This window comes from Scytonema sp. UIC 10036 (genome assembly GCF_009725235.1).
In genome coordinates, this window is record NZ_WJFC01000103.1 from 1 (window position 1) to 44,112 (window position 44,112).

The 44,112-nt window shown below is 42.0% G+C and carries 41 protein-coding genes and 1 pseudogene; 19 read left to right on the plus strand and 23 right to left on the minus strand.

The genetic code is table 11. The features are described from left to right. Positions 1 to 231 precede the first annotated feature (231 nt). On the plus strand, positions 232 to 1,515 hold the full coding sequence (locus F7734_RS35795; RefSeq protein ID WP_243147271.1) for a bifunctional sterol desaturase/short chain dehydrogenase: 1,284 nt from the start codon (positions 232 to 234) through the stop codon (positions 1,513 to 1,515). On the opposite strand, the gene F7734_RS35800 is transcribed toward F7734_RS35795, so the two are convergent. Beyond that, positions 1,466 to 1,621: a hypothetical protein gene (locus F7734_RS35800; RefSeq protein WP_347566344.1), complete on the minus strand. Its 156-nt coding sequence runs from the start codon at positions 1,619 to 1,621 to the stop codon at positions 1,466 to 1,468. The two genes, F7734_RS35795 and F7734_RS35800, sit on opposite strands and share 50 nt — an antisense overlap. A 24-nt stretch (positions 1,622 to 1,645) precedes the next feature. On the opposite strand from F7734_RS35800, the gene F7734_RS35805 reads away from it, so the two are divergent. The 3 genes from F7734_RS35805 to F7734_RS35815 all read left to right on the plus strand — a co-directional run bounded on the left by F7734_RS35805 (position 1,646) and on the right by F7734_RS35815 (position 5,783). Continuing rightward, complete coding sequence (locus F7734_RS35805; protein ID WP_155749251.1) at positions 1,646 to 1,789, plus strand: hypothetical protein; 144 nt, start codon at positions 1,646 to 1,648, stop codon at positions 1,787 to 1,789. A 205-nt stretch (positions 1,790 to 1,994) separates the two neighbouring features. Then, the gene (locus tag F7734_RS35810) at positions 1,995 to 4,520 is read left to right on the plus strand and encodes a sigma 54-interacting transcriptional regulator (RefSeq protein WP_155749284.1); all 2,526 of its coding nucleotides are present in this window, start codon (positions 1,995 to 1,997) and stop codon (positions 4,518 to 4,520) included. An 84-nt stretch (positions 4,521 to 4,604) separates the two neighbouring features. Then, positions 4,605 to 5,783 carry a low temperature requirement protein A gene (locus tag F7734_RS35815; protein ID WP_155749252.1) on the plus strand — a complete coding sequence of 393 codons (1,179 nt, stop codon included), beginning with the start codon at positions 4,605 to 4,607 and terminating at the stop codon, positions 5,781 to 5,783. Between the two features lie 339 nt (positions 5,784 to 6,122). On the opposite strand, the gene F7734_RS61020 is transcribed toward F7734_RS35815, so the two are convergent. Next, a complete protein-coding gene (locus tag F7734_RS61020) occupies positions 6,123 to 6,332 on the minus strand; it encodes a hypothetical protein (RefSeq protein WP_166482361.1) in 210 nt (69 codons plus the stop codon). A 370-nt stretch (positions 6,333 to 6,702) separates the two neighbouring features. On the opposite strand from F7734_RS61020, the gene F7734_RS35820 reads away from it, so the two are divergent. Next, entirely contained in the window at positions 6,703 to 8,394 is a 1,692-nt protein-coding gene (locus F7734_RS35820; RefSeq protein ID WP_155749253.1) for an NAD-binding protein, read from the plus strand. Positions 8,395 to 8,431: 37 nt separating this feature from the next. Here the strand turns inward: F7734_RS35820 and F7734_RS35825 are convergent, their stop codons facing one another. The 9 genes from F7734_RS35825 to F7734_RS35865 all read right to left on the minus strand — a co-directional run bounded on the left by F7734_RS35825 (position 8,432) and on the right by F7734_RS35865 (position 16,532). After that, positions 8,432 to 8,851 carry a pentapeptide repeat-containing protein gene (locus F7734_RS35825; RefSeq protein WP_155749285.1) on the minus strand — a complete coding sequence of 140 codons (420 nt, stop codon included), beginning with the start codon at positions 8,849 to 8,851 and terminating at the stop codon, positions 8,432 to 8,434. A gap of 373 nt (positions 8,852 to 9,224) precedes the next feature. After that, entirely contained in the window at positions 9,225 to 9,857 is a 633-nt protein-coding gene (locus F7734_RS35830; RefSeq protein WP_155749254.1) for a TenA family protein, read from the minus strand. Between the two features lie 354 nt (positions 9,858 to 10,211). Next, complete coding sequence (locus tag F7734_RS35835) at positions 10,212 to 11,429, minus strand: RNA-guided endonuclease TnpB family protein (protein WP_207714293.1); 1,218 nt, start codon at positions 11,427 to 11,429, stop codon at positions 10,212 to 10,214. 37 nt (positions 11,430 to 11,466) lie between these two features. Next, positions 11,467 to 12,087 (minus strand): IS607 family transposase, encoded by a 621-nt coding sequence (locus F7734_RS35840; RefSeq protein WP_155749255.1) that lies wholly within the window; start codon positions 12,085 to 12,087, stop codon positions 11,467 to 11,469. Between the two features lie 45 nt (positions 12,088 to 12,132). Continuing rightward, entirely contained in the window at positions 12,133 to 13,725 is a 1,593-nt protein-coding gene (locus F7734_RS64195; RefSeq protein WP_155749256.1) for a PAS domain-containing protein, read from the minus strand. Between the two features lie 389 nt (positions 13,726 to 14,114). Beyond that, on the minus strand, positions 14,115 to 14,888 hold the full coding sequence (locus F7734_RS35850; RefSeq protein WP_155749257.1) for a pentapeptide repeat-containing protein: 774 nt from the start codon (positions 14,886 to 14,888) through the stop codon (positions 14,115 to 14,117). 106 nt (positions 14,889 to 14,994) lie between these two features. Further along, positions 14,995 to 15,141, minus strand: a complete 147-nt coding sequence (locus tag F7734_RS35855; protein WP_155749258.1) for a hypothetical protein — start codon at positions 15,139 to 15,141, stop codon at positions 14,995 to 14,997. A gap of 168 nt (positions 15,142 to 15,309) precedes the next feature. Further along, positions 15,310 to 15,996, minus strand: a complete 687-nt coding sequence (locus F7734_RS35860; protein ID WP_243147272.1) for a pentapeptide repeat-containing protein — start codon at positions 15,994 to 15,996, stop codon at positions 15,310 to 15,312. Positions 15,997 to 16,301: 305 nt separating this feature from the next. After that, positions 16,302 to 16,532 (minus strand): DUF1816 domain-containing protein, encoded by a 231-nt coding sequence (locus tag F7734_RS35865; protein ID WP_155749260.1) that lies wholly within the window; start codon positions 16,530 to 16,532, stop codon positions 16,302 to 16,304. Positions 16,533 to 16,814: 282 nt separating this feature from the next. Here F7734_RS35865 and F7734_RS64200 point away from each other — a divergent pair. From F7734_RS64200 to modA, 4 genes and pseudogenes are all read left to right on the plus strand, one after another. After that, a pseudogene (locus F7734_RS64200) lies at positions 16,815 to 17,987 on the plus strand (general stress protein); the annotation flags it as partial. 1,471 nt (positions 17,988 to 19,458) lie between these two features. Continuing rightward, positions 19,459 to 19,929, plus strand: coding sequence for a BON domain-containing protein (locus F7734_RS35875; protein ID WP_155749262.1), 471 nt, complete (start codon positions 19,459 to 19,461; stop codon positions 19,927 to 19,929). 98 nt (positions 19,930 to 20,027) lie between these two features. Further along, positions 20,028 to 20,471, plus strand: coding sequence for a CAAD domain-containing protein (locus F7734_RS35880; RefSeq protein WP_155749263.1), 444 nt, complete (start codon positions 20,028 to 20,030; stop codon positions 20,469 to 20,471). A 302-nt stretch (positions 20,472 to 20,773) separates the two neighbouring features. Then, positions 20,774 to 21,553 (plus strand): molybdate ABC transporter substrate-binding protein, encoded by a 780-nt coding sequence (gene modA / locus F7734_RS35885; RefSeq protein ID WP_155749264.1) that lies wholly within the window; start codon positions 20,774 to 20,776, stop codon positions 21,551 to 21,553. Positions 21,554 to 21,576: 23 nt separating this feature from the next. Here modA and F7734_RS35890 read toward each other — a convergent pair whose 3' ends face one another. The 5 genes from F7734_RS35890 to F7734_RS35910 all read right to left on the minus strand — a co-directional run bounded on the left by F7734_RS35890 (position 21,577) and on the right by F7734_RS35910 (position 28,125). Further along, complete coding sequence (locus tag F7734_RS35890; protein ID WP_155749265.1) at positions 21,577 to 21,954, minus strand: response regulator; 378 nt, start codon at positions 21,952 to 21,954, stop codon at positions 21,577 to 21,579. Beyond that, positions 21,951 to 24,590, minus strand: coding sequence for a response regulator (locus F7734_RS35895; protein ID WP_155749266.1), 2,640 nt, complete (start codon positions 24,588 to 24,590; stop codon positions 21,951 to 21,953). Before F7734_RS35895 ends, F7734_RS35890 begins: the two co-directional genes overlap by 4 nt. 43 nt (positions 24,591 to 24,633) lie before the next feature. Continuing rightward, complete coding sequence (locus F7734_RS35900; protein WP_155749267.1) at positions 24,634 to 26,412, minus strand: ATP-binding protein; 1,779 nt, start codon at positions 26,410 to 26,412, stop codon at positions 24,634 to 24,636. A gap of 202 nt (positions 26,413 to 26,614) precedes the next feature. Continuing rightward, complete coding sequence (locus F7734_RS35905; protein ID WP_155749268.1) at positions 26,615 to 26,872, minus strand: hypothetical protein; 258 nt, start codon at positions 26,870 to 26,872, stop codon at positions 26,615 to 26,617. A gap of 335 nt (positions 26,873 to 27,207) precedes the next feature. Further along, complete coding sequence (locus tag F7734_RS35910; protein ID WP_155749269.1) at positions 27,208 to 28,125, minus strand: glutaminase; 918 nt, start codon at positions 28,123 to 28,125, stop codon at positions 27,208 to 27,210. Positions 28,126 to 28,256: 131 nt separating this feature from the next. On the opposite strand from F7734_RS35910, the gene F7734_RS35915 reads away from it, so the two are divergent. The 3 genes from F7734_RS35915 (at position 28,257) to F7734_RS35925 (ending at position 30,440) form a co-directional block, all read left to right on the plus strand. After that, a complete protein-coding gene (locus tag F7734_RS35915) occupies positions 28,257 to 29,768 on the plus strand; it encodes a thioredoxin-like domain-containing protein (RefSeq protein ID WP_155749270.1) in 1,512 nt (503 codons plus the stop codon). Between the two features lie 82 nt (positions 29,769 to 29,850). Further along, on the plus strand, positions 29,851 to 30,177 hold the full coding sequence (locus F7734_RS35920; protein ID WP_155749271.1) for a DUF952 domain-containing protein: 327 nt from the start codon (positions 29,851 to 29,853) through the stop codon (positions 30,175 to 30,177). Between the two features lie 59 nt (positions 30,178 to 30,236). Continuing rightward, on the plus strand, positions 30,237 to 30,440 hold the full coding sequence (locus tag F7734_RS35925; RefSeq protein ID WP_155749272.1) for a DUF4089 domain-containing protein: 204 nt from the start codon (positions 30,237 to 30,239) through the stop codon (positions 30,438 to 30,440). Positions 30,441 to 30,487: 47 nt separating this feature from the next. Here F7734_RS35925 and tnpA read toward each other — a convergent pair whose 3' ends face one another. Further along, positions 30,488 to 30,901, minus strand: coding sequence for an IS200/IS605 family transposase (tnpA, locus tag F7734_RS35930; protein WP_155749273.1), 414 nt, complete (start codon positions 30,899 to 30,901; stop codon positions 30,488 to 30,490). A 121-nt stretch (positions 30,902 to 31,022) separates the two neighbouring features. Between tnpA and F7734_RS35935 the strand changes: the two genes are divergently transcribed. Continuing rightward, on the plus strand, positions 31,023 to 32,399 hold the full coding sequence (locus F7734_RS35935) for an AtzE family amidohydrolase (protein WP_155749286.1): 1,377 nt from the start codon (positions 31,023 to 31,025) through the stop codon (positions 32,397 to 32,399). Here the strand turns inward: F7734_RS35935 and F7734_RS35940 are convergent. Next, positions 32,377 to 33,060: a response regulator transcription factor gene (locus tag F7734_RS35940; RefSeq protein ID WP_155749274.1), complete on the minus strand. Its 684-nt coding sequence runs from the start codon at positions 33,058 to 33,060 to the stop codon at positions 32,377 to 32,379. The two genes, F7734_RS35935 and F7734_RS35940, sit on opposite strands and share 23 nt — an antisense overlap. A 724-nt stretch (positions 33,061 to 33,784) precedes the next feature. Between F7734_RS35940 and F7734_RS35945 the strand changes: the two genes are divergently transcribed. From F7734_RS35945 to F7734_RS64205, 3 genes are all read left to right on the plus strand, one after another. After that, positions 33,785 to 34,135 carry a YbaB/EbfC family nucleoid-associated protein gene (locus tag F7734_RS35945; protein WP_038089687.1) on the plus strand — a complete coding sequence of 117 codons (351 nt, stop codon included), beginning with the start codon at positions 33,785 to 33,787 and terminating at the stop codon, positions 34,133 to 34,135. A gap of 73 nt (positions 34,136 to 34,208) precedes the next feature. Continuing rightward, a complete protein-coding gene (locus tag F7734_RS35950; protein WP_155749287.1) occupies positions 34,209 to 34,685 on the plus strand; it encodes a low molecular weight protein-tyrosine-phosphatase in 477 nt (158 codons plus the stop codon). A 298-nt stretch (positions 34,686 to 34,983) separates the two neighbouring features. Beyond that, positions 34,984 to 35,259: a hypothetical protein gene (locus F7734_RS64205; protein ID WP_243147273.1), complete on the plus strand. Its 276-nt coding sequence runs from the start codon at positions 34,984 to 34,986 to the stop codon at positions 35,257 to 35,259. A gap of 259 nt (positions 35,260 to 35,518) precedes the next feature. Here the strand turns inward: F7734_RS64205 and murB are convergent, their stop codons facing one another. Further along, positions 35,519 to 36,517, minus strand: a complete 999-nt coding sequence (gene murB, locus F7734_RS35960) for a UDP-N-acetylmuramate dehydrogenase (protein ID WP_155749275.1) — start codon at positions 36,515 to 36,517, stop codon at positions 35,519 to 35,521. A gap of 160 nt (positions 36,518 to 36,677) precedes the next feature. Continuing rightward, on the minus strand, positions 36,678 to 38,138 hold the full coding sequence (gene murC / locus F7734_RS35965; protein ID WP_155749276.1) for a UDP-N-acetylmuramate--L-alanine ligase: 1,461 nt from the start codon (positions 38,136 to 38,138) through the stop codon (positions 36,678 to 36,680). Positions 38,139 to 38,479: 341 nt separating this feature from the next. Between murC and nadD the strand changes: the two genes are divergently transcribed. Continuing rightward, complete coding sequence (gene nadD / locus F7734_RS35970) at positions 38,480 to 39,100, plus strand: nicotinate (nicotinamide) nucleotide adenylyltransferase (protein ID WP_155749277.1); 621 nt, start codon at positions 38,480 to 38,482, stop codon at positions 39,098 to 39,100. A gap of 122 nt (positions 39,101 to 39,222) precedes the next feature. Continuing rightward, complete coding sequence (locus F7734_RS35975) at positions 39,223 to 40,239, plus strand: type I glyceraldehyde-3-phosphate dehydrogenase (RefSeq protein ID WP_166482362.1); 1,017 nt, start codon at positions 39,223 to 39,225, stop codon at positions 40,237 to 40,239. Between the two features lie 93 nt (positions 40,240 to 40,332). On the opposite strand, the gene thiL is transcribed toward F7734_RS35975, so the two are convergent. Then, on the minus strand, positions 40,333 to 41,367 hold the full coding sequence (gene thiL / locus F7734_RS35980; RefSeq protein ID WP_155749279.1) for a thiamine-phosphate kinase: 1,035 nt from the start codon (positions 41,365 to 41,367) through the stop codon (positions 40,333 to 40,335). Positions 41,368 to 41,449: 82 nt separating this feature from the next. On the opposite strand from thiL, the gene F7734_RS35985 reads away from it, so the two are divergent. Next, positions 41,450 to 42,022, plus strand: a complete 573-nt coding sequence (locus tag F7734_RS35985; protein WP_155749280.1) for a Uma2 family endonuclease — start codon at positions 41,450 to 41,452, stop codon at positions 42,020 to 42,022. 167 nt (positions 42,023 to 42,189) lie between these two features. On the opposite strand, the gene F7734_RS35990 is transcribed toward F7734_RS35985, so the two are convergent. Continuing rightward, positions 42,190 to 43,296, minus strand: coding sequence for a peptidylprolyl isomerase (locus F7734_RS35990; protein WP_155749281.1), 1,107 nt, complete (start codon positions 43,294 to 43,296; stop codon positions 42,190 to 42,192). A 77-nt stretch (positions 43,297 to 43,373) separates the two neighbouring features. Continuing rightward, entirely contained in the window at positions 43,374 to 44,072 is a 699-nt protein-coding gene (locus F7734_RS35995; RefSeq protein ID WP_155749282.1) for a rhomboid family intramembrane serine protease, read from the minus strand. Between the last annotated feature and the right edge of the window lie 40 nt (positions 44,073 to 44,112).

The following is a 44,112-nucleotide window of genomic DNA, read 5'->3' on the forward strand; positions in this document are numbered from 1 at the left end:
GAGTTGGGCGGTCTGGACAAAACGAGTTTGGGGTCTGGGCAAAACGAGTTGAGCGGTCTGGGCAAAGCAATTCTAGCTAAACTTTTTGCCAAGTGAGTTTTTCTCGGTATATATTACTAGGGGATTGTACTATGTCTTTCTAGTCACTCTAAGCCACACAAGTTGGGCTGTTCATGTGCAATACCAACGCAATTGCAACACAATAATTTTGGAGTGTAAGTAAAGTAGGTTATGGTGTCCTTTTGGATAGCGATCGCGGCTTGGGGACTAGGCTCTCTTTTATGGGCAGAACTAGTACGAGATTTATATCACGTCTTAGCCCATTACTGGCAACCACTATATCGACAACACGCTTGGCATCATCGTGTTTTTCATCGAGATTTGAACGTCGTGAATGCCAAAATCTATCGTCAGGCACAATGGCGTCATGATTTGCCTGAATGCCTTGTGATGTTGCTGTTTTCACTGGTATTTTGGTGGGCTTGTTCTCAGTGGACGCCACAGTACCAATTGGCAGCCCTCATGGGAACGCTTTACACTTTGATGTTTTTAGCTAGCTGCATAGCACGTGGGGTTGGCAGCGAATGGGCGCGGGAAAAAACCGATGTGACTCACCTACCTGGTCCTTTCTTGACCCCTCCGGGGAACTGGTTCGTGAATCGACCCTATCACTGGCGGCATCATTTTGATAACGATCGCGCTTACTATTGCAGTACTTTTACTTTTATAGATAAGCTCATGGGTACAGCACTGGCACTGAAGGGTAAGAAAATTGCAGTCACGGGAGCATCGGGAACTCTGGGGCGATCGCTGCTTTTGCATTTACATTTAGCGGGTGCAAAGGTGGTAGCCCTGAGTTCAAAATCGGAACCCATCACTTTGACAGTCAATGGCAAACCACTAGCAGTAAAGACAATTTCTTGGGAAGTAGGACAAGAGGGAGAACTGCTCGAACATCTCAAGCAGATAGATATTTTAGTCCTCAACCATGGTATTAACGTTAAAGGTGAAAGAACATCAGAAGCAATTTTTAAATCTTACGAAATCAATACCTTTTCTAGTTGGCGACTGCTCGAACTCTTTTTAACCACCGTTCGGACTCACGAACACGTAGCTCTCAAAGAAGTGTGGGTGAATACTTCTGAAGCAGAAGTCAGCCCTGCGATTAGCCCTTTGTACGAACTTTCCAAACGTGCTCTGGGAGATTTAGTCACATTACGTCGTTTAGATGCTCCTTGTGTAATACGCAAATTAATTCTAGGACCTTTTAAAAGCAACCTTAATCCCATTGGAGTTATGTCCGGTGATTGGGTAGCACGGCAGATTGTAGCATCAGCCAAACGCGATACCCGCAATATTATTGTGGCAATCAATCCTTTTACATATCTACTATTTCCTCTGAAGGAATTTTTTGTATCAACCTATTTCAGATTTTTTAGCAATTCAAAGGTTTTACCTCAAGGAACTACTGAGTCAGTTTTACCATCAGAAATGGGGGCAATGCAGTCAAAATAGAGGCAATTGTATTGCCCTCAGGGCTGAAGCTGACGCTAATCACTCGGTCTGAATTCCCTTTGAAGGTTCTGAGTTTTCTGCAAGTGGTGACATTCCACAGTTTCACTGTCTTGTCCCCACTTGCAGAAGCATGGGTTGGACATATATAAAACAGCAGGCAATGTTAACTGCACGAGGAGAAGCAGAATTTGAATTATATTTAGGTCAAGTACGAATTGATGGACAAGATTTTAATATACCTGTCCATGTAGGTGAAGAATTAACAGAGGTTTGACTTGGTCGCCAATGGTTACAAAGTAAACGATTGATAGTGGATATGAAAGCGGGTATTCTAACACTGGAATAGTAAAGAATTGCCAAATATCATTAGAAAAATATCAGACAAAGTTGAACAAACAAGGCGAAAGATAGTTGAAAAATCAAGTTCAGACATGACTTTATCAATCCAAAATCTAAAATCTAAAATCTAAAATCGTATGATGGCATCTACAGAAATATTAACATGGCTACAAGAACGCACGGCTTTGGGAATTCTTTCTCCTGCGTCGTTGAATGCGTTATCTGAAGTTATAGAAGAAAAAGTTTTTCCAGCTAATTATCGTTTGGTGAGTGAAGCGTCTCTTCCAGAAGCTCTGTATATTTTGAAACAAGGTCAATTGGAAAGCGACAGTACTAATAAAACGAACCCATCATTAGCTGTTGGTTTTCTTCCTGGTTCGGTGATTAACTTACAAGAACTGCTGTTAGATGAAACAGTTCAGCGTACAATTACCACAGTGACAGAATGTCACGTGTGGGTTCTACCTGCTGCTAAATTTCGGGAAATACTCGCTCAATACCCAGAAGTTGCTCAGGCTGTTTCTCGTCAAATGGCTCAAGAAGTGGCTCAGCTAACATCTGCCCTTAACTACGAACAAGAACGTTCTGTTGCCTTACGACCTTATTTAGTCACAAAAGCACAGCGTGGAATTGTGGGGACAAGTCGTTATGCAGTGCGGTTGCGGGAGGAAATTAGAAAAGCGGCGGGCGATCGCAAATCGGTCTTGATTTTTGGTGAACCAGGGTTAGAAAAGGACAATATAGCTGCCCTCATTCATTTTGGTTCTTCCTACCGCCGAGAACCTATTATCAAAGTGAACTGCGGAATTCTACAAACGAGTGGTGCTGACTTATTTGGTCGTTATGGGGGCAAACCAGGACTGTTAGAATGGCTGGGGGAAGGAACTTTAGTTCTCAACAACATCCAAGAAACCCCTCAAGAGTTGTTACCAGCATTAGCTAATTTATTAAAAACATCTCAGTATAGCCCCCTGACTCGTTCGGGGGAACCACCTGCTGAACCTCGTGCTACCCGTGCTCGTATTTTGATTGTTGCCGAAAAAATTCAGCCAACTATTAAGCGTTGTGTAGGTCAAGTTATCAAAGTCCCACCGTTACGGGTACGAAAAACTGATGTAAAAGCGCAAGTAGATTATTACATCAGTCTTTATACCAGGGCAAGAGGAATTTCAAAACCTACGGTGACACCAGAAGCCTTACGCCGCTTGCAATCCTATGATTTTCCCGGAAATCTTAAGGAACTACAAAGCCTTGTGGAACGGGCAATCGTGCAAGCAGGAGAAGCAAAAGTTCTGACAGAAGAAATTTTCTGGTCGGCTCAAACAAAGAAAAAGGAATTTCGAGTCAATCTTTTAAATGCCTACCCCAATTTGCGGAAATTTCTCCGCAGCCCCTGGTGGCCGGATCGCATGAATTATGGTTTTACTTTGATAGCCTTTGCTTTTATCGTTGCCGTGCTTTTTGTTGGTCCGCAAACACGCGATCGCAATTTTGCCCTAAATTTATTTTGGGCATGGTGGTGGCCTTTTTTTCTGCTAGCATTTCCCTTTTTAGGTCGTATTTGGTGCGCTGTTTGTCCCTTCATGATTTATGGAGAAGTCACCCAGAAGCTTTCCTTATGGCTGTTTAAGCGAAAACTGAAGCGTTGGCCAAGAGAGCAAGCCGAAAAATGGGGAGGATGGTTTCTCTTCGGGTTATTCACTTTGATTTTCCTATGGGAAGAACTTTGGAATTTGGAAAATACGGCTTATCTTTCAGGTTGTTTACTGTTATTAATTACCGCAGGCGCAGTCATTTTTTCTGCTCTTTTTGAAAGGCGCTTTTGGTGTCGATATCTTTGCCCTATTGGTGGAATGAATGGTTTGTTTGCCAAACTTGCCATGACAGAATTGCGAGCGCAACAAGGAATTTGTTCTGCAACATGTACCACATATCAGTGCTATAAGGGTGGACCGCAAAAAGGCGAAGGTATGGAAACAGGGGGGTGTCCCTTGTACTCCCACCCAGCACAGTTAGAAGATAACAGAGATTGCGTATTATGCATGACTTGTTTGAAAGCGTGTCCCCATCGTTCCGTTGAGTTTAATTTACGTCCTCCTGGAATGGAACTTTGGACAACTCATGTACCCCGTTCTTATGAAGTGGCATTGTTATTTTTACTACTAGGAGGTATCTATCTCCACCGTTTACCGGAATTGCAATCTTGGTTGGGGTTGCATTTCGACCTCACACAGTTTCTACCACACTTAGGTTTATCGTTGTTTGCTTTAGTCATTCCCGTTGTGATTCCCTTTACCGCATATGGGTTGTCTCGTTTTGGTTCTCAACTCAAGCCAAGACCATTTATCGAACTAGCATACGGTTATCTACCACTCGTGCTTGGTGGTAACTTAGCCCATTACCTGCGCCTGGGTTTAGCAGAAGGAGGACGGATTTTACCCGTCACTTTTGCAACTTTTGGTCTCAATGGCGAACAGCTACCTATATTAGTTGCTCACCCAGCAGTCATTGCTTTTCTACAAGGCAGTACTTTGATTTTTTCAGTTCTTTTCACTGTTATTCTCACACAAAAAATTGCCCGTCAACCCATGCGATCGCTCTTTTGGCAACATTTAGCAGCGATCGGACTAGCTGCAAGTTTGTGGGTGATTATTGTGAATGGCTAATAGCTAATGGCTAATGGCTAATAGTTAATAGTTCATGGTAAAACTCAATTAGCAATTAGCAATTAGCAATTAGCAATTAGCAATATGAATTTTTTAGAACCGCCACGCTTGCGAATTGGAAAAGGGAATGAAGAAGAACGACGCGCCACATGGTTGGAGCTTTTTTACGATCTAGTTTTTGTCGTTGCAGTTTCTCAACTTGCTCATTATCTCCACGAACATATTTCCCTGTCAGGATTGATGGGGTTTGTTGTTTTATTTATACCAGTGTGGTGGTCGTGGATTGGTACTACATTCTATGCCAATCGCTTTGATAGCGATGATGTTGCAAGGCGGCTGCTTGTGGGTTTGCATATGGCAACAGCAGCAGCAATGGCTGTCAACATACATCACGGGTTGGATAAAACCGCAGCTGGTTTTGCCATCTCCTACGCATTGGGACGTATCGTGCTCGTGATTGAATATATTCGTGCGGGACATCATATTCCCGGAGCACGTCCCCTAACAAATCGTTTTGCGACAGGTTTTGCGATCGCTGCTGTTTGCTGGCTGGTGTCAGCATTTTTACCATCTCCTTGGCGTTTTGTACTTTGGGGAGTGGGACTTATTATTGACTTTGCAACACCCATAACAGCAAGCAAGTTACAGCTTCAATTACCACCCCATCCCTCTCACTTACCAGAACGTTTCGGACTGTTTACAATTATTGTTCTGGGTGAAGCAGTCATTGCAGTCGTAGATGGTGTATCTCAAAAGAATTGGCAAATCTCAACAGCAATGACTGCCGTTTTGGGATTGTGTACAGCTTTGAGCTTGTGGTGGGTGTATTTTGACAACCTTGGTGGTACACCCATTCGACGAACTCAGACAGAGGGAAGAGCGGTTCTTATCAATATTTGGCTGTACACCCATCTCCCCCTCGTAATTGGTATTGCTGCTGCTGGAGTGGCAGTAGAACTGGTACTGTTAAGCAATCCTGAGGTTGCACTACCCGATGATATTCGTTGGCTGTTGTGCGGTTCTCTTGCTCTGTGTTATTTATCTCTAGCTGTTCTTCACCGTCTCGGTGTCATCCTCTATTGTAAAATTCGTACCAAGTACCGCCTGGGGGCTGCATTTGTTTTACTAGCAATTGCATTTTTAAGCAAAGGCTTGTTACCCATAGCTGTCATGGGACTTGTGACTTTAGTTTGTGTCGTACAAGTCGTGCAGGATGTATCGCAAAGCCGTCCTACAACTCGCTTAGTCGATCCAGAAATTTAGATCGGGCAAAGGAAAGTCACGAGCGTCCAACACTATTACCGAATTTTGTAGGGTGGGCACTGCCTACAAGCTCCCTGTGAAGGTAACTGACAAAATTTTGATTCAGGCTGCAATTCCTCATCTTCATCTCTGGTGCGCTCTCTGCGCCTCTGTGGTTCAAAAGTAAATTTATTTAACCGCCGAGACGCAGAGTACGCAGAGGTAAGAGGTGAGAGTGTTTATTTCCTGATGCTGTTCAAGAATTTGAAAAGTCTCTCCGTCAACAACTTCATTAATCAACTTCTCTGCTACTATATGAAGGCAAAAGTACCCTCGTTAGAGGGCAGAAGGCGCAAAAGCTTATAATAAAATGCCTTTGTCCTCTGTCTTTTGCTTTCTGCCTTCGTTCCTAGTCTGCAACAGACCTACACAAGAAGCGTAATTACTTCTTAAAGGTGATACAAATTCAAGAAATTGTTTGTTATTAGATGAAACTAACTTGGTTGAATCGGCAAATGCTTTTGTCTCGGCAACTGCTGTGTGTTCTGCACCACCTTCATAGGGGAGCAAAAACCATCACAATCCAACTGATTGGGGACAGGTACCAGAGCTGCGCTGTACTTTCATTATGACGTTAGGAGCAGATAACGGTCTGGATGCTGTTTGTGGTTGTGGAGTTTGCGGTGTGGCTGATATTGTTTCTGCTACCAATAAAGTACATAAAATTCAGAAAAAAGCTGTTATTTGAGCTAATTTTTTCACAATTGTTAATTTCTAAAAAGAATGCCGTTACAAATACGATTGACTTTTTAAAACTGAAAAAAGTGCCTGAAAATTTAGGGCAACCGTGTTGCTGGCTACAGTTCAAAATGAAAGAATTCGGCCAAAATGTAAATTAGTATTAAAAATGCAGCTTTCCTGTCAGTTATGCTGCCCATTCATGAAACCTCGAATTATTGTCTGTGGCTTAGGACGAACCGGATATAAGGTCTTTCGTTTGCTGAGACAGCAGGGGGCGCTAGTCGTCGGCATTCATCACCAACATATCCCTAGCGAAACAGCAGGTGATGTGATTGTTGGTGACTTACTTGCAGCTAGCACTCTCATTGCCGCCGGAATTCAGCAAGCGCATACGGTAGTCATTGCCGGACCTGATGATGAACTGAATTTGGCGATTATGATGCAGGCGCGGGTGTTAAATCCACGCATTCGCATTATCAATCGCTTCTTTAACACAAGTTTGGGGGAACGGCTGGATCACACCGTGCCCAACCACTGGAGTATGAGTGTTGCGGGTTTGGCAGCACCAGTCTTCACGTTTGCGGCTTTGGGTAACAAAGCGATCGGACAAATTAAGCTTTTTGGACACACTTGGCCTATCCATGAAGAATTGATTGACGAACACCACCCCTGGCAGGGTTGTAAGTTGAGCGATTTGTGGAATGAGCGATCGCGTGTCCTCATTTACTATCTGCCTGTGGAAGGTGAGGTGGATTTAGTTACGGCGGTAGCATCTGGGCAAGAATTGAAGGTGGGCGATCGCCTCATCGTCGGAACCCAACCCTGCATTCGTCCCGCCCGTAAATCACTCATTGCCAAACTGCTAAAAGTTCTTACCAATCTCCGGCACTTTAAACAACACGCTCAATCGGTATTAGTAGGTGCTTTAGTTCTATTGTTTATTATTTTGGTTGCCACACTCACTTACGTGTCAGCTGAGTTAAAGATGTCTGTGGTTGATGCCCTGTATTTTTCCGTAGGTATGATTACAGGTGCGGGGGGTAATGATGCATTAATAGGACAAGCTCCTATCAGTATTAAGTTATTTACTGTTGTGATGATGTTAATCGGAGCAGCAGTCTTTGGTATTTGGTATGCGTTGCTCAACGATTTTATTCTAGGAACACGCTTCAAGCAATTTTGGGATGCAGCACGAGTTCCTCATCGCAATCACTACATTATTTGTGGTTTGGGGGGTATTGGTATAAAAATTGTCCAGCAACTGCACAATAGCGGGCATGAAGTTGTGGTGATTGAGCGCGATGCTAACAACAAATATGTTAACACTGCTCGTGGATGGGGTATTCCCGTTATCCATGCCGATGCTAGCTTTCCCGCAACACTAAAAGCCAGCAATATGGAAACTGCGGCATCATTGTTAGCTATGACAGGGAATGATGCAACCAATCTGGAAATTGCTTTAAAAGCCAAAGCATTAGCACCCAAAGTGCCAGTCATCGTTCATTATGCAGATCCTGACTTTGCAGGTGTGGCACAACAGGTATTTGACTTTGAGGCAGTTCTCTGCCCTGCGGAACTAGCAGCCCCAGCCTTTGCGGCAGCTGCACTCGGTGGCAAAATACTTGGCAATGGTATTACAGGAGATAGTCTTTGGGTCGCTTTTGCCACTTTAATTACACCCGCACATCCTTTTTGTGGTTTGCGAGTGAGAGAAGCTGCTATGTCCGCTGATTTTGTTCCTTTATATTTGGAAACGAACTCCCAAACTATTCATGGTTGGGATTTATTAGAAACAAGCTTGAGTGGAGGGGATATTTTGTATCTCACGATGCCAGCCACAAGATTGTATCAATTGTGGCGCAACACTCCATCACAAGCTATGGCAAGTTAGGGGCAATTGATTTTCTAGCCCCTTACCCCTAACCCCTCTAGGGATGTATAGTACCATCTGGCATAATTACGCCTTGTAACAGAGTTCCCATCATGTATGCCCCGTACAGATTGGCTCCGTGTAAACTGGCTGCTGTAAAATCTGCATCTATCAAATCCGCCATTTTTAATTCCGCACCATCAAGTGTCGCCCCCGTCAGCTTAGCTTCAAAAAGATTAGCCCCACTCAAATTAGCACCCGTTAGGTTGGCTCCAGTTAAATTGGCTCTGACTAGAGATGCTTCTGTTAGATCGGCACCAGTCAAATCAGCTCTGCTTAAATTAACCTCACTTAGAGAAGCTCTTTGTAAATTAGCTCCGCTCAGATTGATTTCTGGTAAGTAACAGCCTATCAGGATGACACCCTTGAAATCCCTCTCTCCTTCCTGATAGCGTCTCAACAATTCATCGATCTCCATTTTGCGATCGTTATCATACAAACCTTTGCAGTAAACCTCGGACAACATATAGTGTAAGTTAATTGTGTTACAATGTGTGAGTCTGACAAATATTGTCATTATTTACTACAAAATTACCACCATAGCAAGTCCAACAAAGTCATTTTTGAACAACTCTATGATGCTGATTTGTTAAGGAACAAGCCTTGTCAAAAGCTTGTTTGACACCAAAGATATGGTTATTTAATAACTGTTGTTAAATTATTTTATTGAGAGAAAAAACAATTAAATCCACAAAAATTGTTAGTGGTTAGTGGTTAGTGGTTAGTGGTTAGTTGTTAGTTGTTAACTGTCACTGGTCACTGGTCACTGATTACTGGTCACTGGTCACTGGTCACTGGTCACTGCCATAGCTCCATGCTGCTTGGAAAAAATCTTGTTCGCAAAACATAGCATAGCGGTAAGTTGACTCTACTAGTGCTGTATGACTGGCATAACTGTCAACCAAACTTTCTAATTGTTGTGTGAGCGGTAAAAAATCATCGCTGCTGTAAGTACAAATCCAATCACTATATTGATGGCTGGGAATACCATTAAGAGCTAATTGTTTGCCCAAAAAAGCATACAAACGCATACAAGGGGACATAGCCGCAGCAGTTAAACCTACATCCCCACTCCAAGCAGTTGATAGTAAAAAATCTGTATAACGACGGGTAGCGACTCCAGGTTCTATACAACGTAAATCGATTTCCCACCGCGCAGCATATCCTTCATGTAACTTGAGTTCTTGTAAAACCCCATCGGCTAAGGAATGAAACGTTAGAAAATCGGAAAAGTTAGGAACTTTAGCTGCAGCTATGCTGTAAGCACGAGCAAAAGCTTCCAAAAAAAACGCATCTTGTCCAACATAGTAGGTAAATTTTTGGCGGGCAAGTGTACCATCCCCTATACCTTGGACAAAAGGATGCTGAAGACAAGCTTGGGCTATATCTTGATTGGCTTCCCATAAATTACTGGAAAGAGTCATTGATTAGTAGATAGTGGTTGATCGTTAGTGGTTAGTTGTTCGTTTAGTAGGTAATAACAATTTTTTAAATCGTTGATTGTATCCTATGTTTGTAGTAGCGCTGTCTTCGCATACATAGGACTTTTCATACGTTAGCGCAAGAAGCCAGTTGTTGTTCGAGTTCTTGCAGTTTCTCTTTGTTGTGCCTGCTTTCTAAAACTTACTCAAACCTACTTACTCTCAAGATTCAATAAATTCGATGTTTAGTTCTTGCTTCAACCAAGGGAGTCGGCTCCTTCTTGTCCACAAGCGTTTTTCCTGCACACCAGGACTTCAACCCCAAGCCAGGGTCACTACGATACTTTAAATTCTGAATTATAAATCTTTTCCCCTAGAGCGTTTTATGCTCTTTTTTTCTTTAAATGCCGCTAAATGATTATCCGCATTTTTTAAGTTGATAGCAGCATTTAAATCTCTTGGAATGGAAACTTGACATCCACCACAGTTAAACACTCGTTCGGATAATTTCATATCCTGTTTATGACCGCATTCAGAACAAGTTTTAGAGCTGGGGAACCATCTATCTACTATTTCAACCTTTGTTCCGTAATGAGATTGCTTGTACTCTAACTGCCTACGAAATTCGTAAAATCCATTATTAGACACAGCTTCAGCTAGTTTATGATTAGCCATCATGCCTTTGACATTTAAATCTTCCAGGCGGATCTGATAATATTTTTTACTGATTTTCGTAGTTGTTTTGTGCAAAAAATCTTTACGAACGTTAGCTATTTTACTATGTTTTCGACCTAACTCTCTAGAAAATTTCTTGGCATTGTTAGAAGCGCGTATTCCCTTCTTCTTGCTACCTAACTGTTTGTGACGATTGCGCCACTGCAACTTACTCAGCTTGGTTTTCGCTTGTTTAAGAGTGGTTGGAGCAACTATCGTTGAATTATCACTTAATGTAGCAAAGGTGGCAACACCTAAATCTATGCCAACTTTTTCAACTTTGTGAATGATGGGTGGAACATGCTCAGCATCAATATTTGAAGACACAAACCATCTATCAGCAGTGCGAGATACAGTAAATCTCTGTGACGAATAGTAGTAATCAACTTTTTCTTTTGACTTAACTATTCCGTATCCTGGTAAATTAATATGTCTTCCTGGTTCAATCACAACGCGATTCGTAAAAGGTAAAGCAGGTTCTCCTTTTTTTGGATAAACGGCATTAGCTTTATAAAGCGTAAATTTATCACCCTTTTTCTTACTGGCTAAAACTGGGAATTTAGCCAAACCCTTACGCCATCTAGCAATAGCATCAGCTAAATCTTGAAATGCTGATTGATAAATGAGTGAAGGGTATTTTCTAGTCCAAGCATATTCAGGCAATGTCATTACATGATTCGTAAAGACTTTCTTGATTTCGTTTAAGCGAAATGAGTCAGAAGCTTTTATTCCCTCGAAACTCCAAGATGCTTTTAACATCTCTAATCCGAAGTTATAAACAAATCTCCTAAACCCTGCCATGCCTCGCATTTTAGAGGTTTCTTTGTTATTTAATTTCAATTCTCTCTTGAATGCGTACACGACGTTTACCTTGTTAATTAAAAGACTTTAGCAAGGTTTAGGTAGGTTTGTCAATTGATTCTATGAACTTTTTTAGATCGGCTTTTTTATACCTTCTAAGACCGTATAGCCTACTGCTAAAGCAATGAATTACAGCCATCAGATCTTCTACCATTTCCTGTTGTGGAGATAAGGACTCTTGATTAGCTACAGTAATTTTACATCCATACCAAGAAGCGAATTCTTCTAAAAAATCAAATCCAAACCGCGCTAAACGATCTTTGTGAGCTACTACTATGTGTTTGGTTTCGCCTATTCTGATGGATTTCATTAAATTAATAAATACTTTTCGTTTGAAATTTAATCCTCCACCTATTTCTTTTAGTACTTTTTCAATAGGTATACCCGCGTTTAAACAAAAAGTCTCCATAGACTTGATTTGCGTTTCGAGTTCCGGCTTTTGGTTATTTGTGCTTACTCGACAATAAATAATAGCTTTATTACTTTGGGAGCTAGTCAACTCTAAATTCAAAGCTTTGGCAATATCTGAATCATCATAAAATCGTTGATTGCCCAATCCTCTCTTCGCTGGTAATTTCCCTTCGCTATCCCAACGTCTGAGTGTCGATACTGATTTTCCTATTAGTTTTGCGAATTCATGTGGTCTATAATTAGACAGAAAACCTATTCATACCAGAAAATTATAGGTAAGTATAGATAGGTTTTAATCATTAGTCAATATCCTCAACATCATGGCTTCTGTTGCATCTTTAGGTTGCGAGTAGCGCTCGATATCGTATTTAACATCGGCAATTTGACCCTGCAACGAGACAATCAGGGATTGAACCTCCAGATTGTCGTAAAACTCTTCTTTTGCGATCGCGCACTCATCCTTCACCTCGGACGATCCTACAAGCTGTCGCAGAAAAATGGGCGTCGGTAGGGGATTCTGTTTCCAGATTTGTTCGAGTTCTACAGTTGCTTCACAGTCCGGCAATCTCAATACTAGGGTGCGTCCCGTACCTGTTGGGTTGGAAACCCACTCTATTGGCTCATCTCCTCCTAAGCGGGCAACTGTATCTCCTGCACGCACGCACCTTTCTAATCTGCGTGCCAGCGCAGTGAGCAATTGATCCCCGATCGCGTGACCAAGACTATCGTTGATAACTTTAAAGCGATCCACATCTAGGAACAGGACAGCAAATCTGTAGTCCGAATGACGCTTTGTTAGCACTAGCGCGCCCTCTACCCTTTCAATAAATAAGGCACGATTTGGCAATCCAGTCAGTGAATCGTGAAAAACATCATGAATTAATTGCGCTTCGGCAAGTTTTTGCTCGGTAATATTCAACACCGTACCAATGAAACGTAGCGGTTTTCCGGTGGCATCATAGTAGGCTTGCCCTTTTGTCCTCAGCCAGCGTTCAACTTTATCCTCAATGCCGATTGTGCGATACTCAGCATCACAGAAGGCGCTCGACGCAAAATTTAGTGCCTCCTGAACAATTTCCTTCAGACGATCGCGCTCATCAGGATGTATGCCCTCAAAAAACACCTCTATGCTAATCTCGGCATCAGGCGGTAGCCCAAACATGGCTTTGCAACCGGTATCCCATTTCAATTCTCCTGTAACCAGATTCCAATCCCAGGTTCCCAATTGGGCAGGTGCGATCGCTAGCCGCAAACGGTCTTCATTCTCTTGCAGTGCTGCATTTACCTGCTCTAACTGGGCAGTTCGTTCGGCAACACGCTGTTCTAGTTCAAAGTTGGCGCGTTGTAAGGCGGCTTCCAATTCCCTACGTTCTGTGACATTGGAGTGGGAACTTACCATACGCAACACATCGCCGGCTTCATTCCTGATTGCCTGACCGCGATCGAGAATCCATTTATAGGTACCGTCCTTACTGCCCTCCAGGGCTAATTTCAAGCGCTCCTCGCTTTCTTGTAGGGCGGCTTGGGTCTTTTTTTGCTCTGTTATGTCACGAGCAACGCAATACATGACTCCCCGGTCAATCTGTGGCGCTCCTGTCCATGCCAGGCATCGGTAGCAGCCATCCTTTGTACGATAACGATTATTGAAATTAATTGTTGGTATCCCCGTATTCCACTTCTCCATTTCTGCCAGCGTGGCAGAGTGGTCGTCTGGATGCACGAAGTTCAAAAAAGAACTGGCTAATAATTCTGCTTCTGAGTAGCCGAGGGTTTCGGTAAACATGGGATTGATCCGCTTAAAGTAACCATCCATACTAATGACCGACAGCAGATCGAGCGATCGCTCAAAGAAAAAAGCTTCTTCGGATAAAACTAATTTATTCATAAGTGAGGCAACAATATCTCCGAGGTCATAATAGAAGCAGATAAAGCGAAATTATTGTAAAGCAGCCACGATAACCAGGGTTTTTAGTCTTCGATACAATTGTAATAATGTAATAATGATTAAATAAAATATAATAAATTACTTTTTCAAAATCGATGAAACTTTAACTAAATGAGGCGGCGAGAGGGTCAATGGAAGAATGAGTACTTCAGAGCTTCGCTGAACCCCTCGCCGCTAATTAGACAATTATGTTTTTACTTGTCCCCAAGTATGCTGAAACAAAGGATAAAACCGCACGTTGTTTTGCCAGTTTTCACTCACCCTACTCACAACTTTGGTGGGATTTAGCCCTACCAACTAACAACTAACAACTAACAACCAACTAAGTATTAAAATGGCAAAAATTGCAGTAAGAGGGAACCAATACTTCCTACAAAATCAACAAAAGTGGGTTTGGCTGGTTTGAGTGCAGGATCTGTGTAGGGTGTTTGTAATTCTTGGATAAATGCTTGCGCTGTTTGCATTCCTGCGGCGTTCTTTTCAGATGTAAATAACTTGTCTGCGACTTGGGCGTCTTGGAATGCACCTTGTCTGTCCATGCTTTGATAGCGGGCTATACCACGAGCAAGATATGCACCTGCATAATCGGGTTTGGTTGCGATCGCCTGAGTAAAATAGTCAATAGCTGCCTGATGGTTTCCTTTTTGTGCTTCTGCTACACCCCAAGCATAAAATTCTTCTGGTTTAGCACTTTGTAAGGGTATGCCTGTCGCGCCTTGCACGTTAGCACTGTTGATATTTGTACTTGTTAACTCTGCATTATAAAGATAGCTACGTCTTAGATCGGTACCTACTAAACTCGCGCCAGTGAGTTTGGCAGCGCTCAGGTTAGCACCAAAGAAACTCGCGCCGCTCAAGTTAGCATTTCTTAAATCGGCACCGATTAAGTTAGCACGGCTGAGGTTAGCCCCTACAAGATTGGCTCCGTTCAAATCTGCCCCCGATAAGTCAGCCATAACCAAACCAGCACCGGATAAATCGCATCCCGAACATTTTTTGCTAGCAAGTAATTGTCTGATATGTTCGGGATTTGCTGCTTGGGCAGTTTGACTGAGGCTGAGAATAGTTAAAAATGCGGTTGTAGCTAAAATTTGGCTTTTCATATGCGAAAATGCGTGCTTTTTTCCTGACCTAGTTGAAAATCAGGAAAATGGTTTATAATTTTTGCGTACTGTTCTCAGCAGTTTTACTGCCGTAAAAGTACTTATTTTAATTTTTCTGCGGCGTCAGAGTCATAACAGTTTGACTTTGCGCTGTTCTTGCAGTGGGTGTTCGCCAAGAAGAAGACAAGCCCAGTTCAGCAAATAAACTTAGGGAAAAGGTTAAGATAGCAGCTAGCAATAGTTTTTCAATCATAATAGTTCCCCCAGAGTCAATATTCAAGTTGGTTTATATCTTCCGGTTAAAATAATTTATTTGACTTCAACCTAAGAGATAAACAAGTAAGGGGAAAATGATATATATCTTGTACCTTAGTGACACTAGTCACAGTACAAGACAAAAGCTGACTGCCTATAAATTGCCCTATGGTAAAGTTGCACCACTGAGGTTAGCACCGTCTAAAAGAGTTCCATTTAAACGAGCTCCCTCAAGGTTAGCATCATCAAGATTAGCTCCTCTTAAGTCGGCACTACTTAGATTAGCATTGGTCAGATTGGCATTGTCAAGATTGGCACCACTGAGATTTGCATTGCTTAAATTAACACCGCTTAAGTTAGAATTGGCAAGATTAGCACCAGCAAGGATTGCACCGCTTAAATCAACATTTGTTAAATCCGCATTCTGAAGATTTGCACCCCCTAAATGGGCGTTCTGCAGTTTCATGCCTTGCAAGTTCTTTCCTTGCCAATTAACACCACCAAGGTTTTTTCCCGGTTCGTTTTGCTGCTTTGTAACTGGTGGTGCTGCCCGTGATGCTTCTAGTTCTGGTACAGATATATCTGTTCCTGTTGACGAAATAGATGTGTCTATAGGTAGTTGTGAGGTATCTGCCTCAACCACTAACGTGTCTTGTGAAGAATTATCTACCGTTCCCATTCTTGGCTGTAAACCATTTAGAGCCGTGTAAACTCCCATTCCAGCTAGAAGAATTGCTCCCGTCATGACAGATGAAAGGGTAAAAAGCAATCTTTGTCGCTGTTTGGTGGGATACATTTGCCGTGCCTCAATTTTTGGAATACGAGTAGTGTAACTGATAAAATTTTGACGCAAGATACCGTCAATGTCTATCAGGGAGCAGCGAGAAGTAACCAGTGACCATTTTTATCTGCTCTAGTGTACCCAGTTTATGAGGGGGTTTTCAAGAAATAAATTCTGCTATTCCCTCACTAGCTATTATGAACTGAGTCTATCAGGATAAATGGAAAAACTTTTTTTCACAGATGCCTTCTGCCTTGTTGAAATCAAACAAATAGGTAGAAAAATAGAATCAATCTTACACTATATAAACACATCTGAAATCCTTACATATGACAAATGGCAATTCTAACTAGTTCACTTTAATTTTGCCGACTGACTTAATTCATATCTTGTTCCTCCTCATCCTCATCACATATTGTCAAAACTTCAGGCGAACAGCGTTTAATAACCACAACAATTTCTTGTGCTCCTTCATCAGTTAAATCTTCAACGTAGCCAGAGTAAGCAATAACTGCCTCTTCACGATTTAAAAAAGGACCAAAATAATAAATACATTGCGGCTTAGTTGTCATAATTTCAACCCACCAATCTTCAGTACTTTTTTGCATATCTATAACAAAAGCGCTTTTCTAATATTACACATCTTTTATACTATTTTTTCTCGGAGATTTTTGTGCGATCGCATCTCTATTAACAAATAAAAAAAACACTTCTCATTTTGTTAACTTTTCTTAATGGATTTTATAAAGGGATAAAGCTAATACTCCTGATAGATAGAAAATTTATTCCAAGGGATTGATGGAAATTAAATAAAAATCTGTAGAAATAGAATTAATAGCATTAAAAAAAATGTGCCAATTTAAAGTTGTTTCTTATTGAGGTAAGAGGGCATGGCTGTAGGTATACATAGACGTGCTGTAGGTGTATTTTCACGCCGTCAAGATGTGGAAAACGCCTTACATGAATTAAGAAGTTCTGGCTTTCCAATGGACAGGGTATCTGTTATTAAACGGGATGCCGATCGCAAAGATGATATTGCAGGTGCTGAAGTTCGGGAAAATGTTGGCAATAAAGCAGATGAAGGTGCCACAGCTGGAGCAGTATCTGGAGGAGTGTTAGGCGGATTAACAGGATTGTTAGTTGGCTTGGGAACTTTAGCTATTCCAGGAATAGGTCCCATTATGCTTGCTGGAGCAACAGCAACCGCACTAGCAACAACTTTAGCTGGTGCTGGGATTGGTGCAGCAACTGGTGGCATAGTTGGTGCATTAATTGGCTTGGGTATTCCTGAAGAACAGGCTAGAGCTTATAACGAGAGATTGGAGAGGGGAGATTATCTCGTTATTATAGATGGTACTGACGCTGAAATTGCCAGAGCGAGAGATATTTTGACCCGTGGGGGAGTGCAAGATTTTGCCGTTTACGATCGCCCCGAATACAAGCAAGGAACAGCCACCCCTGTAGCTGCGACTCCTGGTGTAGTGGGTGCAGTACCCAACACAAACAGAAGAAGAAGAGCAATTGGTGTATTTCCCAATCGCCGAGATGCAGAAGCCGCACTCACTGAATTGCGGGATGCAGGTTTTCCGATGAGTCAGGTGTCGCTGATTGCCAAAGACGGAAATCACAATGCTAATTTGAGCGGCACAAACGTTGGCAAAGGCAACAAGGCTGACGAGGGTGTAAAAGCCGGAGCAGTTACAGGGGGTGCTTTAGGCGGATTGGGCGGCTTGTTGGTAGGTCTTGGTGCTTTAGCGATTCCTGGAATTGGACCAGTGATTGCAGGTGGTGCCGCCGCCACAGCATTGGCAACCGCCGCAGCTGGTGCGGGAATTGGTGCTGCCGCAGGCGGAGTCACAGGTGGACTTGTGGGTCTGGGAATTCCTGAGAACCGCGCCAAAGTCTACAACGATCGCTTGAACAGGGGCGACTACCTCATTATTGTCGATGGCACAGACGATGAAGTTCGTCGTGCGGAAGCCATACTCAAACGTCACGGTATTCAAGAGTTTGATACCTTCGATGCTGCTGATACAACTGGTACTCACCGCCGCGATGCTGATAGAGACATTCATCCTGTAGTAGGTACTCCAGCACCGACAACACATAGAAGAAGAAGAGCAATTGGTGTATTCCCCAATCGCCGAGATGCAGAAGTTGCACTTACCGAATTGCGGGATGCGGGTTTTCCAATGAGTCAGGTGTCGCTGATTGCCAAAGACGGAAATCACAATGCTAATTTGAGCGGCACAAACGTTGGCAAAGGCAACAAGGCTGACGAGGGTGTAAAAGCCGGAGCAGTTACAGGGGGTGCTTTAGGCGGATTGGGCGGCTTGTTGGTAGGTCTTGGTGCTTTAGCGATTCCTGGAATTGGACCAGTGATTGCAGGTGGTGCCGCCGCCACAGCATTGGCAACCGCCGCAGCTGGTGCGGGAATTGGTGCTGCCGCAGGCGGAGTCACAGGTGGACTTGTGGGTCTGGGAATTCCTGAGAACCGCGCCAAAGTCTACAACGATCGCTTGAACAGGGGCGACTACCTCATTATTGTCGATGGCACAGACGATGAAGTTCGTCGTGCGGAAGCCATACTCAAACGTCACGGTATTCAAGAGTTTGACACCTTCGATGCTGCTGATACAACTGGTACTCACCGCCGCGATGTTGATAGAGACATTCATCCTGTAGTAGGTACTCCAGCACCTACAACATATAGAAGAAGAAGAGCAATTGGTGTGTTCCCCAATCGCCGAGATGCAGAAGTGGCACTCACCGAATTGCGGGATTCTGGTTTTCCTCTAAGTCAGGTGTCGTTGATAGCTAAAGACGGAAATCACAATGCTAATTTGAGCGGTACAAACGTTGGCAAAGGCAACAAGGCTGACGAGGGTGCAAAAGCCGGAGCAGTCACAGGCGGAGCTTTAGGCGGATTGGGTGGCTTGTTGTTGGGTCTTGGTGCTTTAGCGATTCCTGGAATTGGACCAGTGATTGCAGGTGGTGCTGCCGCCACAGCATTGGCAACTGCCGCAGCTGGTGCGGGAATTGGTGCGGCGGCTGGCGGAGTCACAGGTGGACTTGTGGGTCTGGGAATTCCTGAGAACCGCGCCAAAGTCTACAACGACCGCTTGAACAGGGGCGACTACCTAATTATTGTCGATGGCACAGACGATGAAGTTCGTCGTGCGGAAGCCATACTCAAACGTCACGGTATTCAAGAGTTTGATACCTTCGATGCTGCTGATACAACTGGTACTCACCGCCGCGATGTTGATAGAGACATTCGTCATGATGCACCCGTGGTAAATACTACCTCCACCGAACATGGAGTCAGGTACGACAAAGACGATCCTGCGGTCATTATTGTTGATCATCGGAACGAGAGAGTTTAGGAGTGTTAGTGGTTGATAGTTAGTTGTTAGTTGTTAGTTGTTAGTTGTTAGTTGTTAATAGCTACCAACCACTAACCAATAACCACCAACCACCAACCACTAACCACCAACTACCAACCACTAACTATTAACAAAGGATTGATTAAAGATGAAAAAGCTTATTCCCTTCGTATTTGGTTCTCTTTTAGTTTTTGGTGCAGCTGCTTGTAGTCCTGATGTTTCCAAGAGCAGTTCAGATGCGCCTAACAGTACTAATGAAGCAGCACAAGCACCAGCGCCAGAAGCAACAGAGGCGGCTCTCAAGGATGCTCAAAGCGAAGTTCGTAGAGAGCAACTTAATAATGACATCAGGGCTCGCGAACAACGCAATAATGCCTTGAATGATGGCAAGGCTGCAAACAGAAGTGAAGACGATATAGAAAGTGAAGTTCGCTCTAAGTTAGAAGCTAACATTCCTAACGGTCAGTTAACTGTTGAAGCTGAAGATAACGGCACAGTCACAATTGCGGGAACTGTTACAAACCAAGAGCAACTTAACAAGATTGAGCGTTTGGCAAAGGAAATCAAAGGTGTTACAACTGTAGTTAATAAAGCAACAGTAGCTCAGCCATCAAGCTAGCGAGTTGTGAAAAGTCAAAAGTCAAAAAATATTGCCGAACGAGCATCTATTTTGACTTTTGACTTATTGTGGCAATAGTAACTTAACAGAGGAAGAGTATGGAAGCTAACGCACAGCCACTCCAACCTTTTGATGATGTTCCAGATACAACCATCACCACCCCTACAGCAGCAATCGAAGGTACAAAGCCAAATCAGCCATTGTTACCACCTGCTGCGAAATCTCAAGATAAATGGCAGCAAATCGCAGAAGAAGTTTCACAAGTTTTAGCTGATTTACCAGATAAGATAGGTCAGGTTTTTAATCAATATCAGCAATTAATCATTACTATTGTTTTAATTGCTTCTGCAATTGTTACAGGCAGAGTATTTTTGGCAATACTTGATGCCATTAATGATATTCCGTTACTAATTCCAATTTTTGAATTAATTGGAATTAGTTATACTACTTGGTTTGTGTTTCGTTATCTTCTTAAAGGCTCAACTCGGCAAGAGTTAGTAGAACAAATTCAATCTATCAAGAATGACATTTTAGGAACTTAAGATTTCTAGTTTTTGAGCGATTTGGAAAATAGTTTCTAATGCTTGTTGTTTTGCCATGATTGTTTAGTTGAATGCTATTGGTCAAGCAGAAATGGATTGTTTTGCTTGACCATTTTGTTTTCAGCTTTTTAGCGGCATTCCTTACTAACACTAAACGGTGGGCATTAGCCCTACCTACTTTTTGACTCCTTTTTGACTTTTATTTTGTTAGAGGTTAGCTCAATTTGGGAACAATAAAAAGCAAGGCAATCTTAACAATGTGGCTGAGATTGTTTTAGTGCTGAAAGAACCAAGCTAACTTTATGAAAAGACGAAAATTTCTTATCTTGACTGGCTCGAATACTATTTTATCTTTAGGTTTAAATAGCTGTAATACACATCATACAAAGCCAGTGGCTTTGACTGTTTCTGCTGCTGCTGTATTTAGAGATGTCATGGTAGAAGTTGGTAGAGTATACGCAGAAGAAAAAACCAATATTTTCGTTAATTATAACATTACTGGTGGCGGTGTTTTGAAAAAACAAATTGAACTGGGAGCGCCTGTTGATATCTATCTTCCGGCTTCTGCTAAACCAATGAACGAATTGCAAAGCAAAGGTTTTATTTTAGAAGATTCTCGTCAAAATTTTATGAAGAATGAAATAGTATTGATTTCATTAAATAATTTTTCTGGTATCTCTAGTTTTCCGGAGCTACTTAACAGTAGTGTAAAACGAGTTGCCTTAGGAACAGAAAATATTGACGCAGGCATTTATGCTAAAGAAATTCTTGATTTTTTCAAAATTTACGACCAAGTGAAACCCAAAGGTATTTTTGAAGAACAAGATGTGCAGCAAATTCTTAAGTATGTTGAATCAGGTCATGCAGATGTTGGGATTACTTTTTTAACTGAGGCTAAACGCTCTAAAAAAGTTAAAATTTTGGCGATGTCACCTGTAGGTTCTCATGCTCCAGTTGTTTCTACAATTGCAATTGTAAAACATAGCAAACATATTGCTGAATCTCGTAAATTTATTAATTTTCTTAGAAGCAATCGCGCAATATCTATCTTTGAAAAATTTGGATTTATGAAGATTAAGTAGCCATGGTTAAACCTCTTTTCTTATTAAAAACCAAGTACAGTTCTAGAGGTTTCTAAAACACTCTTAGGGCGAAATGGCTTTGTCATATACAAATCTGCACCAACATCGCTTCCTTTTTGCTTATCAAACTCTTGTCCTTTGGCAGTTAACAGAATAATGTAAATATCCTGTAGCCCTAACTCGTGTTTAACCGCATGGCAAACTTCTAATCCATTCATTTTTGGCATCATAACATCCATAAACACGAGTAATGGTTTTTCTGCCTTTATCAGTTCTAATGCTTCTTCTCCATTTTTAGCTGTGAGTAACTCTACTCCTTCATCTTCTAAACTCTCCAATGCTTGTTCCATAAGGATTAAAATATTGGGTTCATCATCAACTATCAAGACTTTTTTAGTCATAAAGATTCCTCTATTTGATTATTTATCAGTAAAATAAAAAAGACATTTTCCATTCCTTTTTCAAAACGCAGTGTTTTCACTAAGTTGTGCTGCTCCTGAAAATATGAATCTACTATAATCATATCGGGGTGAATTGCTAGTGCCTTTTCAATACCTTCTTGAGTGTCAGAAGCTTCTACAACATTGTACCCTTGCGCTTGCAATACATCAGATAATGTTTGTAAAGTAGAGGCATTTGTATCTACTATTAAAACTTTTCTCTTGGAAACTCCTTGTGAAAGAAGTACACCAATATTAGTGAGCAATTCTTCTTTATGTATTGGTTTGGTTAAGTAACGGTCGATCCCCAGTCGATAACCTCTTTCCTTATCTTCAATAATTGACAAAATAATAATCGGAATAGCTGTTGTCTGTGGGTTATTTTTGAGTACGGCAGCTACATCAAAACCATTAATTTGAGGCATCATTACATCTAGAATAACGAGATCGGGCTGAGCTATTTTGACTTGTGCGATCGCATCCATACCGTCTTTAGCTTCTCGAACTGTATAGCCCTCAGTTTCCAATTCCTGTCTGAGCAATTCACGAATGTGAGCGTCATCATCAACCACAAGAATTGTTTTGTCCTTTTGAAGAAAATCAGGTGTAGCCGTGACAACGTGCTCTTTTAATTGCTTAATTAAAGTATTAATAGACAGTTTTTCTCCCTCAACATTGTTATTCATAAGGGGTAAAGTAAAGAAAAAAGTACTGCCTGAGCCTTGCTCGCTTTCAACCCAAATGCGACCCCCATGATGTTCTACGATTTGTTTGCAGATAGGTAACCCCAAACCTGTACCTTTGGGTTTGTCAGTTAGAGTATTTCCCACTTGCTTAAATCTTTCAAAAACCTTAGACTGGTCATCTGTAGCAATGCCAATGCCAGTATCGGTGACACTTAAAAGCATCTCGCCATGATGGATTTTTGCTTGACAGGTAATATGACCTTGCTCGGTAAACTTGACAGCATTGGAAATAAGGTTAATCATGACTTGAATCAGGCGATCGCTATCCCCAATAATTAGAGGTAAGTCGGGGGCAACGATTTTGCGTAACTCCAACCCTTTCATGTCAAACAAAGAAGAAGTAGCTGCTATTGCTCGCTCAATAACATCTCCAATATAAAGTGAGTCCATATACCACTCCACTTTGCCAGCTTCCATCTTGGCGACATCCAAAACATCATTGATGAGCGTAGTTAGTCGTTCCGCCTCAGACACAATAATATTAATATTTGTTTGAACTTGTTTGAGAGTGCGTTGAGCTTTGCGATGTTCTGGATCGATCTGTGGAGCAAGTTCTTCTAACTTTTCTTGGATAATTGAGGCAAATCCCAAAACTGAAGTCAGGGGTGTTCGCAGTTCGTGAGATACTGTGGAGATAAAATCGGTCTTCATTCGATCCACTTCTTTCTCAGCAGTAATATCTCGAATCAAAATAATCGAACCAAGTGAATTATGGTCAGTGTTTGCAGCATCTTTAACAATTGCTCTTGCTACAGCCTGACCGATACGTCCACCTGTTAATTCGAGTTCTGCTGTAAAAACCTCTCCCAATCTTCTCCGTGTTTGTTCTACAAGTTCAACGATTTTGGAATTTGCTAAAGCCTTACTGTTTTGATTTTTTAAATCTGTATTTTCCAATCCAAACATTGTCAGTAATGCTGGATTGTACCGCTTAATTTTGCACTCTTTGTCGGTAACTAAAAGACCATCTACCAAGTTATCAATGATAGTACTTAAATAAATGAGAGCGTTTTCAAGTTCCTGACTGTGTATTTTAAGTCCTTGCAGCAAATCGCCAATTTGCTCCGCCATGGTGTTAAGTGTAGAAGCAAGCACGCCTACTTCATCGTCAGACTTGACTTTGGCTCTTATATCTAACTCACCCTTTGCCATTTGGTGGGCAACTACAGTCACTTGAGTAAGAGCGCGAATAATTTGAGCAACTACTATTAATGATATAGGTATTGACAGCAAGCTCAGCAATAAAGCTATCAAAAGTAAGTTTTGACTTTGAATTGCAGTGTCAGATGTCTGTACCTCTACGCTTCTTGTTGTCACATCCATTGTATTTGTTAAAAAGCTGGTTAAATTATTAATTTGTTCGAGATATTCTTTTTGTTCTTGGGGAGAAGCCATCAAATAATTTTCTATTTTTTGGCGATAAATTTGCCAAGTATCTTCAACTTTTTCCAGTTGAGCAAGCACTTTTGGATCGGACACTGGATTTAACCCTAGTTCCCTTGAACCCTGATGTATGGCAGAGAGCAATGTTTCAAACTGCTGAATGTCATCCTTAATACTAACATCAATAGCGATACGCTCCCCAGAGTTGTTTTTTTCAGCACGGAGATTTGTCAAATAAGCTAACTTGTAAGTTAGCATCCGTTCAGAACCTATAATGTTAATTAACGGGCTACTATTACGAACGCGATTTAATCCTATACCCCCAATACCAACAGAAACTAAATTAATGAAAACCAGACTACAAAACAATAATCTCAAGCGATCGCGAATATTTAGTTGATATTTAAAGCTGTGAGAGCGCTCGCTATGTCGAGCACGCATTTGGTTTGAATTGATGGCATTTGTCATTGTTATAATTTTTCCTAAAAAGTTGGCTGAAAAAGTGCCATTATTATGCCACATCGTAGGGTGGGCTATGCGTAAGTTCTAAAGATTTCAGGGTTGTTTGCTGAACTGGAATTTCAATCCAGAAAGCTGTTCCTTGTCCGGGTTGAGAAATACATTGCAGTATTCCACCATGCTTTTCAATAATTTGATAGCTAATGGATAATCCCAATCCAGTCCCCTTACTTGTGCTCTTAGTTGTAAAGAACGGCTCAAATAAATGCGAGCGAACAGTTTCATCCATACCCATTCCGTTATCACTAATGAAAACAACAACGCTAGGAATGATTTGGTGTTTTGGTGCTGAAGTATAAATTTTAAGTAATTTTTCTAATTGAGAATTACTATGTATGACTTGCTGAAAATTATCTTCAGATATGACTCCCGTACAAATATTAATAATCCCTGGTTTTTCTTGCCCTTCAATAGCATCAATTGCATTAGCAATCAAATTCATAAACACCTGACTTAGCTGATTGGCATAACCCTCAATCAAGAAAATCTTGCCATATTCTTTGATAATTTGTATGCCCTGATGTCTTTTATTTGGCTTGAGTTTGCTTTCTAGAATCAATAGGGTGTTATCTATTCCTTCGTGAATATCAACAGGTTTCATTTCTTCTCGTTCCAATCGAGAAAAATTTCTTAATGATAATGCTAAGTGACGAATACGTTCAATTCCTAAATGCATGGATGACAAGAGATTTGTCAAATCCTGTTTGATAAATTCCAAATCTAAATTTTGAATTAAATCTTTAATTTCAGAAACTGGATAGGGATAATACTGTTGGTAAAGATGTAACAAGTTAAGAAGGTCTTGAGTATATTGTTTTGCATAATTGAGGTTACCAGCAACATAGTTAACTGGGTTGTTAATTTCATGAGCAACACCAGCAACTAATTGACCCAAGCTAGACATCTTTTCACTTTGAATGAGCTGTGTTTGTGTTTGCTGTAGTTCGTAGAGAGTTCGTTGGAGTTGCTGTGTCTGCTCCTGAGCTACATGAAGTGCATTACAATTTTGTTCGTAAAGCACAGCTTTCTCAATAGCGACTGCTGTCTGCAATGCCAGGATCGTTAATAGTTTTAAGTCTTGAGTCGAGTAAGTGGCAGGAGTTTCACTGATAATCACGAGCGCTCCAATAACCTGCTTTTTTGTTGTCAAAGGCACACAAATGAAAGAATGGAAATTAACTTGGTTATCTACAAACCTTGGATCTGAGAACACATCATTAACAATCTCACCCTGACCGGATTTTACAATTGTGCTAAGAATTCTTTGAACTTGTATCAAAGAATTTTCTGAGCAATTGTTCTGACCGTCTTCCCAGAGAATCTCTAACTGACCTGTATTGTTATTGAGGAAAAGAATTGAAGCACTTGTAGACTGAATTGATTTTCTAGCTTCTTCAATGACCAGTCGAGCAACTTCTTTTGGATTTAAACTAGTAGTTACCTTTGTAAAAATATCATGAAATAAGTCAATTTCCTGATACTTGTCTAACAGTTCATTGGCTAGTAACTTCTTTTCATACTGCTGTTGCGCTAGGTAGGAAAGTATAGAGGCAATAGTTTCTGTCTTCTTATCGCTCATAACCCAGCCAATGATTTCGTCTAAAAGCTTGACTGGATATTTATTAACTAATTCTTTGCTGTCTGTACCGATTAGCAATTTGCCACTTATATCTTTTATACAGAAAGAAGAACCCATCTCATTAACAAGGTTAGTGAGTATGTTGATAACTTCTTTTTGAGTCACTAGCTTTCTGAAATTGATATGAGTCATCTAATTTCGGCACCATTAGCTCAACATTGCCATCCAAAACAGAGACAATGCTGAGTGTATGGGCTAGCTTATGCTCATGCTGAAAGCAACAGCAAGATGCACGCACGTCACTCTGCCTCTATCGGGACACACCTATAATTCCCATAGAGGATAGGTTGAGTAACATCTTCATTGTTAAGTAAGACAAATTTATACTTTGCGGTCACTGGTTACTGATTACTGGTCGCTCATTGCTGCACTTTGTGTCTATTTGTTGGGTTGTGACGTTGTGTTCGTTAGCTTCTTGCGTTCGTTTTGAAGCACTAGCTTGATAAGTCGCTGTCAGCCCTGTTGCAACAAATACAAATATGACAAAGGTAAACAGTTTGGTAAATGCGTCTTTATCTTTATTTTCTTGTAAACACGAATTATACGCTAACAGGAAGAAGCCAACGAGAAAAGGAACGACAATAAAGTCCATCTTTTTAACCTCTATCTTTTGTTTGCTGGCAGATACACCCCGCTTTGTTATCCGTCTGCCAGAAACACTGATACAGATTTTTTAAATGTACATTTTTTTACTGTAATCTAAATAGGGGGAAGTTTGCTAACATCCCTGACAACTTCTGCGGATGCTGTTGGCGAATAATAGGTCTGACCCCCTATTGACCCGCTGTATCCTTCAAGAAGTCGCGGCAATACTGCAAGGGATCTTGAATTTTTGTAGGTTGGGCTTTCCCCTTGGGAAAGACAAAAAATGCTTGTAAATGTTGGGTTTCGTTCCTCAACCCAACCTACGTATTTTCATTGTTTGACCTAATTCCCAAAAACGCTGAGTCCCAAGCCTTGGGATATAGCTTCAACAAAAGCGAGTGCAGCCACAGGATTACCTGTGTTATCTAACGCAGGGCTGTAGCACGCGATCGCTCCCCGATTGGGTATTACACCTAACAGTGCGCCACCGATCCCCGATTTCATGGGTAAACCGATCTGCAAAGCGTATTGGGGAGAAGATTCGTACAACCCGCAGGTTAACATGAGTGCATTCACGTTACGGCGATACTGGGCGGTAACTCGTCCATTGTCACAAGCCAATAGTAAACCCAGACGGGCTAAATCTTCTACTGTCCCCGATAAACAGCATATTTGCTCGTAAGTGTCAAGAGCTACTTCTACGTCGTCAACATACCCCGAGCGAGCAAGATAACGGGCTATATCTTGATTGACTTGAGAGTTTACCAAACGCACGGAAGCCAGCATTATCTCGTCTAACTCAAGTTGACACCCAGCTTGCTGGTTCAACCACTGACACAGATGTTGGCTGCGATCGCTAGCACTCTTTCCTGGTAACTTATCAGCAAGGGTAATGGCTCCACTATTAATCATGGGATTGCGAGGTCTTCCATTATCTTTAACCAGTTGCTCTAAAGAATTAAATGAGACATCAGATGGTTCAACCCCAACCCACTGAAAAACTGTTTCTGCTCCCAAATTTTGTAGCAAATATAGCAGCGAAAACGGCTTAATTGCGCTCATAAGCGGAAAAACACAAGAAGTCTCTCCATCGCTATAAACTTGCCCTTTTGCAGAAATAACGCAAACCGCAAACAAATTAGCATCAGCCAACGCCAGTTGTGGAATGCGATCGATAACTTTTCCTTTAGCTGCAAAAGCTCTAGCCTGCTGCACCCAAGTGGACAACTCGGTAGTTGTTAAAGTTTCCAATCCTCTCATAACTCAAAAAGGTTGAAGAAGGCAGCTTTGCTGAGGGCAGAAGGGAAGAGAAATATTTTAAGCTAGGTATAGCTGCCTCTGCCTTCAGATTTACGACCTACTTCATACTTTATACCTCATACTTACTTTAGATGACGCCTCGTGTTAGAGCACCCGAACTGCCTCAAAATCAACCGTGGTTAAACACGGACAAACCATTGTCTCTTAAAGAACTTAGGGGTAGAGTTATTCTTCTAGACTTTTGGACGTACTGTTGTATCAACTGCCTGCACATTCTGCCAGACCTAAAATATTTAGAACAAAAATATAAAGATAGCTTGACAGTTATTGGCATACATAGTGCTAAATTTGACAATGAGAAGGAAAGCGAAAACATCCGTCAAGCAATTTTACGTTACAACATCGAACACCCCGTTTTAGTTGATAGCGGTTTTAGGGTTTGGCAAGAATATGCCGTGCGTGCTTGGCCAACATTAATGGCGATCGATCCCGAAGGTTACGTTATTGGCTCTGTATCTGGTGAAGGCAATCGTGACGTTTTAGACGAACTCATAAAAAAGTTAATTCTCCAACATCAACAGAAAGGGACTATTAATTTTCAAGAACTTAGCCTTACTTTAGAAAAACAGCGCCAACCACTTGTGACTCCCTTAGCTTTTCCCGGTAAAGTTCTAGCTACAAACGAGGTTTTGTTTATTGCTGATTCCGGGCATCATCGTCTTATTGTAAGTCTTGTAGATGGGCAAATTTTACACACAATTGGCACCGGACAACCAGGATTAACAAATGGTTCTTTCAACGAATGCCAGTTTTCTGCACCTCAAGGAATGGCATTTGATGAAGAAAATCAACTTTTGTACGTAGCAGATACAGAAAATCATGTACTGAGAAGAGTCGATCTCAAACGCCTAGTTGTAGAAACCATTGCTGGAACAGGACAACAAAGCCGCAATATTCATCCTCATGGCGGGGTTGCAACAGAAACAGCATTGAACTCTCCTTGGGATCTGCAAAAAGTTGGAAATATCTTATTTATTGCCATGGCTGGTTCTCATCAAATTTGGGAAATGAATTTAGAATCTGGTATTGTGAGAACCTATGCTGGCACTGGTGCAGAAGCTTGTGTTGATGGTACGCTCACCGACTCTACCTTTGCCCAACCAAGTGGGATCGCGACAGATGGACAAGACTTATATGTTGCTGACAGTGAAGGAAGTACGATTCGCGCTGTAGGACTGGTTGAACCTTTAACAGTCAAAACTGTTTGCGGTAGTGGTAACTTGTTCGGTTTTGGTGATGTTGACGGGCAGGGTTTTGATGTTAGGTTGCAGCATTGTTTGGGAGTCGAATATACCCAGAATTTCTTGTGGGTAGCCGATACTTACAACCACAAGATTAAACTCGTTAATCCCCAAAGTGGTAATTGTCAAACCGTTCTTGGAGACGGTATAGCAGGTTTGCAGGACGGTCAAGGTAAAAATACTCGTTTTTCCGAACCTTCAGGGGTGAGTGTTATAGGTTCTGAATTATACATTGCCGATACCAACAATCATGCTATTCGTCGTGTAGATTTAAATACTTTCACGGTAACAACACTGCAATTCCCAAGTCTATGCTCTCCAAATTTTTGCGTTCCAAATTAATCAATAATGAGGGTGGGAGCTTTGTCTGGTTTGTCCGGGTTAAAAGTATCAAATTTCCTCCTAATCTTTTTTTAGAATAATTATGAGCATTATTTTACACATCACTCAAAAAGAACAGTGGGAACGAGCAAAACTTGATGGGATTTATCGCGGAGATACCCTTGATTCTGAGGGATTTATCCACTGTTCTAAACCAATACAAGTTCTAAAAGTTGCAAATACCTTGTTTTATAATCAACGGGGATTGGTACTTCTTTATATTAATTCTGATAAAGTTAGCTCGGAAATTTGTTATGAAGGAGTTGGGGAAGGCGAACAATTTCCTCATATTTACGGGGCTTTGAATATTGATGCTGTGACACAGGTTATCGATTTTGAGCCTGGGGAAGATGGTTTTTTTAAGGAGTAAAGTGAGCACTGCCCACCCTACTGATGACTACTGGTTACTGGTTAATAAAGAGCAGAAATATGGAAGAGAAGGACTTTCAGGTAGCAGAGTACGTAGATCTAATGGCTGTGTTGTTGGATTTGCAATTGAAGGATGAGTATCGAGATGGGGTAATAGCAAATTTTGAGAGAATTATGGCGATCGCTCGCATTGTCAATGAGTTTCCTTTACCAGATGAACTAGAAGCTTCTACCAATAATATCTGTGAGGATGATTCCAGTTGAGGATGTAGGTGACTCAGGAACCCACATCCGTGCTTTAGCCTTTTTCCTCACTTACTTTTTTGATTCTCGATATATCGCTTAACAACATCTGTGTTTACTTGTCCTGTTGACGCCACAAAATAGCTAGGACTCCACAAAGAAGGTAGTTTTAATAACTCAGGAAATTCTTTGCGTAAATGATGACTAGCTTTGGCTTTGATCCATCTTGCTATGTCAGCAGGTGACTCATGGGTAGGTGCGTTAATAAAACAGTGAACATGGTCTGGCATTACTTCAAGTGTTATTAGCTTCCACCCATGTTCCTGTGTTAACTCAAAGATTATCTCCCGTAATCGTTGCGCCACATTCTCAACTAGTACTGCTTTTCGTCGTTTGGGAACGAATACGAAATGATAATTCAAAGATGACACAGACCCTTCAGTTCTACGGTACTCGTAATCTTCACAAGAAAATTTTGCCATAATTGTTGTATTTTTTTGTTGCTAATACTATAATAGACAACAGAAATTTTCGAGAAATGTACAAAACTTAACAAATTAGATTAACAAATGTAATACCAGACCCATGATTTGCAATTCTCCTATGGATGATGCTGTAGCAATAGCAACTGCTGTAAAAAGCGGTCAAATTAGCGCGGTGGAAGTTGTCAAATCAGCTTTGGCAAAAATTGCAGACCGAGATGGGGAACTGAATTGTTTTACTGCTGTAACGGCTGATACTGCTTTGTTCGATGCAGAACGAATCGATAGGGAAATTGCTCTAGGTCACCAAATTGGTTCTTTGGCTGGTGTCCCTTTCGCTGTTAAAAATTTGTTTGATATTGCTGGAGTCACAACGCTAGCGGGCGCAAAAATTAATGCCGAAAATCCTCCTGCAACACGAGACGCAACAGCAGTCTTTAAGTTGAAACAAGCGGGTGCTGTTCTCGTGGGTGCTTTGAATATGGATGAGTACGCTTATGGGTTTGTCACTGAAAATGCACATTATGGCACTACTCGCAATCCCCACGCTCGCACGCGAGTGGCTGGAGGTTCATCGGGTGGTTCGGCTGCAGCGATCGCATCTGGCTTAGTTCCTCTGACTTTGGGTTCTGATACAAATGGTTCTATCCGCGTACCTGCGGCGTTGTGCGGTGTTTTTGGTTTGAAACCAACTTATGGAAGGTTGTCTCGCGCTGGTGTCACTTTATTTTCTAGCAGTTTAGACCACATTGGCCCCTTTGCTCGTTCGATACGGGATATTGCTACAGTATTTGATGTGCTACAGGGAGAAGACGAGCGAGATCCAGTTTGTACAAAGCGTCCTCCCGAACCTTGTTTGCCACAGATCGATGGCGGGATCGAGGGTTTAAGAATTGCTATTGCGGGAGAATATTTTGCTAAAGGAGCAAGCCCGGAAGCATTGGAAGCAGTGCAAAGAGTTGCTGATACTTTAGGAGTTGCTAATAGTATCACAATACCTGAATCACATCGTGCTAGGGCTGCAGCATTTGTGATTACAGCTTGTGAGGGCGCAAACCTACATTTGGAAAAATTACGCTCTCGCCCCCAAGATTTCGATCCCGCAACACGCGATCGCTTTCTTGCAGGTGCGTTAATACCTAGTAGCTGGTACATTCAAGCGCAGCGGTTTAGGAGATGGTATCGAGATAAAATTCGAGAAATCTTCCAGAAGGTAGATGTGATTATTGCACCCACTACCCCTATTTCTGCTCCCTTAATTGGTCAGCAAACGATGATATTAGACGGAGAAGAAATTCTTGTCCGTCCTCACCTAGGATTATTTACTCAACCGTTATCTTTTATTGGATTACCTGTTTTATCAGTTCCAATCCATCGTCCAAATACTCTACCTTTAGGTGTACAGTTAATAGCTGCACCTTATAATGAAGCACTAGTTGTACGGGTCGCGAGAGTATTGGAGGTAGGAAATTTCATTACTCTACCAAACCGTGCTTAATGGCATAACGGACTAATTCAGCACGATTGCTTGTTGTTGTTTTTCTCAATAAACTGCTTACATATTTTTCCACAGTCCGAGGACTGAGATGTAGCTGTTGTCCCATTTCAGCATTAGAAAGACCGTGAGTTAAAAGCTCTAAAACTTCCTGCTCTCTTGAGGTTAATTCCGAAAATATTTGCGATTTTTGAATATCTGTAACTTGTGAGTAGTGAACATCCACAGGTTTTGTTGAAACGGAAGTTCCCACATTTTCATTTTGGGGAAAACGGTATTCAGATTGAATGATTTGCGATCGCTCTAGGAGATTGCGAATCGCTGCTGCTAACTCTTCTAATTCAAAAGGCTTGGGCAAGTAAATGTCGCATCCTGATTGGTAGCCCAGGATTCTTTCTTGAGTCTTTGTTCGTGCTGTTAACAGAATAACAGGAAGCAACCGGAAAGAAGGTTGCTGCCGAACCCGCCGCACTAGTTCGTAACCGTTCATTTGTGGCATGACGATATCAGTGACTATTAAATCGGGATGGTATTGTTCTACCATCACCAAAGCCTCTTGACCGTCATTTGCTGTAATGACTGAATAGCCAGACAGTTCAAGATAATCGCTGATAGACAGACGAGTGCCCAGATCGTCATCCACTACAAGGATCGTCAAGGGCATGGACAGTACACCCCTAGCATTTTTTACCAATAAGTTTGCTCGCTCAAGCACTATCAATAAACACAGATAAAATAGTACTCCTATGTTTCATACTATGACATGATTCTCAGTGAATCACTTCTCAATAGTAGATTTACTGGTTCTAACTTAAAATTCTTAAGTTAGGTTTGCACTCTAACGAACACTAATAACCATTTGCACGTCCTTATATCTTTTCCTGTATCAGAGATGACACATTTTTCAGATATATTTTATCGAATAGGTGCCAAGTTAGGTTGAGTACATTACTTTGGGAAAACTAAGTATAAATCTCTAGTACAGTTCGACAGATAGAAAATAATAGTACGTAAGACTTTAGCACTCCAGTAAATTGTATCAAGAATTTTTTATTTTACTTTGGTAGATCCACTTTAGGGGGGAGACTTGTTTGTATCCTACACTACACGCGTCTCTTATTTAACAAACACCCGGAGAAAACTTGGCTGTTTGCTAACGGTAACAATTTACATCGACATTATTTTAACATATCAACAACCTAAGTTTCGATTTGCGCTTAGAAAGTTTGTGTAATTTTATTCTTGGGACAGTTGAGGTACGAGAGATTGGTTGTTGAGCATAGAATAGACTTTGAGCAGTACTACCTGGATGACTCATGAGTTAACAATAGGTATTTTGCTTACCACATCTATAATTAGTTAATCAAAGCACACTTGGATAATCGATTATGACAGGAAAAGGACAGGGATTTGGCTTCGGCTTGGGCAAAATGAAAGAATTGGCTGACGCTTTTAAAAAAGCACAGCAGGTTCAAGAAGGCGCAAAGCGACTTCAAGAAGAATTAGAGCAAATGGAGATTCAGGGGGAAGCTGGTGGTGGTTTGGTCAAGGTGATTGTCAGTGGTAACCAAGAACCCAAGCGAGTGGAAATTTCTCCCAACGCTATTAATGAAGGAGCAGATGTACTCTCGGATCTTGTTACTGCGGCAATGAAAGACGCTTATTACAAATCTACGGCAACAATGCGCGAACGCATGGAAGAACTCACCAGTGGTCTAGAACTTCCTGGATTCCAGTAATTTTGTCAAGTGTCTATCGTCCTTTGTCATTAGAATACAACTAATGACAAATGACCAATGACCAATGACGTTTATGCCATATAAACTGCTGTTTGTCTGCCTGGGAAATATCTGTCGCTCACCATCGGCAGAAAATATAATGAATCATCTCATTACCCAGGCTGGGCTAAGCGAAAGCATTATCTGTGACTCTGCTGGTACATCTAGCTATCACATTGGCAGCCCTCCCGATGCCAGGATGAGTGCTGCTGCTTTTCAAAAGCTACAAATTAAACTCAGTGGTCGAGGGCGTCAGTTTCGAAAGTCAGACTTTGAAATTTTTGACATGATACTAGCTATGGATCGAGAGAATTATGAGGATATCCTCTCTCTTGACCGAACTGGCAAGTATCACCACAAAGTCCACTTGATATGTGATTTTTGCTCTAGGCATACTCTTAAAGAAGTTCCCGATCCCTACTACGGTGGTCCGGAGGGATTTAATCAAGTGATTGACTTACTTGTTGATGCTTGTGAAGGTCTGTTGAAAACACTGACCAGTAAACACTGACCAGTGACCAGCGACCGGACGTACTTATCCTCTCGTTCCCAACTCATCCTCTCGTTCCCAACTCATCCTCTCGTTCCCAGGCTCTGCCTGGGAATGCAGGCTGCTCGGCTCTGCCTCGCACCTTCTAGCTAAATATTACGAGGCAGTCGGAATGAAAAAATTGTCATTGCGATCGTGAACACGGAAATTCTAAGACATGGCAATATAATTAAAGCTGAAAAAGTATCCGTAAAAGCTTGGCAGAAACGTTATGGGAAAGCAATAGCCGCCAAGTCACTCTTGTTTTGTACAATCTGAATTGCAACGCAAAGCTGAAAATGCTAACGGTCAATTCATCACCTTTTCTACTCAAAAAACTGCACTGTCACAAACTCATTTGAATGGGCAACGTATTAAGAAACCCTTATCAGAAAGAGTGCATAAAGATGTAACAGGTAAAGCAGTTATGCAGCGCGATCTCTTCAGTGCTTATTTGAGTAGATTTGTTAATGAGGATCAGCTTCTATGGGAGAGTGCTGCTCGTCAGTATTCGGGGACGGAGCCGTCCCTTGTGGATGCCACCGAAGCGTTATGAAAACCAAACTGCGAGCCGAGTAGGCAAGTCCGAAAGCGGGAAGACTCATTCTCCCTCAGAGCAGTTATCCCAGAAAGGCAAAAAGTCTAGCCAGATAGTCACTAAGGACGAAAAGCTAGACCCGAATTTGCCCGAATCCGCGCAGCTGTCTTCTCGCGGAGTGGCTCAACTACGGTTAAATATTTAGGAGGCGGAGCCTCGACGAAGGCATTCCCAGGCTCCGCCTGGGAACGAGGGGGGTTGGTCACTGGTCAGGTGTTTAACAAGCGGTTTGAAATTCGCCTATCATTTTTACTTCTGGTTCTAAAACGATCGCCCAACGCTCTTGTACTTCCCTCTGGACGTGACGGATGACATTGAAAATATCCCAAGCACTCGCTCCACCGCAATTAACGATAAAATTGGCATGACGTTGTGCGACTTGTGCTTTACCAATTTGGTAGCCTTTCAAACCACTTTGCTCAATTAACCAACCTGCCGCATGGAGTTTGGGATTGCGGAAAACGCTACCACAGCTAGGCAAGTGATATGGCTGAGTATTTAGTCTGTGCTGTTTGTGCTGTTTGGTAACTGCCAAAACCTGTTCTGGGGCTGCTCCTGGCTGTAGCTGGAAGGTGGCTTGAGTCACTATTTTCTTGCTACCTTGCAGTACTGAAGTTCGATAGCTATAATCCAACCGTTCGCGACTCAGTGTCTCTAAAGTCCCATCGGGGAGAAGAACTTCCACACTGGATAAGATATCTGCGATACAGCTGTTGTGTGCTCCTGCATTCATGACAACAGCACCACCAACGGTTCCCGGTATGCCAACAGCCCACTCCAATCCTTGCCACCCATGGGCTGCTGCTGACCACACTAAACTAGGAAGGGGTTCTCCAGCTGCGACAGTGACTCGACCTGTTTCTATATCAAAATGGCTGTGGCGCAAATGACGGGTTACGATCGCTAGACCTGGTATACCGCAATCGCTAATCAGTAAGTTCGAGCCGGCTCCTAGTACTGTTACTGGTAGCTCATGTGTTTGAGCGTACTGAATACTGGCTCGTAAAGCTTCTAAGTTGCGGGGCGCAACACACCATTGGGCGGGACCGCCTACTCTATAAGAAGTATACCCTGCGAGCGAAACTTGTGATTTTATAACGCAATCAGTGCCTGGTAAATAAATTTCTTGACTTTCGGCGGAATTAGCTGTTAGCTGTCTGCTGTCATTTATGTTATGAACTTTACAGACATTTGCAACTGCCTGGGAGATAGTCATATCTTTATACAATGAGGTAAATATTGATGTTGATCTGTCGTCAAAGTAAGACACGCTTAGGAAGGCAACGTAACTATTGCGAGACGGACACCATGCGAGTGAATGAACAATTCCTTGCAAGGAATTGGTTCCCTCTCACCACATACGGGTTGCTCTTCTTCTAGGAAGTTGCTTGAGCTGGTTGGCAAAGTGTTGCCATGACATCGGGAATCACTTGATTGAGATTCCCGGCTCCCAAAAACAGCGCCAAGTCTCCACGACGCAGTGTTTGCAGCAAGTACTCACATACTGCAGTTAATGTTGGTTGATAGGTTACCTGCGCGTTGTGCTTGGCAACTTCATCAGCCAATTTTTCCCCACTGATTTGCCCTAAATTAGGCTCCCCTGCACTGTAAATATCTGTCAGGACAACTAGATCTGCATAACTAAACGACTCGGCAAATTCCTGTAAAAAGGTCAATGTACGGCTGTAACGATGGGGTTGGAAGATAGCAACTACTCTTTGCCCCGGTCTTGCTTGAAGGCGTGCGGCAGCAAGAGTAGCACGGATTTCACTGGGATGATGGGCGTAGTCATCTATGAAAGTCACGCCGTTGGCTTCCCCTCGGAATTCAAAACGTCGTCTTGCACCTTCAAAGGTGGAAAGCCCTTTGGCTATTTCTCCAAATTCTAAGCCCAATAGCCGCCCTACCGCAACGGCTGCTAAAGCGTTGCTGAGGTTGTGTTTGCTGAGCAAGCGTAAATTTAATACGCCTAAGCTTTTTCCTCTCTCCCACACTAAAGCGGTTGTACCATCGGCCCGATAGTCTACGTTGGTCACAGTATAGTCGGCGTTCTTATCAGAATATAAGCTATAACCGATCGTTGGTTTTAGGCGATCGCGCACTGTTTCGCAATCAATGCTACCCACTAGGGTTTTACAACCTCGAGCAAATGTTTGGAAGATTTCCACCACTTCGTCTAATGTTTCATAGTGGTCGGGATGGTCTAATTCGATATTAGTAATTATGCCTATTTCTGGAGCATGCTTGACAAGAGAACCATCTGATTCATCTGCTTCTGCTACTAAATATCGACTTTGTCCCAGTCTTGCGTTTCCAGACCAGGCATCAACTTCTCCACCTACTAAAATCGTCGGATCTAACCCGGCTTTAAGTAGCATGTAACCGATCATGCTACTGGTTGTTGTTTTGCCGTGGGTTCCCGCTACAGCGATACTATGATAATCAGCGATTAATGCGGCCAATACATCGGAGCGATGAAAAATAGGACATTTTAATTCCAGAGCAGCTTTATATTCTAAATTATTTGTGTTAATCGCTGTAGAACATATAACTTGAGGTAGTTTTTCGGCGGCGTTATTCAGTGATTCTTGGGTGTTTAATCCCGATTCGTTAGCTTGAGAATGCGGCTTAAAGAATTCAAGATTACTTGCCTCTTGCTTGCCAAATATATGAGCACCGATAGATTCCAAACGCCGAGTGATATGATTTGGACGAAGATCCGATCCTGAGACTGGTAAATTACGCTGGGTTAAAACATGGGCTAAAGCGGACATTCCAATGCCGCCCACACCAATGAAATGAAATGGTCTACCGCCAAAGTCTACTGAATTTTGCATTGTTTTCTCCTCTTACACCACACCACACAATAATATTAAATGACACGCGTATCATAACAGGAATGATATTTTTACCGATACTACCTTTATATATGCTGCATAGCTGTGGAATTTATTATTCCCTTTTTTGGCTGTAAATTCAAATCGATTTTATCCTTGACAGAGATTTTTTCTCTGTTTGAACAGATATTATGTTTATTCTTCCAATTTCTAGTGAATCGGGAAACAATTAATTGTAATTCTAAATACATATTTTTGCCTAAATTTCAAGATTTTGTTATATTAGGGGGTTGTTGGTAAATTCGCGTGAAAACTAAATAGCGCGATCGTTAACTGAGTCAATGCGACGATTGGCAATTTTTGGAGGCACTTTCGATCCCGTTCATTGGGGACACCTGATTTTAGCTGAGGCAGCTTTGCATCAAGTGCCTTTAGAGCAGGTAATTTGGGTGCCATCATTCAATCCTCCTTACAAACAAGCAGCGACCTTTGAGCATCGAGTAGAAATGGTTAAACGAGCGATCGCAGAGAATCCGAAGTTTGCCTTGTCACAAGTTGAACAAGATCTTTCGGGATCTTCTTTTGCGATCGACACCCTGATAAATTTATCAGCAGACCACCCAAATACACACTGGTACTGGATTATTGGATTAGATGCGTTTCAGACCTTACCTCGCTGGTACCGTGGACAGGAATTAGCACAGCTTTGCGAGTGGTTGATAGCACCGCGACTCCTAAGTGGTGAGAATATAACTCAAAGTGAGACAATCTGCAAGCAAGTGGTGCAAAAGCTTACAAAACAAACTTTTAACATACACTGGCAATTATTGAATATCCCGTTCATAGGGCTTTCGTCAAGTCTCATCCGTAATATGTATTCTGAAGGCAGATCGATTCGTTATCTAGTGCCAGAAATGGTTAGAGCCTACATCGTCAACCATAACCTGTATGCAAAAGGGTAGGAAAAAAATATTTATTTTTGTGGCTCTAACACTTTATAGTTATAAATACTCCCCCCTTTACGGTATGATCGGGGTCATTGGTAGCTTTTAATAAGGTATATAACGATAGAGGGCAAGACGCTGTGATTAGAGTAGCAATAAATGGTTTTGGGCGCATCGGGCGTAACTTTGCGCGTTGCTGGGTAGGCAGAGAGAATAGCAATATTGACCTAGCTGCTATCAACGATACTTCCGACCCCAGAACGAACGCGCACCTGCTGAAGTATGACACAATGCTAGGGAAGTTAAAGGGTGTTGACATTAGCGCTGATGACAACTCCATCACCGTTAACGGTAAAACCATTAAGTGTGTATCCGACCGTAACCCAGAAAACTTGCCCTGGAAAGACTGGGATATCGATCTCATTATTGAAGCCACAGGTGTATTTACGAATAGAGAAGGAGCAACCAAGCATCTGAATGCGGGAGCCAAAAAGGTTCTTATCACTGCTCCAGGAAAGAACGATGATGGCACTTTTGTGGTAGGCGTTAACCATCACGACTATGACCACGAAAAACACCATATCATCAGCAACGCTAGTTGTACTACAAACTGTTTGGCTCCTATTGCTAAGGTGTTGCACGAAAAATTCGGCATCATCAAAGGCACCATGACCACTACTCACAGCTACACGGGTGACCAGCGTTTGTTGGATGCTTCCCACAGAGATGTCCGTCGGGCGCGTGCAGCAGCTCTCAACATTGTGCCTACCTCTACAGGCGCAGCTAAAGCTGTAGCCTTGGTATTGCCAGATTTGAAGGGCAAGCTAAACGGTGTTGCACTTCGCGTTCCTACCCCTAATGTTTCTATGGTGGATTTTGTCATACAAGTCGAAAAATCTACCATCACTGAAGAAGTTAACCAAGCCCTCAAAGAAGCTTCTGAAAATTCACTCAAAGGCATTCTCGCGTATAGCGAGGAAGCACTGGTATCTTCTGATTACCAAGGTACTGATGAATCTTCGATTGTTGATGCCAGCTTAACAATGGTCATGGGCGGAGACTTGGTTAAGGTTATGGCTTGGTACGATAACGAATGGGGCTACAGTCAGCGTGTACTCGATCTTGCTGAATTGGTTGCTGAAAAATGGGTTAAATAGTTATTTGTTAGTGGTTAGTGGTTAGTCGTTAGTGGTTGGTGGTTTTTACAACTAACAACCAACAACTATCCACTAACAACTATCCACTAACAACTATCCAAAATGCTGAAATCCCCGATTAAGTGTAAGCACTTGGTTGGGATTTTTTTTGTCTTGGTCTCGTAAAATTACTGTTGACTCATTGGTAGTTGTCCCCACGATCGCAGCGTTTTTTCCCAGTATTTGTACAAACTTTTCTGCTACTTCTTTGGGCATACACAATACAAGTTCAAAATCCTCGCCGCCATATAAGGCATATTCTAGGGCTTGTTCTTTGGTTAACCAGGAATGGAATGCTTCAGGTAAGGGAATTTGTGTACTCTCAACAACAGCGCCTACTTTACTGTTGCGGCAAATTTGTATGATAGCATCTGCTAAACCATCACTGCTGTCCATTCCGGAGATGGGGATTGGGTACTGGGGATTGGGTACTGGGGATTGGGTTACTAAGATTTTCCAGAGTATGGGTAGGACATCCAGTCGCGGTTGGGGACGCTGATGTGCTTTGATTAAGGTTGTGCGATCGCTAACACTAAGATTTTTCCCTAGTTCGGGATGTAGAAGTAATTGTAAGCCAGCAGCGGAAGCACCATGAATTCCTGTCACAACAATGGCATCTCCCACTTTAGCATTGTCGCGACGGATGGTTTGCAATGGATTAACTTGACCGAGTGCGGTGATGGCTATGGTTGTGGTGGGCGATCGTACTATATCTCCACCAACAATGGGTGTATTATATTTTTGCAAACATTGTGACATTCCCTGGTATAGTCTATCCACCCAGCTGACAGCAACTTTGCCGGGTAGTCCCAAGCCAACCGTAATGCCTAATGGAGTTGCTCCCATTGCTGCTACATCAGATAAATTGGCGGCGGCGGCTCGCCAACCAACATCCTCTGGGGATGTCGTAATATCGCTGAAGTGTACACCATCAATTAACACATCAGTAGTTACTACTAAAGATTTTCCTGGTTCAGTAGATAGCACAGCCGCATCATCTCCAACAATGTCTGGAGGACAATAACGCTGCAATCTTTCTAAAAGACCTTGTTCTCCAATATCTCCAACTAACACAGATTCGCTATTCATATCTCTTTCCGAGTCCCTAATCGCCAATCCCCAGTTCCCATTTTCAAGTTACGATAAAAATACTGTTTCGGAGTCTGTTTGTATGGTAACTATACCAGCAATCGATCTCACCTTTGAGGAGTATTTAACCTATGATGATGGTACTGGCTTTCACTATGAACTGGTGGATGGTAGGTTAGAACTAATGAATCCACCGAGTATTGAACATTTCCTCGTTGCTGATTTTCTAGACACAGTATTGAAGACAGAAATTAAGCGTTTAAGCCTACCGTGGCTTTGTTTCAGAGAAACTGGAGTAAGAACAGGTAAAAAGAAATCTCGATTAACTGATATTTCTGTAGTCACACAAGAGCAAGCTAAGGAATTGAAGAATGCATCGGCGGTATTTCAGTCGCCCCCACTTCTAATAGTAGAAGTGGTCAGCCCAGAATCTGTTAAGCGAGATTATCGTTATAAGCGTTCTGAATATGCAGCATTGGAAGTACCGGAATATTGGATTGTAGATCCATTGGATACGAAAATTACAGTTTTGTTCTTAGAAGAAGGTCTTTACGAAGAGAGCGTTTTAACTGACAACCACCAGATTGTATCTCGTACTTTTCCTGAATTATTCATTACTGTTGAACAAGTTTTTGCTGCAAGTAATCTTGGTTAATTTGTAACCGTTACAGGATTCCAAACATTACCCTCCCCGATATATTGGGGAGGTAACTAGATTTCTCTTATTTCCCCCCTTTATAAGGGGGGACTAAGGGGGGTAAATAGAATTTGTGACACTATAGCCTTTCCAAGAGGGGATTAAGGGGAGTAAATCTAACCTGTTTAAGCAACGTTGGGTTCTACTAAATTCTCAATCCCTTGAATGACTCTAGCAGATTCAATTTTGTCACCTGCTTTCAGTTCGTCCAAAACTTCTTTTCCTTCAGTAACGTAGCCAAAAACAGCATAGCGACCATCAAGTAAGTTGCGTCCTGCAGGAGTTAATTCTGGTTCAAATAGAAAGAAGAAGACTTGTGAAGAACCGCCATTCACATCACGTTCGGGACGTGCTAAAGCTAAAGCACCAAAGGCAGAAAAGGGAAGAACAGGTAAGTCAGTATAACGACCTGCTTCTTCTAAGGTGATACCGTAAGTTGGTTTTTTATCGCCCTTTACAAGTACTTCTAAAGGAACGGCACGGTATTTACCTGTTTTTGGGTCAATAAAACCTACATCTTTACCTGGTGGATCGCCAGTTTGTAACACGTAAGATTCTTCAGAACGAGTGAATTCCAAGCCGTTATAAAAACCCCGTTGTACCAAATCAACAAAATTTCCAGAGGTCACTGGGGCGCTGTAGCCATCTACAACAATCGTCAGGTCACCTTTGTTAGTTTTTACTTCTACAGTTGCACGACCTTTAAGTTGAGGTAAATTGCTGTATTCGGTTGGTACTTCAAAGGGAAATTCCTTCACCATTGATTCTTCTAAAAGACCAACCAAGCTAAGTAGTTTAGCCCTTTGTTCCTTAACTTGTTCTTTGTTTTTTGTTTTAACCACTTCTTGCAAAGTGTCAACACCAGATTTTAACTCGGAAATCCAAGCCGAAGCTTGAGGTTTTCGTTCATCTGGAACACTGGCTAAAAGTTGGGCGGGTTTATCAAGAATGCGCGATGCTTTGCTGAGGTCTTTAGAAACAGCACCCCAGCGCCGATTTGCTCGCAGTTGGTTTGATATGTCTTCTAAACTCGCTTGCAGTTCCCGCACGGGTTTATTATCTATTGGAAGTGCGTACTGTAAAAGAGAGTTACCGTCAGTAATGGCGTTACCAGCAGGCAACGCAGCACTACAAGATGGTGTCCACCCAACTGTACTTATTCCGAAAAATAGAGTGACCAGCAGCAGTGCAATGAGACTGTTATTCAGCCAGAATTTCAATATTTTGAACATGGGATGGCTTCAATGCAACATCAGATTGTTAACAAGAGTTAACCCACTAATAATCTTCCCACAGGACTGCAAACAGTTTAGTCATAATCTCGGTTAAATAAACCCAGTAAAGGACCGAGAATCAAACCAAACACAAAGCCACCTATATGCGCCCAATACGCAACTCCACCTGTCTCCGCACTCATGGCAGCTGGTTGCAAGCTAACAAGACCGGATATCACATTTTGGACAATAAAGAGTCCTATCAAAATCATTGCTGGAACTCTGATTGTAGTGATAAAAAACCCCAAGAAGACTAATGAAACGACTCCCGTGCGCGGAAAGCGAATAATGTAAGCACCCAAAATGCCTGAGATTGCGCCACTTGCCCCTAAAGAAGGAATTGTAGAATTTATACCAACCAACCACTGACACAAAGCTGCTAGAGCACCACAACTTAAATAGAAAATTAAGTATTTAAAATGACCTAAACGATCTTCAATATTGTTACCAAAAACCCATAAAAATACCATGTTGGATATGAGATGCCACCAACCTCCATGTAAAAATTGTGACGTAAACAAAGTAGCCCACTCAGGTACAGCTTGATTGACTGACGCACCAGCAAAACTAGCAGTTAACTGTCGTGGGACTACAGCATATAACTGTAGAAACTGCTCTAGTTGCGTTTCTGACAGACTCACTTCATGAAGAAAAAGCAATACATTCATACCAATCAACCCATAGGTAATAAATGGGGTGATTCGCGTCGGGTTTTCGTAGTAAAGGGGAAACAAAGGAGTTGTTCATAAATAACCCTGTCTCTTATACAAATAT

Excerpts from the sequence above, each read along its gene's own strand:
- F7734_RS35880 (WP_155749263.1), top strand. The coding sequence starts at position 20,028 with ATGGAAGCTAACGCACAGCCACTCCAACCTTTTGATGATGTTCCAGAT.
- F7734_RS35990 (WP_155749281.1), bottom strand. The coding sequence starts at position 43,296 with ATGTTCAAAATATTGAAATTCTGGCTGAATAACAGTCTCATTGCACTG.
- modA (WP_155749264.1), top strand. The coding sequence starts at position 20,774 with ATGAAAAGACGAAAATTTCTTATCTTGACTGGCTCGAATACTATTTTA.
- F7734_RS35940 (WP_155749274.1), bottom strand. The coding sequence starts at position 33,060 with ATGCCCTTGACGATCCTTGTAGTGGATGACGATCTGGGCACTCGTCTG.
- nadD (WP_155749277.1), top strand. The coding sequence starts at position 38,480 with ATGCGACGATTGGCAATTTTTGGAGGCACTTTCGATCCCGTTCATTGG.
- F7734_RS35985 (WP_155749280.1), top strand. The coding sequence starts at position 41,450 with ATGGTAACTATACCAGCAATCGATCTCACCTTTGAGGAGTATTTAACC.
- murB (WP_155749275.1), bottom strand. The coding sequence starts at position 36,517 with ATGACTATCTCCCAGGCAGTTGCAAATGTCTGTAAAGTTCATAACATA.
- F7734_RS35795 (WP_243147271.1), top strand. The coding sequence starts at position 232 with ATGGTGTCCTTTTGGATAGCGATCGCGGCTTGGGGACTAGGCTCTCTT.
- F7734_RS35850 (WP_155749257.1), bottom strand. The coding sequence starts at position 14,888 with ATGAAAAGCCAAATTTTAGCTACAACCGCATTTTTAACTATTCTCAGC.
- F7734_RS35925 (WP_155749272.1), top strand. The coding sequence starts at position 30,237 with ATGGAAGAGAAGGACTTTCAGGTAGCAGAGTACGTAGATCTAATGGCT.
- F7734_RS64195 (WP_155749256.1), bottom strand. The coding sequence starts at position 13,725 with ATGAATAAATTAGTTTTATCCGAAGAAGCTTTTTTCTTTGAGCGATCG.
- F7734_RS35815 (WP_155749252.1), top strand. The coding sequence starts at position 4,605 with ATGAATTTTTTAGAACCGCCACGCTTGCGAATTGGAAAAGGGAATGAA.
- F7734_RS35875 (WP_155749262.1), top strand. The coding sequence starts at position 19,459 with ATGAAAAAGCTTATTCCCTTCGTATTTGGTTCTCTTTTAGTTTTTGGT.
- murC (WP_155749276.1), bottom strand. The coding sequence starts at position 38,138 with ATGCAAAATTCAGTAGACTTTGGCGGTAGACCATTTCATTTCATTGGT.
- F7734_RS35950 (WP_155749287.1), top strand. The coding sequence starts at position 34,209 with ATGCCATATAAACTGCTGTTTGTCTGCCTGGGAAATATCTGTCGCTCA.
- F7734_RS35905 (WP_155749268.1), bottom strand. The coding sequence starts at position 26,872 with ATGGACTTTATTGTCGTTCCTTTTCTCGTTGGCTTCTTCCTGTTAGCG.
- F7734_RS35900 (WP_155749267.1), bottom strand. The coding sequence starts at position 26,412 with ATGACTCATATCAATTTCAGAAAGCTAGTGACTCAAAAAGAAGTTATC.
- F7734_RS35915 (WP_155749270.1), top strand. The coding sequence starts at position 28,257 with ATGACGCCTCGTGTTAGAGCACCCGAACTGCCTCAAAATCAACCGTGG.
- tnpA (WP_155749273.1), bottom strand. The coding sequence starts at position 30,901 with ATGGCAAAATTTTCTTGTGAAGATTACGAGTACCGTAGAACTGAAGGG.
- F7734_RS35810 (WP_155749284.1), top strand. The coding sequence starts at position 1,995 with ATGGCATCTACAGAAATATTAACATGGCTACAAGAACGCACGGCTTTG.
- F7734_RS35920 (WP_155749271.1), top strand. The coding sequence starts at position 29,851 with ATGAGCATTATTTTACACATCACTCAAAAAGAACAGTGGGAACGAGCA.
- F7734_RS35935 (WP_155749286.1), top strand. The coding sequence starts at position 31,023 with ATGGATGATGCTGTAGCAATAGCAACTGCTGTAAAAAGCGGTCAAATT.
- F7734_RS35855 (WP_155749258.1), bottom strand. The coding sequence starts at position 15,141 with ATGATTGAAAAACTATTGCTAGCTGCTATCTTAACCTTTTCCCTAAGT.
- F7734_RS35825 (WP_155749285.1), bottom strand. The coding sequence starts at position 8,851 with ATGGAGATCGATGAATTGTTGAGACGCTATCAGGAAGGAGAGAGGGAT.
- thiL (WP_155749279.1), bottom strand. The coding sequence starts at position 41,367 with ATGAATAGCGAATCTGTGTTAGTTGGAGATATTGGAGAACAAGGTCTT.
- F7734_RS35820 (WP_155749253.1), top strand. The coding sequence starts at position 6,703 with ATGAAACCTCGAATTATTGTCTGTGGCTTAGGACGAACCGGATATAAG.
- F7734_RS35890 (WP_155749265.1), bottom strand. The coding sequence starts at position 21,954 with ATGACTAAAAAAGTCTTGATAGTTGATGATGAACCCAATATTTTAATC.
- F7734_RS35910 (WP_155749269.1), bottom strand. The coding sequence starts at position 28,125 with ATGAGAGGATTGGAAACTTTAACAACTACCGAGTTGTCCACTTGGGTG.
- F7734_RS35830 (WP_155749254.1), bottom strand. The coding sequence starts at position 9,857 with ATGACTCTTTCCAGTAATTTATGGGAAGCCAATCAAGATATAGCCCAA.
- F7734_RS35945 (WP_038089687.1), top strand. The coding sequence starts at position 33,785 with ATGACAGGAAAAGGACAGGGATTTGGCTTCGGCTTGGGCAAAATGAAA.
- F7734_RS35865 (WP_155749260.1), bottom strand. The coding sequence starts at position 16,532 with ATGCAAAAAAGTACTGAAGATTGGTGGGTTGAAATTATGACAACTAAG.
- F7734_RS35895 (WP_155749266.1), bottom strand. The coding sequence starts at position 24,590 with ATGACAAATGCCATCAATTCAAACCAAATGCGTGCTCGACATAGCGAG.
- F7734_RS35805 (WP_155749251.1), top strand. The coding sequence starts at position 1,646 with ATGGGTTGGACATATATAAAACAGCAGGCAATGTTAACTGCACGAGGA.